The organism is Fulvivirga ulvae, from assembly GCF_021389975.1.
Classification (GTDB): domain Bacteria; phylum Bacteroidota; class Bacteroidia; order Cytophagales; family Cyclobacteriaceae; genus Fulvivirga; species Fulvivirga ulvae.
In genome coordinates this window covers 1,375,243-1,432,913 of the sequence record NZ_CP089981.1, presented here as the reverse complement: position 1 = coordinate 1,432,913, position 57,671 = coordinate 1,375,243, and the positions used below count along the sequence as shown (strand labels likewise).

Genomic DNA, 57,671 nt, shown 5'->3' with positions numbered 1-57,671 from the left:
CAGTTATGTACCTCGGTGTATGGAGATATTCTGGATAAGGGAAAGTTAAAAAAAACAATTGCTGATTTTAAACCTGATTACGTATTTCACATGGCGGCCCAGTCGCTAGTGATAGATTCTTATACAAATCCACTTTATACCTTCGAGGTTAATGCTATAGGAACAGCAAACCTCTTAATGTCGTTAACAGAGTTATCAGACAAGTGCTCTACGGTAATAATAACCACAGATAAAGTTTACGAAAATAATAACTACGAAAAAGCCTTTACCGAGCAAGAGCCTTTAGGAGGATATGATCCGTATAGTGCCAGTAAAGCGTGTGCTGAAATTGTTACCAGTTCGCTTAGAAATAGTTTTTTTAAAGATCAAAATAATAAACAAGCGATAGCTTCGGCCAGAGCAGGTAATGTGATTGGAGGTGGAGATTGGTCGGAAAACAGACTTTTGCCAGACATTATAAGGTCATTGAGGAATCATGAGCCTGTAAAAATCAGAAATCCTTATTCTGTAAGGCCATGGCAGCATGTTTTGGACCCTTTAATTGGCTATATGAAGCTTGCACTGGCTCTGGACTCAGAAGAACAGCGATTTTGTGGAGCTTACAACTTTGGTCCTTCACATGAAAACGTTTACACTGTAAGCGACATTGCAAAAATAGCATTGGATGCTTGGGGAGAGGGAAAGATTGAAATAGATTCATCAGAAGATAAGAAATATGAGGCTGCCTATCTAAACTTAGATAGCTCAAAAGCAACAAATGATCTTGGCTGGAAGCCTGTATTGGATGTGAAAGAGTCAGTGTTATGGACGGTAGAATGGTATAAAAAACATGTAAATGATAAGCAAGGAGCCCTGGAATTCACCAAGGGTCAAATAGAAAACTTTCTGAAAATAGTCTGATCTGTAAAACTTATATATCTTAAAATGAACAAGTGCCGATTTTGTGGTCATCCTTTGAACTTCAAATTTATTGATTTACAACATAGTCCGGTATCCAATGCATTTATTCCAATGGAGAGATGTAAGGCAGCTGAAGTAACTTACCCTTTAAATGTGAATGTTTGTGATAGTTGCTTTCTGGTCCAAACCGAGGATTATCAAACTTCATCGGAGTTATTTACCAGTGATTATCCATATTTTTCGTCGTTTTCGAAATCCTGGCTTCAGCATTCGTCAGATTATGTTGATATGATGATAGAAAGGTTTGAAATTGATTCGAGTTCATATGTTGTTGAAGTAGCTTCTAATGATGGATATCTTTTGCAGTTTTTCAAACAGCAAGGGGTAAAGGTTTGTGGAATAGAGCCCACTCAGAGCACGGCGGATGTTGCAATATCCAAAGGCATTGAAACCGTTGTTGATTTCTTTGGCGAAGATTTGGCAGCACGCCACTTTGCTGATAAGAAAGCTGACCTAATCATTGGTAATAATGTGCTTGCCCATGTACCAGATATTAATGACTTTGTAGGTGGGGTTAAGATTGGTCTAGCACTTGATGGTATTTGTACTTTTGAATTTCCCCACCTCGTTGAACTTATAGCTAATAATCAATTTGACACCATATATCACGAGCATTTCTCATATTTTTCATTCCAAACGGTATATAAGATATTTGATACGCATGGTTTGACTGTATTTGATGTTCAAAAGCTAAAAACTCATGGCGGGTCCCTTAGAGTGTTTCTAAAACATAAAGGAGATGAAAATCGCATGGTGACATCCCAGGTTAATGACTTATTGAATGAGGAAAAGCAACTAGGGGTGTTAAACCGTGACTATTATAAGAACTTTGAGCAAAAGGCATTTACTGTCAAACTTGAACTTCTGGAATTTTTAATATCGGCAAAAAAAGCAAATAAAAAAGTTGCAGCCTATGGAGCGGCAGCTAAGGGGAACACGCTACTTAACTATTGCGGAGTTAAGGGTGACTTGATTGATTACTGTTGCGATGCGAATATCCATAAACAAGGTATGTTTATGCCGGGAAGTCACATTTCAATTATGAGTCCTGATTATATCAAAGAGGATAAACCTGATTACATTCTTATTTTACCATGGAATTTGAAAGATGAAATTACCTCTGACTTGTCGTATATCAGAGATTGGGGAGGGCACTTTATTGTAGCTATTCCGAAGTTGACAATTATATAAGTCTGATGCGAGTCTTAGTAACAGGAGCAAAGGGGTTTATAGGACGTTATGTTGTAGAGGCTTTTTCAAAACATTGGCCTAATTCTAAAATTTTTGCAGGTTGTAGGTCAGAATCATGTGAGGATTTTTTGCATTTAAGTAATGTTAAAACTGTTTATCATAACCTCTGGAATGAAGACCATAGTATTACATTTCAACGCAATTATGACATTATAGTCCATTTATCCTGGCCAAGTATACATCGGTATAATGACCCTTGTCATGTTAATGAGGTACTCCCTGCTCAGAAAAGATTTATTGATCAAGCTTTAAGATTTACTTCCAACCTCACTATTTCAGGTACCTGTTTTGAGTATGGTCTTATTGACGGCGCATTGATTGAAGATATTGAAGCCAATCCTGTAACTCAATATGGAATAGCCAAAAATGAACTAAGAAAGTATGTATTCGATTCTGCGCCAGAGAATACTTGGCTTAAGTGGTTGAGGATATTTTATGTTTATGGGCAAGGTCAAAGTACAAAATCTCTTATTCCTCAACTTGAAAATGCTATAGCAAGCAATGAGGAAAGTTTCAATATGTCAGGAGGGCAACAAGTAAGAGACTATCTTCTGGTTAATGAGTTAGCCGAAATAATAGTGAAGGTTGCAAAAAGAGAAAAAATAAAAGGGATTTTCAATTGTTCTTCTAATAAACCGGTTGTGTTGGAGGCATTCGTGAAAAAATTCATAACTAACAATTACCCGGATTCTAAAATAAATTTGAACTTAGGCTTTTACCCATATAATGATCTTGAGCCTTTTGCTTTTTGGGGTGATAATTCTAAACTTATTTCATTATTGAATGACGACTATAATACTCCGACTTTTTAGAAAGCTTGGTATACTGAAATACTTATCTATTTCGGTACCAAGAAATACTGACAAGATAAAAATAAGAATTCCGGTTTTGGCAGGACAGGGTATTGAGCACTTCGTTGAAAAAAAGGAAACCTGGATGACTGATATTTTGAGTGTGTTTTTGGCTTCACATCAAAAAAAACTTGTTTTTTTTGATGTGGGGGTTAATATAGGACAGACACTGTTAAAGCTAAAAATGCTACAACCAGACTCAATATATGTAGGGTTTGAGCCTAATCCTACCTGTGTCCACTATTTATATCAGTTGACCAGAGTTAATTCGTTTGGTGATGTAGATATTATACCGGTGGCTTTGGGCGAAGCCTCTCAATTGGCAGAACTAAATCTTTATCACGATACAGATATAGATAGTACTGCCTCTATTATTAAAGAGTTTAGAGATCAGAAAAAGATCAAAAAGACAACCTATGTTTCTGTCTTGAAACTGCCTGATAATTTTAATAAGGTGCCTGATATTATTAAAATTGATGTTGAAGGAGCGGAGCTTGAAGTCTTAAAAAGTTTATATTTTACTATTGAGAAAAATAGACCTTTGGTGATTATTGAAATACTTCCTCCCAGAGACATTCAGGATGAGTTCAGAGTGTCAAGAAACAAACAAGTTTTTGATATATTCGAATCATTAAATTATAGTGTTTTTATAATAAATAAGAAGGGTAAGGGATTTGGATCGCTTGACCCTGTGAAAGATGAGTTTCATGGAGACGGGCATTGGGCAGACTTTATGGCCTTTCCGGTAGAAAATAAGAATAACTTACAAAAGATATTTAATCAAAATTAGCGTGTCGGTATCACCCCATATTATTGATATTTTAATACCCACTTTTAATAGAGCTGAATTTCTACGTAGGAATATTAACTACTTAATTAATGAGATTGAATCAAATAAAATCAATAAGCAGGTAAGGATTATTATTTCTGATAACTGTTCGGATGATAATACTCAAAGTACAGTAGAGCAGTTGGTGGTCAGACATCCTGACATAAATTTGATTTATAACAGAAATGTAAAAAACATTGGTCTGGAAGCCAATATGGTCAAACTTCTTGAACTGGCCAGTGCTCCATATGTTTTATGGACGGGGGATGATGACTTTCTTGATAAAGGTTACGTAAAGTTCTGTATTGATGAAATCGAAAATAATGATGAGCTAGGCGTGATCGTTACCGGGATATTGAAGGAGTATGAGGATGGTAAAAAAGTTAAGATAAGGGAACCTGGTTTTGAAAGAAAATTGTTGGACCCTGGGTATGAAACAATACTTAAGTACTCGTATTTAGGGCATCAGTTGTCAGGCTTACTGTTCAAAAGAGAAGGTCTGGTAGAGAATTATTTGCATTTCAATGAATATAGAAATATATACCCATTTATCTTTTTCTTAACAGATAGAATGTGTCAGTTTCAAACTTTGTACATTCCCAGATTTAGAACAACAATACCCGTGTTTAATAGAAAGTATTGGGAATACAATGAACTTGGATTGCTGGATGAGGTTTTTAAAGCTTATTACCCCTTTATTGGTAAATTTGGCGAAGCTAAAGTAGGGAGTTTAATCATTCAGTTCTTAAGGCAACAATCAGCCTATCGTTTGGGTATAAGTTATTTAAAGCCAATTAAGCTGTTAAAACAATACAGAACCCTAATAAAAAAACTTGAATTTACAAGCTGGACAACTTCAATGGGTATTTTTATAGTACTAATGAAGGAATATTTGCTTTCATTAAAAAGGTTTGGCAATAGTTCATGAGAGTTTTAGCCATAGACCCGGAACCATCGTCTTTTAGAGGAGGTCAGGAGAAAAGCTTATTTGATATTCTTGTAGGCTTAAAGGGTAGGGGGCATGACATCATTTTGGCCTATGTTACCCCTGGCGATTACCTTGATCAATATGAGGAACATGGCGTAAGGACTATTCAGATACATACTACCAAAAATGAAGGATTTCAGTTGAAATCTTTTTATAGGCTGTTCTTATCTACATTAAAACTCCGGAGCTTAGCAAAAGCAGATGTTATTTATATAAATGAAATTGTTGATTTGCCAATTGCCGCTTTATTAACCTTGATGAGGCCCTCATTAAGGTTAGTTTGTCATTTTAGATTGCCACCCCCTGAGATACCACTATTTAAAAACAGAAAAAACGTAATTGGTATTGCAATCGGGCAAGTAAATCAGTTCATAGTTGCCAATAATAATATGCTAAATGCATATATAGGGGCAGGTATTCCAAAAGAAAAGTTATCCGTTATCCCAAATTGTTTTTTGATGGATAAACTGAAGTTTAGGAAATCAGAAAAAAACGATGGGTTAAAAGTGATCGGTTTTTTAGGGAGACTGGCAGAGCCCAAAGGGTTACATCATTTGATAGATGCATTAGCTATTCTCAATGAGGGACCAAAATACCATTTGTTAGTCGGAGGCATGCCAAAAAGGAAGGAACACTTTGAATATGAACGGCATATAAAAGAAAAAATAGATAAACTAGGGTTGAATGGAAAAGTGGAGTTTGTTGGTCATGTAAGCAATACTGCTAGCTTTTTTTCAAGAATAAACTTACTGGTGTTTCCTTCCATTGTCAACGAATCATTTGGGAGGGTTATGGTTGAATCGATTATGGCAGATACACCCGTGATCGCCAGAAAAGTTGGAGCAACATCTGAGATTTTAGATGATCCGGAAGAGAAATGGATTTTTTCAACTACTCAGGAACTTGTGGATAAAATTAAATATTATTTTGAAGTTCCAGGTTCATATAATTTGAATAACAAACAGATATTTATGGAAGAAAATTTTTCAATATCAAAGGTTCTTCCAAAAATAGAGACGGTCCTAAAGAAATAAATATTTATGGAATTGGTGTCAGTCATAATGCCGGCATATAATGCCGCTCCTTATATTGGAGTTGCTATTGAAAGTATAATAAGTCAGACTCACAGTAATTGGGAGCTGTTAATTGCAGATGATGGGTCAACAGACAATACCAGGGAAATTATTGAAAAATATGATGACGACAGGATCAGGCTTTATCATAATAATAACAATCAAGGAAATCTGAAGACAGTAAATAGGCTCTTTGCAATGACCTCGGGTGACTATATTGCTATACAGGATGCCGATGATTGGTGCGATGCTTCGAAGTTGGAAGTACAACTTCAAGCCTTTAGGGATCATAGGGGAATAGATGTTTGTGGCACTCAGTCAGTAAAATTGGATAATGAGGGTAAAGTACTAAAAAGGTCTGATTTTCCATTGACACATGAAGGAATCACTAAATTTATCCCTGAGGATTATACATTTACCAGCGCATCTGTAATGATAAGAAGAAACGTATACCTTGAGATTGGTGGTTTCAATGAATATTTTGATCGACGGGGAGGTGCGGACTGGTATTGGATGTTGTTAATATTGGAGAGGTTCAAAATGTTAAACGTTTCTCAGCACCTTTATTTTTATAGGTATAATCCAGCTTCTATAACTAACTCAAAACCGTCTAACTCTCTTAATTATACGGTAGGTAGAGTAATTGCTTTTTTGTACCACCAAAGAAAAAAGTATGGTAATGATGGTATAAGTGGAGGTGACAATTCTCTGAAAAGGCAACTTGAGGAATTTGAGAATAAGCTTACCAGATTGTACATCATGGACCCTTTGCTTTTGGAAAGAGAATACTTGGTTAGGTTATGTACGCAAGGGCACTACTATAAAGGAGGTATTTCCTTAATCAGTAATTTTTTGAGAGGTCCACTTTTATTTTTTAAATGGTTATTAAACAAACTAAAATGAAGATCACCCATCTTGTGTATGCAGGTTTGGGAGGGCATACCAATGTGTTCTTCACTCTGTTAGGGGCAGACAGAAATTCTTACTTTGAGTATAGCGTAATATTCTACGGAATAGAGGAACCCAACGCAGATGTTACAAATAAGTTGATCGTTAAGAATATATCCTTTACTTATGTTAGAAAGAACCCTGGAATGGATTGGCTTTTCTGGCCAAAAGTTTTTAAAGTCTTACAGCGAGAAAAACCCAATGTGGTGTTTCTACATTCGAGCTATAATGTAATTCCGACGTTGCTTTATAGACTGTTTTATAAAGCCAAGGTTGTTGTTAGAGAAACTCAGGCCAATCATTTGAAAACCAGACTGGAAAAATACTTACTGGGCATTTCGTTAATGTTTGCTGATAATGTCGTGTTTTTAACAGATTTGTATCAAAGTCAAATAAAGGATAAATACAATTGGCTATTTGATGGCAAGAAAGTTACCGTTATCCCAAATGGTCTTGACCTTGATTTTTTCAAGCCTTCCCCAAAAGTTGAAAATCCAACATTTAGTATTGGCATGTTAAGCAGGATTGTGCCAATTAAAGACCATGAAACACTTATAAGAGCATTGGCCCACCTGGATAGTGAAGATTTAGTGTTAAAGATTGCAGGGGAGGGAGAATCCATAGAAAAGTTACAGGCTTTGGTTAAGAACCTTGGCGTTGAAAAACAGGTAATCTTTCTGGGGCGCTTGTCCGAAGATAAAATACCAACATTCTTAAATGAATTGGATATTTATGTGCATGCTACTTTTGGAGAAACTATGAGTACGGCTATTATGCAGGCTCAGGCTTGTGGGCTGCCGATCATAGCATCTGATGTAATTGGGGTCAATAATTTGATCACTTCTGGAAAAAATGGAATTTTAGTGGACTGCCGTAATGTTGAACAAATGGCTCAATCCATTATGTTACTGAAAGAAGATTCAAAACTTAGAAAATCTTTGGGATATGAGTCTGAGCAATACGCAAAAGAATTATTATCCTGTGATATAATGTTTGAAAGCTATCGTAAGTTATTTGCAGAATGAATGTCCTCCATGTACAGAAAGTGGCCGGCTTTTCCGGGTCAGAAAAGCATATCGTAAGCCTCATAAAGCTTCTTAGATTAAGAGGGAGTAATAGTCGATTTTTAGCAATAATTCACAAAAATGATCTAGTGAAAAGCAAGTTGTTTCTTGACATCCTCAAAAAGGAAGGCATAGAAGTAATTATTATAAAATATAATATTTTAACCTTATTCAATATTGGCCATCATCTGTTAAAGTATAAGTACGATATTGTTCATACACATTTGCTACATGCAGATTTTATAATGGTATGGCAAAAAATATTTTTACCTCGATCATTTAAATGGATATCAACCAAGCATGGTTATGAAGAGCGCTTCATAGAGAAGCACGGCTTTAATTACAAAAAACTAACCCCTAATATTTATTACTTAGTTTGCTGGTTTTGTGAGAGGTTTATAAACCGTTCCATAGCTGTGTCAGATGGAATAAGAGATCTTTTTGTTAAAGGAGGAATAAGCAGGAGTAGTAAAATAAAAACTATCCATCATGGATTTGATGAACATACATCTGTTAAGTCCGAAGTAATCTCAGCACGCAATAAGTACTTTAAAAAACAAATTATAATTGTAGGGAGACTAGTCCCTTACAAGGGACATAAATATGCTATTAAGGCTTTTAAAAAGGTTTTGGATAGTGTGCCTGATGTGGGACTTTTAATAGTAGGCGACGGTTTGATGAGATCGGAATTAGAGAAAATCACCGAAAATTTAGAGTTGGCAGATAAGGTGATGTTTCTAGGTTTTAGGAAAGATGTTAAACAGTTACTGCGTATGTCTGATCTGTTTATGGTTCCATCAATTTCAGAAGGGTTTGGACTCGTTATTTTAGAGGCGTTTAACGAAGATGTACCCGTTATAGCCTTTAATGTGCCAGCTTGTAATGAGATTATTGAAAGTGGTGTAAATGGAGTCTTGATAGAACCTTTTGATATTGAAAAGTTTGCAAAAGAAACGGTTAGAATGCTTCAATACAGTGATTATACAAAGCAAATAGTTGAAAATGCCAGGAAAAGTATTGGTGTTAAGTTTAGTCTTGATAATATGGCAGACAGAGTGGTGGAGGTCTACAATAGTTAGAGTTGTACATCTGATACCTAAATTCTTTGTGCCGAGTTAACTAAAATTAATCTTTTATGGTTAATTTGTTGATAACACGCAATACCTTAGAAGTTACATTATGATCTAATATGGAATATACTTATCCTATGAATATCAAATTTCTACTAACAAGTGTATTTTTTTTTATTGAATGTGTTGCTTTATTCAGTCAACCTTCGGCAAATTACACCCTTCCCTCTCTTGTTTGCCTTGAGGAGAATGTTGCTATTCAAAACCTATCCTCAGATGCTACAAGCTACCAGTGGGATTTTTGTGAGGGGGATTTGACCAACTCATTAGTATTCGAGTCCGTGGGGTCAATCAGTGCTATGGCTACTCCTACTGATATGGATATTGAGTACCACGATGGAAACTGGATAGGTATTGCAACGAGTCGGTCAAACAATAGTGTTTTCAGAATAAATTTTGGTAGTGAGATAAATGATAAAATATTTACAATTCAGGATTTAGGAAATATAAATGGATTGCTTTCTGGTCCTGATCCAATAAAACTCATCTATGACGGGGCAGAATGGTTTGCTTTCATAATTAATGCTAATAATTCTTCATTAATAAGAGTGAGATTTGGTAATTCATTGCTTAATGAACCAATAGCTGAGGTGCTTTTAACGGGTATCGGAGGCAATGTAGTAGGTGGTTTGGACATTGCCAAAGACGGAGGGAGTTATATCGCAGTGGTTACGAACTCCAGTCTAAATAAACTTACACTTGTCAGTTTGGGAAGTGATCTGACAATTAATCCATCTCCTTCTGACGTTATTACCACGACAGGCAGTTCCATTGGTACAGGGTTAGATGATATACTTTTGAAGAAATATAATGGAAATTGGTTTGCATTTACAGGATCTATAAGTGATAGCAGGGTCAGGAGATATGATTTTGGAGGTAGTTTATTTAGTGATGCGCTTCCAACCAGAATTACCACTACACTTAGCTCTACTCAGTTCAGAGGAATTGAAATTGGAATCGATGCGGGTGAATATTATGGTATTGTTATTACTAATTTTGGAGAGTTATATAGGTTAAACTTTGGTAGTGATTTAGAAAACCTTAGTCCAACTGTAACACCACTAGCCTCAACCCCTCTTTATAACCGTCAGTTTCATCTTGAGTTAATAAAAAGTAATTCCTTTTGGAATATCATTAGCATGAATGCTGTGGATGAAACTTTAGTTTATGCCACTTTCCAGAATGACTGTGAATTAAACCAGTATAGTTCTGAAGATGAAAGCCCCTACAGCATTAAGTATCAGAATGCAGGTACATTTTATGTGTCACTTACCGCTTACAATGATAGTGGAGAAAATGATATGAGTTTGCAAACAATCACTGTTTCTTCTCAGGCGGCGCCGGATATAGACTTCACTTCCCAAAATCTCTGTCTAACTTCCTCAATCAACTTCTCATCTATCAACACATCAGGCAACATCAATTCCTACAATTGGAATTTTGGAGATGGCAACTCCTCTACCTCTGCCAACCCAAATCATACCTACGCATCAGTGGGAGACTACACCGTTACCTTAGAAGTAATAAGCTCCGACGGCTGCGAGAATTTTACCCAAAAAGATATTACAATATTCCCCGAACCGGCACCCGCATTTAACCTTCCCTCGGGTGCCATTTGCACCAATGATACTTACCTCTTCGAAAACACCACTCCAGGCAACTACGATGGCAATATCAGTTATGAATGGTTTGTAAACGGAGTATCCGTGGCCACCACTGAGGATCTCAGTTATGAATTTCCCACAGGAGGAGCGAAAGAAATCAAGTTGGTGGCAACTATTCCCGGCTGCTCTGTTGAATCCGTTCAAAATATCAGCAATGTAAGTGTCGGCCCCGTAGCTCAGTTTACCGTCAATGACGATTGTGTAGGCAAAGCTCTCCAATTCAATAATACTTCAACCGGCGATATCACATCTACACATTGGGATTTTGGTAACGGGTTTACCTCAAATCTTGAAAACCCGCTATTCCAGTACGCGGCGCCTGGTACCTATGATGTTACCTTGACCCTCACTAACAGCGCCGGCTGTCAGACATCAAAGGTTTTGGAGGTAAACGTCTATGAGTTGCCGGACGTGCAGTTTACCAATGATCTTTCATGTGAAGGTACTCCAACCGCTTTTACAGATGAAACGACAGTTGGTGATGCTAATATAACTTCATGGAGTTGGAGTTTTGATGATCCCTCTTCTGAGAGTAATACATCTACTGACAGGAACCCAATACATACATTCACCACAGATGGGGCCTTTGATGTAAAACTGGTAGCACAAACCACAAACGGTTGTAAAGATTCAGTTCAGCAAGTGGTGAATGTGAAGCCTGCCCCTGTAGCCGACTTCGAGTATGATAAACTGTGTATCAATGAATCGGTGCAGTTTATGGATGCCTCTGAGCCGGTACCTGGTGAAGATATTACCACATGGTCCTGGGATTTGGGTGGAGTATTCAGCGCGGAGCAAAACCCGGTTACAACATTTCAGTTTGCCATAGATTATAGCATCGGGCTTACGGTGACCTCAGAAAACCTTTGTACTGCTACAACATATAGAACTATTAGTATTAGACCGGCACCATCAGTTACATTCGGAGTGGAGCAGGCTTGTGATAATGCAGAAGCTCATTTTTTTGATACTACCGATCCACTTGGCGATCCAGTTACCTCAAGGAGCTGGAACTTGGCGAATCAGGCAACCAGTGAAGATTCTTCAGCATATCATGCGTTTAATCAAGCGGGGAGCTATGATGTTGGCCTTACTATAATTACAGAAAATGGTTGCGATTATTCTGTTACACAGTCTATACAGATCAATGAGGCACCCACAGCAGCGTTTGAACCATCTGTTACCTTTGGGGCACCACCACTTGATGTGGAGTTTACAAATAAGTCAGTTGGGGCAAACAATTTTCAATGGATATTTGAAGAAGGCAGTACATCTGATAATGTTAATCCGACTTATACATTTACTGAAGAAAGCCCCTATGATGTCAGATTGGTAGCAAGTGATGAAAACGGATGTAATGATACAATAACTCATCGGATCAATGTCTTGGATCCTAATCTGGATATTGTGCTTACTGCTATAAACAGAAATCCTGCTGATGAAACAGAAGTAATACTAACTGTTGGTAATAATGGAACAGTTACCATCGATAGCTTTAAGGCATCTGTTGACTTGGGAAATCAGGCGACTGTAGAGAAAGTAATTAGCCAGACGCTTAACCCGAGAGTGTCTTCCGGAGCACCTGTGCAATCTGTAAATATTAACCTGGATTTCAGTATAGACCCTCAGAGCCTGGATTATTTATGTGTCACGTTAATTCCCTTATTTGACGGGTTGGAAGAAAGTGATATTACCAATAACACAAAGTGTATAAATCTTGATGATAACCAAACGGTTATTCTTGCTCCGTACCCCAATCCTGCATCTGATCAATTGCGTATTCAAATCATTTCAAATGATCAAAATCCGGCCACGATTCAACTGTATAATGCCAAGGCAGATTTAGTGAAGGAGATAGAAATAAATAGGCTGTTGGTTGGCATGAATAACATTCTTATCAATGCCGCGGACATTGATAAAGGGCTGTATGTTTTAAAGGTATCAGTGGCGGGAAAAACAGCCATGTATAAGGTAATTGTAGAAAATTAGCAAAGTCAGTTTTAACAATATCTTTTTTTATATATCCTTCCTATTTGTATTTTATATCTATCTTCGCACCAAATAATATTTTGTAGTACAAGTTATATGTAAATGCAATAGCATTTTATTACTCAATAATTTCTGCTTAAGGGAGTTATAGTAGTTAATAGATTTGAATGGTCAAACAACTCAAAAATAAAAAGAATGAAACCGAAAATTAAGCTGGACAAAATTGATCGCAGGATATTGGAAATTCTTCAGGCTAATGCCAAAATTACCAATGCTCAACTTGCTAATGAAATTGGCTTGTCTCCTGCGCCAACATTGGAAAGAGTGAAGAAACTGGAAGTTTCGGGAATAATAAAAAGCTACCATGCCATGCTCAACAATGAGAAAGTTGGACTTGGTGTTAGTACTTTTGTTATGGTATCTTTAAAAGGGCACAATAAAGTCAATATAGAGGCCTTTACCCAAGCTATTAACGAAATTGATGAAGTAATAGAATGTCATCATATTACCGGCTCGGGAGACTTTATTTTAAAAATCATTGCTCAGGATATTGCAGCTTATCAAAAGCTAATGTTGGAGAAAGTAACTAATATTGAGGTTGTTGATAATATGCAATCTCTCGTGATATTATCTACCTTTAAGGATAGTAAAGTAATGCCAATACCTTAAACTATGGGAACAAAAGGTTTGATCTTAACTGATGCGCAGGTAAAGCAGAAAATCAAGCGTATTGCCTATGAGATATATGAGAACAACTCTCAGGAGAAAGAAATAATACTTGCAGGTATTTATGAGCAAGGTTATGAACTGGCTAAACTTTTACTTCTGGAGCTGGAATCAATAGCACCCGTAAAAATCACGCTCATAGGAGTGAAGCTGGATAAATTCGCGCCCACGCAAAGTGAAATAACATTGACCTGTGATGTTTCTCAGTTAAAGAATAAGAGCATTGTGCTAATAGATGATGTAATGAATACCGGCCGTACAATGGCTTATAGCCTCAAGCCCTTCCTTAACGTAAAAATTAAAAAAATAGAAACTGCGGTCTTGGTCAATAGGAGCCATACGCAGTTTCCCATACTAACCCAGTATACAGGGTACCAATTATCTACCACTATAAACGAACATGTTGAGGTACAATTAGAAAAGGATAAAAAAGAAGTATATCTTCAATGACCTGATAAACTTGTATTAGAGATATCATCCATTTATCTTAGACAAGTTTATTCAGGAAACCGTCATAGCCTGAATCTTTTAAATCTTATTAAATGTGAAAGGCGATAACGAAAACCCCATAAGTAGTTTGGCGCAAAAATGTCCTGAAATATCTTCATTGAAGGATCAACTGCATAAATATGAAGCAGCGGCTAACGGAGCTAATGATGGCCTGTGGGACTGGGATTTTGAGAATAATGTAGCTTTTGTATCCATACCCTGGAAAACAATGCTCGGGTTTGATGAAGATGAAGCTATTAGTTATAAGGGACTGCTCTCATGGGAGAACCTTCTGCACCCTGATGATAAGGAAAGAGCCATAAACACTTTTCGAGCTTATATAGATGGACTCACCGAGAATTATAGGGAAATTTTTAGACTGAAGCACAAAGATGGTACCTACAGGTGGATTCTCTCAAAAGCAAAAATAATTCATGATCACAATGGGAAGGCTGTAAGAATTTCTGGCTCACATACAGATATAACCGAACAAAAGAAAGCTGCCGATGCGCTGAAAAAAAGTGAGGAAAAGTATCGAAACCTTTTTCAAAATTCTCTGGTGGCTATGCTACGTAGTGACTCAGAGAATGGGAAAATAATAGAGGCCAATGAAAAATTTTGGCAAATGCTTGGGGTGAATAAGGATAAGGATTATCAGCTTAATTTTGATTTCTTTTATGATGATAAGGAGAAGAGAAGAGTTCTCGGACTTTTAAAGGAGCACGGTGCTGTAGACAACCTGGAGCTACAGATAAAAACCGTTACAGGTCAGTTGATATGGGTATCGTTTAGTGCAGTGCTTTATGCAGACGAGCAGGTGTTTGAATGTGTTCTGAAAGATATCACCCAAACCAAGGAAAACCTTCTGGAGCTGCAAAAAGTCAATTTCGAACTGGATAGCTTTGTCTATCATGCCTCGCATGATTTGAGGTCGCCGTTAAGATCAGTTTTGGGGCTCATCGACCTGTATAGAATGGAACAGAGCCAGCCCATAAAAAAAGAATGTATAGACAAAATTGAAAGTAGCGTAAAACGCCTTGATGACCTGGTAGTTGAACTACTAAGTATTTCCAGAAATGATCGTGTAAATGATCAGCATGTTCCCATTAACCTTATGGTAGAAATTAACAGCAGCATTTCCAGCTACTATAATGCAACCGATACCAAAGGACTTGAAGTTATTACAAGAGTGGCCCAACCCATACTTTTTCATTCGGATCTGACCAGAGTAAGGATAATTTTGAATAATCTGATTTCCAATGCTATTAAGTATAGAAGCTTTCATAAGGAGCGTTCCTATGTGCTTGTGGAAGCAAAGGTTACTAACGGAAAAGCTGTAATTAAAGTTGAGGATAATGGAGATGGGATTGAAGAGTCCAAATTGCCGCACATCTTCGATATGTTTTATAGGGCAACAGAGAAGAGTGAAGGCTCAGGCTTGGGACTTTATATTGTGAAAAAAGTTGCGGATAAGCTAAATGCTGAAATTGAAGTGAATAGTGAAGAACTGGAAGGGACTACATTCATTGTCACTATACCCAATGTAAAACAAATATAAAACGAACTATACTATGTCTGTTCATAAACCCAATATCAAAAAAATCACTACGCACCAACTTCAGGAAATGAAGAATAGAGGGGAGAAGATTTCAATGCTTACAGCCTATGACTTTTCTATGGCTAAAATATTAGACGGGGCGGGTATTGACGTACTGTTAGTGGGAGACTCTGCTTCTAATGTGATGGCCGGTCATGAGACTACACTTCCCATTACGTTGGACCAGATGATCTATCATGCTACATCTGTTGTCAGAGCAGTGGAGAGGGCTTTTGTAATTGTGGACATACCTTTTGGCTCTTATCAGGGCAATTCCTCAGAGGCGCTAAGGTCTGCTATCAGGATCATGAAGGAGTCCGGTGCACATGCTGTAAAAATGGAAGGTGGTAGCGAAATAAAAGAATCGGTTATAAGAATACTTAGTGCGGGCGTGCCGGTAATGGGCCACCTTGGGTTAACCCCTCAATCCATATTTAAATTTGGAACCTACACAGTAAGAGCAAAAGAGGAAGAAGAAGCAAAAAAATTGATCGCTGACGCCAAACTGCTTGAAGAGTGTGGTTGTTTTTCAATAGTACTTGAGAAAATCCCTGCGGATCTGGCAAAAAAAGTCGCAGAGGAAGTGTCTATACCTATTATAGGTATTGGGGCTGGTCCTCATGTTGACGGGCAGGTATTGGTGATGCAGGATATGTTAGGTATTACAAAAGAATTTAAACCCAGGTTTTTACGCAGGTACGCGGATCTGTACACAATAATCACCGATGCAGTAAGTCACTATATAGAGGACGTAAAGGCAAAGGATTTTCCCAACGAGGAAGAACAATATTGATTTTTCTGCCTTTATTTGTTGCCTCAAGTTAAAATTTAAACTGAGGTGGTATTTTGAGCAGAGGAAACCATTTAAACTCATCTAAAATCATTAATTCCCTGAACCAGGCTATTCAATGGATGCTTAGGTCAGGGCTTTTTATTATAAGCCTCCTGGCATTTGTCAGCATTATAGTTGAAGCCGGATTTAAGCTACCCTTTCATTTTATAATTATCATTCATATTTGGTACTTCTTATGTGTAACAGTATTTCTGTTCGTTATCATTTTGCGGATGATAATGAAGCTGCTCGGTCGTGCTGAAAAAAGGAGAATACTTTACTCGGAGTACTTTTTGTTTATAGTAGTAGCTGTTCTGCTTTTGATGAATATTCTTATACCGTCAGGGCAAGTGAGCGAAGTTACATTTGTAAATATTGTAACCGATGTGGTGTTTTTGAGATTCAGTGTCAGCCTCCTGTTCATTATTGAATTATCAAAAAAATCTTTAAAATTTCAACGACTTGACCTAAACCCTGCACTGTTATTTATTGGTAGCTTTTTGCTTTTGATTTTGGCCGGAACGGCCCTGTTAATGCTTCCAAGAGCCACCACCGAGCACCTGTCTATCTTAGAAGCTTTATTTACGTCAACCAGTGCCGTTTGCGTAACAGGATTAATTGTAGTAGATACAGCGACCCGGTTTACCCATTTTGGTCAGCTTATAATCCTTATTCTTATTCAGCTCGGTGGTTTGGGCATAATGACTTTCACCACTTTTTTTGGTTTTTTCTTTAAAGGAGCGTCAAGCTATCAAAACACGTTGTTTATTAAAGAATTTATCAATGAAAGTAAATTGAGTGAAATACTGCATACCATTGTTAAAGTAGTTGTAGTTACCCTAATCATTGAGGCTGTTGGGGCAGGTTTTATTTATTATTCTGTGGCCGAGACTTTTGATACACCCGAGGCGGTCTGGTATGCTGTGTTCCATTCAATTTCTGCATTTTGCAATGCGGGTTTTTCTACGCTTAGCAATGGACTCTATGAACCTGTAGTGAGATTTCAGTACGGGATGCAAATGATCATTGCAGCATTGATTTTTTTTGGGAGTATTGGCTTCCCCGTAATTTTCGATATCTACAAATCTTTGAAGTACTATGTTGTAAATAAATACATGTACATCTTTAAAAAAAAGCCATATGCTCACCGGGGTCGACACCTTACCGTGCATACTAAAATGGTACTTGTGACCACAGCAGTGCTTCTCACCGTAGGGTTCATTGTTTACTACATAGCCGAGTATAACAATACGTTAGCTCAAATGCCTTGGTATGGCAAAATTGTTGCAGCAGTTTTTGGAGCGGTTACGCCCCGTACTGCCGGATTTAACACTGTAGACATGGCCTCACTTTCTGCGGTGGTTGTTTTAATTTATCTTTTTCTAATGTGGATAGGGGCTTCTCCCGGCTCAACCGGAGGGGGTTTAAAAACAACAACGTTTGCTGTGGCAATTTTAAATGTATTAAGCATTTCAAAACAGAAAGATCGTATCGAAGTTTTTAGAAGAGAAATCACAAATGAATCAGTTAGAAAAGCATTCTCCGTGGTTTTGCTGTCATTACTGGTAATAGGTACTTCAATAGTGCTCGTGGCTTTGTTCGATCCTGATATACCTTTACTGTCAGTAATTTTTGAATGTTTTTCAGCATTTAGCACCGTTGGTCTTAGCTTAGGTATTACAGGTGATTTAAGTGAGGCAGGTAAAGTTGTAATCATAATCACCATGTTTTTAGGGCGGGTAGGTACACTTACATTATTAGCGGCACTTATTGCCAGTGCAAAAACACAGAGCTACAGGTATCCGTCCGAAAGTGTCTTTATAAGTTAATTAACAGCCAGACTTACTTATTGAAAGTTTGGCTTAAACAATCAGCAAAAATGAAATATATAGTTATCGGTTTGGGAAACTTTGGTTCAACACTTTCTATAGCCCTTACGGAAATGGGATTTGAAGTCATAGCTGTGGATAACGACATGAAGAAAGTCAATGAGTTCAAAGAGAGAATAACCCATACCATATGTTTGGATTCAGGTGATAAAACCGCTATGGACACCTTACCTTTAAAAGATAGTGATGCTGTTATTGTTGCTATTGGGGAAGATTTTGGAGCATCAGTGCTAACGACTGCTATTTTGAAACAATTGGGAGCAAAGAAAATTATCGGCAGGGCTATATCAGACTTACATCAGACCGTAATAGAAGCGATTGGAGTTGAAGAAATTATCAGACCGGAGGAAGAGTCGGCACATCGTCTGGCCAAAAGATTCCAGATAAAGGGTGTGGTAGATTCTTATGAGATATCTGAAGACTACAACATAGTAGAGACGGAATTGCCAGAAGAATACATAGGAAAAACTGTTCAGGAAACAAATTTCCGGGCGGAGTTTAATTTAAATATACTGACCATTATCAGAATGATTAAAACAGAAAATATTATAGGGCAACCATCTTTAAAAAGAAAAGTGCTTGGAGTTGTTACTCCAAACACCGTTTTCCAGGAAGGAGATATTTTGGTTATTTTTGGTAATAACAAAGATATCAAGAGATGTCTGAGCTCTGACTAGTATTATCGGTTATCGCACGTGGTAATTAGTGATTGATCATCTTTTAGCTGCCCAAACCACACCACGGCATATTCCTTGTATATCCCAATACCTATAGCATTCCACTTTATTTGTTTCCACATTCCTGAGTTAATCAGCAGCGGGTTATGACTTGGGCTTTTTTGCCAGCCCTGAAGCCCTTCTTCGGCATTGGCTCCGGCAGAGCTGTAGTAAGCAATTTCATATCCCGGACTATCATACCCTGAAATTTCCTTAGGTTTATCCCACATGCATTTTGCCATTTTATGATCATTGGTGTAGCAGCATGAAGTCCACATACCATTTTGAGACCAGCTATGAGGGTTGCATTCATTTGCAGGATCGAAATTGTAATAGTCAGCCAAATCTTTCGCGTGAACTTGGGCCACCTTTGTTAGTTTGGCTGAGAAAGGTATTGGGTCAAGCTTCTTTTTTTTGCGGTAATCATTAATGATGTTGTAAAGTTTTTGTTCTTCTGAACTTAAACACACTTCATTTGCAAAGTTTTCATCCGGAGCTCCAGAGAAGAGGCTGATAATTGAAAATAACAGTATTTGGATCATGATCTAAAATATTTACTAACAATCAACGATAAAAACCAGAAGCTGGTTTATTTAATTCCATTTATATATTCGTGCGCTTCAATTGCATAACGAATTTTATTAAATTCGCAACCTCCATAGAGTAGAAACCACAAAAATCATGACAAAAAAAACACCTAAAATTCTTTATACAAAGACTGATGAGGCCCCAGCATTGGCAACACATTCTTTACTACCTATTGTTCAGGCTTTTACCAACTCTGCCGGCGTGGTGGTTGAAACAAGGGATATCTCTCTCGCAGGCAGAATACTGGCAAGTTTCCCTGATAAGCTTACTGACTCACAAAGGATTTCTGATCATTTGGCCGAGCTGGGCGAAATAGCCAAAACGCCTGAGGCCAATATTGTTAAGCTTCCAAATATCAGTGCGTCTATCCCGCAGCTAAAGGCTGCTATAAAAGAGCTTCAAAGCCAGGGGTACGACATTCCCAATTACCCTGATGAGCCCCAATCCCCTGAGGAAAAAGAAGCTAAATCCAGATACGACAAAATAAAAGGAAGTGCAGTTAATCCGGTTTTAAGAGAGGGTAACTCTGATAGGAGAGCACCTAAAGCGGTTAAAGATTATGCTAAAAAGCATCCTCATTCAATGGGGAAGTGGAGCAATGATTCCAAGTCGCACGTTGCCAGTATGACAAGTGGAGATTTTTACGGAAGTGAAAAATCCGTAGTAATTAAGAAAGAAGGAAATGTTAAAATAGAATTCGTTGGTGACGATGGAAGTCATGTGGTTCTAAAGGAGAAGACCGCATTGCTGGAGGGAGAAATAATTGATGCTGCGGTGATGAGCAGATCGGCATTAAGATCATTTTTAGAAGAGCAAAAAGAAGATGCAAAAAAACAGAATGTTTTGTTCTCACTTCACCTGAAAGCTACTATGATGAAGGTTTCAGACCCAATTATCTTCGGACATGCCGTGACGGTTTTCTTCGCTCCGGTTTTTGAAAAGTATAATGAAACTTTGGATAAAATCGGTGTGGATCCAAACAACGGCTTGGGTGATTTGCTCGGTGAAATTCAGAAGCTTCCGGAAAACAAAAGAAAAGAGATAGAGGATGATATCGAAGCCTGCTACAAGAATGGTCCTGCCTTGGCAATGGTTAACTCTGATAAAGGCATTACTAACCTCCATGTTCCCAGTGATGTAATTGTTGATGCTTCAATGCCTGCAATGATCAGAACATCAGGGCAAATGTGGAATGCAGATGGTAATCAACAGGATACCAAGGCAATTATACCGGATAGATCTTATGCCGGTATTTATCAGGAGACAATTGATTTTTGCAAGAAAAATGGAGCATTTGACCCTGCCACCATGGGGAGTGTTTCAAATGTTGGTCTAATGGCCCAAAAAGCAGAAGAGTATGGCTCTCATGATAAAACTTTTGAGGTTCCTGGTAACGGAGCAGTTAAAGTTATAGATGCTTCGGGCAGTATACTAATGGAGCATAAGGTTGAACAAGGAGATATATGGAGGATGTGCCAAACCAAAGATGCGCCGATCTGCGATTGGGTAAAATTAGCTGTAAACAGAGCGAAAGCTACTGGTACTCCAGCTGTTTTTTGGTTAGATAACAGCAGGGCTCATGACGTACAATTAATTGAAAAAGTAGAAAGGTACCTGAAAGATCATGACACCTCCGGCTTGGAGATTCATATAAAGTCACCTGTTGAGGCTACCCGATTCTCACTTGAAAGAATTAAGGAGGGTAAAGACACTATTTCTGTAACAGGAAATGTATTACGTGATTATTTGACAGACCTTTTCCCCATCCTAGAGTTAGGGACCAGTGCTAAGATGCTATCTATCGTGCCATTAATGCAGGGTGGAGGCCTATTTGAAACAGGCGCAGGTGGCTCGGCGCCCAAGCACGTTCAACAGTTTGTAGAGGAAGGCCATCTTAGGTGGGACTCCCTTGGAGAATTTCTTGCCTTGGCTGTTTCCCTTGAGCATTTAGCAGAAACTTTTAACAATGAAAGAGCTAAGGTGCTTGCTGAAGCACTGGATAAAGCTACTGGCCAGTTCCTGGAAAATGATAAGTCTCCTTCACGTAAAGTTAATGAGCTTGATAACAGAGGCAGCCACTATTATTTGGCGCTTTATTGGGCACAGGCTTTGTCGAAACAGGATAAGGATTCAGAGTTGCGGGCAATTTTTGAAAATGTAGCTCAGAAATTAGCAGATAATGAGCAAAAAATAATTGATGAATTGAATGCTGCTCAGGGAAGTCCGGTAGACATAGGAGGATATTATAATCCTGAGCACGAAAAAGTGTCAAATGCTATGCGACCTAGTAACACTTTAAATAAGATCATAGAGTCTATTTAACTTTTATTGCAGGACAATTAAAAAAGAAATGGCTGCCTACACATTTGTAAGCAGCCATTTTTTATTTGTGAACTAGTCTAGAGGCTAGAACCCTAGCATTTTAATTGCTGTTATAGCAGCTTCATCACCCTTATTGCCATGTTTCCCTCCGGCTCTATCTAATGCCTGTTGCTGAGTATTTGGAGTGAGTACACCAAAAATAACCGGTTTGTCGTATTTTAGACTCACATTTGTAATGCCATGCGCTACGGCGCTACAAATGAAGTCAAAGTGTTTGGTTTCTCCTTGTATTACGCATCCAATGCAAATTACCGCATCTACATCTTCCCGTTTTGCCATCCATTGAGCAGCAAGGCTTAGTTCAAAGCTGCCAGGCACATCCTTCCTCAGGATATTTTCTTTTCTCACGCCATTCTCTCTAAGGGTATTATATGCACCCTCAAACATTGCCTCTGTCACTGCTTCATTCCATTCTGATACTATAATGGCGAAAATTTTGGTATTAATATTAGGTAGGTGCTTTTTTGAGAATGCACTTAAATTTTTATCTACTGATGACATTACGTTAGTGTTTATTCAAAAATAAAAAAAGGGATAAAGATTTAGACCTTATCCCTTTAACAAAAATTCATTAATTCCCTTTTATGAAGCTGACGCTGCTCCTGTTAATCGAGCCTTATACTTCTTGGCATTCTGGTATTCATTAGAATCCCAGTATTTATTTATAATTGTATCGTAGGCCTTAATAGCAGCTTCATTGTTATTGTTTTTCTCATAAGCCAGGGCAGCTTTTAATAAATATCTGGGTGAAAAATATTTATTAGGCTTATAATCCGCTGCTTTCTGATAGAAAGTGGCAGCTCTTTCAAAGTCACCTTTTTCCATATGAGCATCACCGATTAAGCTGTAGGCTCTTGCCTGGACTAAAAGATCATCAGCGCTGAAATCTTCGAGGTATAGTATCGCTGATTCATAGTTGCCCTTTTTGAGATAAGTTGCGCCTGCATAAAAGTTAGCCAGATTGGCTGCATCAGACACTCCATACTCTTCTATAATACTGAGAAAACCCAGATTGTTACCATCTCCATTCAAAGCAAGGTCCAGACTATCAGACTCAAAATAATGTACCGCTTGAAACATTTCATTTTGAGCTTTGGTATTTTGAGTGTTTTTGTAGTACTGGTATCCAAAAAAGCCAGCTACTATCAGCGCTAAAACTGCACCAACACCAAATACAAGACCTTTGTTTTGAGTAACAAATTCTTCTGTTTTCGAAATCTGACCAGCCAATGCTTCAGGATTTTCAAGGATATCCGTGCTGTGCTGTTCAGTAGATTTTTTATTTTTAACTGCCATCTGCAATAATTTTAAGGCTGCAAAGCTACTAATTACTTTATAAAGAAGAAACAGGATTTGTTAAAAATCCTGTTTCGCATTAAGTCATTTGGTTGTTAAGCCGGATTTCAATCTTTAATATAAGGATAGTCATCCTGAGCATAGACATCTCTGAAAGCTTCTTCAGGATTTGGATAGTCTGATTCTTCTGCGAATTTCACACATTCAGCAACCTCATCTTTTACCTTTTTTTCAATTTCTTCGATATCAGCTTCGGTGACATACTTTTTGTCTAGAAGGGTCTTTTTTACCTGCTCTATAGGGTCTTTTTGTTTGTAAGTCTCCACCTCATCCTTGGTTCTGTACTTCGCAGGGTCAGACATCGAATGTCCTTTATACCTATATGTTCTGAATTCCAGCAATGAAGGGCCATCACCTTTTCTGGCACGGGCTGCAGCTTTTTCTACAGATTCATGCACAGCTTCAACTGACATGGCATCAACAGGCTCTGCAGGCATATCATATGACTCTCCCAATGTATAAAGGTCAGTTACGTTAGATGTACGTTTTACTGATGTACCCATTGCGTACCCATTGTTTTCAATCACAAATATTACCGGCAACTTCCAGGTCATCGCAAGGTTTAAAGCCTCATGAAAAGCACCTTGCCTTACAGCACCATCACCCATGTAACAAATGCATAGATTATCAGTTTTATTGTATTTTTCCGCAAAGGCAATTCCGGCACCTAGCGGTACCTGTCCCCCTACTATACCGTGCCCTCCATAGAAATGATGCTCCTTATCAAACATATGCATAGATCCTCCCTTACCCTTAGAGATTCCAGTCTCTTTAGCGAAAAGTTCCGCCATAATTTTTTTAGGGTCAGAACCCAAAGCAATTGGATGTGCATGGTCCCTGTATGCAGTTATATACTTGTCCCCTTCCTTTAAAGCAGACACTGCACCGGCAACGCAAGCCTCTTGTCCTATATATAAGTGGCAAAAACCTTTAATTTTTTGCTGGCCATAAAGCTGGCCTGCTTTTTCTTCAAACCTTCTCATGAGAAGCATACTCTCAAACCACGTTATATAAGTTTCCTTAGAAAACCTACTTTTGGCAGAAGATTTAGATTTGGTCTTTTCTTTTATTGTACTTGCCATAATGTTAATTTTGAACTCTTAACTGGACTGCGAAAATAAGTAAAAAAAGTTAATGCACATTGAAAAATTAAGTTTGTTTAATTTTAAGAACTATGAGGGGATAACACTTAATTTCTCAGAGAAAGTGAATTGTCTTGTTGGAGTTAACGGTAGTGGCAAAACCAATCTTCTTGATGCAATACACTACCTCTCCTTGACCAAAAGTGCTTTTAATAGTATTGACAGCCAAAATGTGAGGTTTGGAGAGAAGGCTTTTAACATCAGAGGTATCTTCACTAAGCAGGAAAAACATACCGAAGTTAGTTGTGGATTCCAGGAAGGTATAAAGAAGGTTTTTCGTATCGATAAAAAAGAATATGATAAATTAAGCGAGCACGTTGGAAAATTTCCCGTAGTCTTAATTGCTCCTAATGATGTTGATGTAATACGCGAGGGGAGTGAAACGAGGCGTAAATTCTTTGACACAATCCTTTGTCAAATGGATAACCAGTACATGGATACCTTAGTCAGATATAACCAATACCTTAAACAAAGAAACAGTGCATTGAAACAGTTTGCCTTTACCGGAAGTGTGGATTATGACCTCATTCATACCTATGACACTTCTATATTGACTTTGGGACAAGAGATTTTCAAAAAACGGAAGATATTTATTAAAGACTTTTTTCAGATATTTCAGAAGCACTACACATTGCTTTCTCAGAACAAGGAGAAAGTAACCATTGTATACAGATCCGAGGTGGAGGATGAAGGTTTTGGCTCAAAGTTTAAGTTAAATATTAAAAGGGATCTGGCCCTTGAAAGAACTTCAATGGGAATACACCGGGATGACTATAGGTTAGTAATTGAAGGTAAGCCACTTAAGAAATTTGGATCCCAGGGACAACAAAAGACATTTTTAGTTGCAATGAAAATGGCTCACTTCGAAATAATAAAAACACTTAAAGGTTACAAGCCCATTCTGCTGCTTGACGATATTTTCGACAAGCTCGATTCCTCACGTATTAAACAACTGGTGAGTATGATAGCTGACCAAACCTTCGGGCAGATTTTTATTACAGATGCACGCGAAGAACGAACAAAAGAAATGTTAATAGAGTTAAATATAGATGCCCTTTTCTACCATATAGACAAGGGCACGGTTAAAGAAGCCTCGCATGGACAAGAAGAAATATAACTCTCGTAAATCCGACATTTCCACGGTCGGGGAAGCTATAAATGATCTTTTAAATAATTATCGCTTAAAAGGAAAATTTGATGAGGCAAGATTGGTTTCTTCCTGGGAGAGTCTGATGGGTAAGACCATAGCGAACAGAACCGGGAAAATATTTATTAAAAACCAAGTACTTTTTGTGGAAATAAATTCAGCCCCGTTAAAGCATGAGCTTAACTTGTCCAAGAGTAAGATCATTGATATTTTTGAGCAGGAAATAGGCCGGGGTATAATAGGCGAGATTATTTTTCTATAACAAAAACTGCCCTGAAATAAGCCGGAGGTGTTTTTTTGAAAAAAAATGATCTTTTTTTTTCAAAAGTTTGATTAAAAGAAAAAACCGTATAATTTTGCACTTCCTTTGGAAAAAACGGTAACGAAAAACCTAAAATCAAAGGGTAAGTTCATTTGAATTTTGAAGCTTTGGGGGGATACCAAAGCGGCCAACTGGGACGGACTGTAAATCCGTTGTCTTATGACTTCGCAGGTTCGAATCCTGCTCCCCCCACATTTTAATGGTCGGATTTATTTTACGATACCGTAACAAAATCGTAATTTTGTCTTTCTGTTAGATCATAAGCGGGAGTAGCTCAGTTGGTAGAGCGACAGCCTTCCAAGCTGTAGGTCGCGGGTTCGAACCTCGTCTCCCGCTCATAATTTTGAGTTTAAGGTTGATAAATTGCTCCTCTCAGATTTTGAAGAGGTTTGGAAGGTTTACAACTTTAGGTTATGAACTTTGAACTTTTCTGACCGAGATAGCTCAGGGGTAGGGCATCCTGAAAATAACTCAGGAGGTCGGGTGAATCCGACAAAGTGTGCTCTGAGGCATAGCGGAACTAGCCGAGATAGCTCAGGGGTAGAGCGCTTCCTTGGTAAGGAAGAGGTCGGGGGTTCAAATCCCCTTCTTGGCTCTAAGATATGATTTAATCAATTCATATCACATTAAAGGAGCTACGGAGTTTAGCAACGAAAGAAAAGGATCATTGCCGTAAAGAGTACGGTATAATGAGCCTTATACTCATTTAAAGGGTAAATAATTTTAATAACGAATATAATTTTAACTAAACTAGGGATTTTCAAATATGGCTAAAGAAAATTTTGACCGTTCAAAACCCCACGTGAATATTGGAACAATCGGTCACGTAGACCACGGTAAAACAACTTTGACTGCTGCAATATCTAAAGTATTATCAGACAAAGGTCTGGCTCAGAACAGAGACTTTTCATCAATTGATAACGCACCAGAGGAAAAAGAAAGAGGTATTACTATCAATACTTCACATATTGAGTATGCGACAGAAAAGCGTCACTACGCTCACGTTGACTGTCCGGGTCACGCGGATTATGTAAAGAACATGGTAACTGGAGCTGCTCAGATGGACGGAGCAATCATAGTTGTTGCTGCTACTGACGGTCCAATGCCTCAAACAAGAGAGCACATCCTTCTTTCTCGTCAGGTAGGTGTACCAGCTTTGGTTGTATTTATGAACAAAGTTGACTTAGTAGATGATCCTGAATTGTTAGAGCTTGTGGAAATGGAAATCAGAGAATTGCTTTCTGACTATGACTTCCCTGGTGATGATATTCCTGTTATACAAGGTTCTGCTTTAGGTGCGTTGAACGGTGAGCCTGAGTGGGTTGCTAAAGTTGAAGAGCTTATGGATGCAGTTGATAACTACATACCACTTCCTGAGCGTTTGATAGATAAAGATTTCTTGATGCCTGTTGAGGACGTATTCTCTATTACTGGTAGAGGTACAGTAGCCACTGGTAGAATTGAAAGAGGAGTAATCAATAGTGGTGATCCTGTTGATATCTTGGGTATGGGCGCAGAAGGTTTGAAATCTACTGTAACTGGAGTTGAGATGTTTAGAAAAATATTGGACAGAGGTGAAGCTGGTGATAACGTAGGACTTCTTCTAAGGGGTATCGAAAAGAGCCAGATTAAGAGAGGTATGGTAATCTGTAAACCAGGTTCTGTTACTCCTCACCAAAAGTTCAAAGCTGAGGTTTATGTGCTTTCTAAAGAAGAAGGTGGTCGTCACACTCCTTTCTTTAACAAATATAGACCTCAATTTTACTTGAGAACTACTGACGTTACTGGAGAAATCATGCTTCCTGAAGGAGTTGAAATGGTTATGCCTGGTGACAACGTATCTATTGAAGTTAACCTTATCAACAAGGTAGCAATGGAAAAAGGACTTAGATTCGCTATCCGTGAGGGTGGTAGAACAGTAGGTTCAGGTCAGGTAACTGAAATTTTAGATTAAGAATAAAATATTCTAATAAAGCGTTCCGAAAATATCGGAACGCTTTTATTTTCTAAAAAGTTGTTGTATCTTTGCAGACCATTTTGGGCTGTGGCGCATGTCATGCTTCAAATTGAGAGAGGTGAGGAAGTTGAAAAGACGTACTCATATTCAATAGATACAACTAAATAAACATACGGGTGTAGCTCAATTGGTAGAGTAGTGGTCTCCAAAACCATTGGCTGGGAGTTCGAGTCTCTCCACCCGTGCTAATTTAAATTGAAAGTCTGATGCATAAGTTAAAGACATTTATTCTGGAGTCATATGATGAGATGAAAAATAAAGTCTCATGGCCTAAATATAGTGAGCTTCAGAGTAGCTCGATTTTGGTCCTTGTAGCTTCACTGATTTTTGCTTTGGTGATAGGTCTTATGGACTATGTTTTTCAGAATGGCATGGACTGGTTTTATAACGAATTTTAATTACTAATACTTGGCTAGCGATGAGTGAATTAAAATGGTACGTGGTAAGGGTTGTAAGCGGTCAGGAAAAGAAAGTTAAATCATACTTGGAGACTGAAGTTGAAAGAGAGAAACTTCAGGATTTTATTCCTCAGGTATTGATTCCTTCTGAGAAAGTGTATGAGATGAGGGGAGGAAAGAAGAGAGTCAGAGAAAGAAACTTCTTTCCGGGTTATGTACTGGTGTCGGCGGACCTAAGTAATGGTGAAGCCAATCACCTGGTTACAAGTATCCCTGGTGTTATAGGTTTTCTTGGAAATAATGGAACAGGTTCCTCAAAGGAGCCGGTAGCTCTACGTCAATCAGAGGTCAACAGAATTTTAGGCAAGGTTGATGAGATTGATGAATTCGAGGAAAAGCTCGAGACTCCATACATTGTGGGAGAATCTGTAAAAGTAATGGATGGTCCATTCAGTGGATTCACGGGTACAGTAGAAGAGGTATTTGAAGAGCGGAAGAAGCTCAATGTAATGGTAAAGATATTCGGCAGGAATACTCCTGTAGAATTAAACTATATGCAAGTAGAAAAATTAGATTAAGATAATGGCTAAGGAAATTAGTGGATACTTGAAGTTGCAGATTAGGGGAGGTCAGGCAAACCCTTCACCACCAGTTGGTCCTGCGTTAGGTTCTAAAGGACTTAACATCATGGATTTCTGCAAGCAGTTTAACGCGAGAACACAAGAGAAACAGGGTCAGGTGTTACCTGTATTGATTACAATTTATTCTGACAAGTCTTTCGACTTTGTAATCAAGACCCCTCCTGCTGCGGTTATGCTGCTGGAAGCTTCTAAGAAGAAAAGTGGTTCTGCGGAACCTAACAGAACAAAAATTGGAAGTGTTACCTGGGATCAGGTTAAGGCGATTGCCGAGACAAAAATGCCAGACCTAAATGCTTTCAAAATCGATTCTGCCATGAAGATGGTTGCTGGTACAGCCAGAAGTATGGGAATAAAAGTAACTGGAACTGCTCCTTGGGAGTAAAATTTGAAGCAAATGGGAAAACTGACAAAAAATCAGAAAGCAGCGCAAGCTAAAGTGGATAAGCTAAAGGAATACTCCCTTGATGAAGCTGCTAATCTTTTGAAAGACATCACCTTCACTAAATTTGATGCTTCTGTAGATTTAGACATTCGACTTGGTGTAGATCCTAAGAAGGCAGATCAAATGGTTAGAGGTGTGGTTACACTTCCACATGGCACAGGCAAGGATCTCAAAGTGTTGGTACTTTGTACCCCGGATAAAGAGCAAGAGGCTAAAGATGCTGGTGCAGACTATGTAGGCTTGGATGACTATATTAAGAAAATCGAAGGTGGTTGGACAGATATAGATGTTATCATCACTATGCCTACAGTAATGGCTAAGGTTGGTAGATTAGGTAGGGTCCTCGGGCCACGTGGTTTGATGCCTAACCCTAAATCAGGTACGGTGACTTTGGAAGTAGGAAAGGCTGTGCAGGATATTAAAGCAGGTAAAATAGACTTTAAAGTTGACAAATTTGGTATCGTTCACGCCAGCGTTGGAAAAGCATCTTTCACACCTGATAAGATCAAGGACAACGTTCAGGAGATGATCAGTACAATAGCTAAATTGAAGCCAGCTTCAGCGAAGGGAACATACTTTAAAAGTATCAATATTTCTACAACAATGAGCCCTTCAATCACTATTGACAAACATTCATTATCAGGAATAAAATCATGACAAGGCAAGAAAAAGCAAATATAATAGAGTCACTGACCGAGAAGTTTAACAAGAATCCTCATTTCTATATCACGGATGCTTCAGGTCTTTCAGTAGCACAGATAAATGCTTTCAGAAAAATTTGTTTTGATAGAGGTGTTGAATATGGTGTTTATAAGAACACTTTTATCAAGAAAGCACTCGGCAATGTTGAAGGTGATTTCACTAATCTTGACGAGTCTTTAAAAGGTTTTTCAGGAGTTATCTTCTCTTCAGAAGTGGCAAATCTTCCTGGGAAAGTAATAACAGAGTACAGAAAAAAACAAGGTTCAAATAAACCTTTGTTAAAGGCTGCTTCCATAGATAGAGATTTCTTCATAGGAGAAGAGAATCTGAAAACTTTAAGCGAGCTTAAATCTAAGCAAGAGCTTATAGGTGAGGTTGTTGCACTTCTTCAATCACCTGCTAAAAATGTACTTTCTGCACTTCAGAGTGGTAAGAATACATTGGGAGGTTTGGTGAAGGCACTATCCGAACGAGAAAATTAAAAAATCAAAAATCATTAAAAAGAATAATTGACTAAATAAGAATAAAAATGGCAGACGTTAAAGCACTTGGAGATCAACTAGTTGAACTTACAGTTAAAGAAGTAAATGAGCTAGCAGAATATTTGAAAGAAGCGCACGGTATAGAGCCTGCTGCTGCTGCAGCTGTTGCTGTTGCCGCACCTGCAGGTGGAGATGGAGGAGAAGCTGCAGCGGAAAAATCAGAATTCGATGTGATCCTTAAGTCACCAGGTGGAGCTAAATTAGCTATCGTTAAATTAGTAAAAGAATTAACTGGATTAGGACTTAAAGAAGCTAAAGAAATCGTAGACAGCGCTCCTAAAGCTATTAAGGAAGGTGTAGGTAAGGACGAAGCAGAAGGTCTTAAGAAGCAGCTTGAAGAAGCTGGGGCCGAAGTGGAGTTAAAGTAAACCTTGGCGACATATTTTTTGCTCGTCTAACAAAAAGTTAGACCCCGATAAACTAATCGGGGTCTTTTGCTGTTTGTAGCAACTTACGAACATCATACATTCTGGCCGTAAACGACACGGCCGTTTACAACATCTTGTAATTTAAATTTTTAAAGCCTTGGCTACTAAAAAAGATAACTCAAGAATCAGTTTTTCATCTATTAAGAAAGTAATAGATTATCCCGATTTCCTTGATATACAACTTCAGTCCTTTAAGGACTTTTTCCAGTTGGAAACTCCGGCCGAAAAAAGGGAACAAGAAGGATTATTCAAAGTTTTTTCTGAAAATTTTCCGATCACGGACTCCAGAGAGAACTTCGTACTGGAGTTCATCGACTATATAGTTGATCCTCCAAAGTATTCTGTCGACGAAAGTATCGATAGAGGTCTGACGTATTCAGTACCTTTAAAGGCTAAATTAAAACTTACCTGTAATGATGAAGATCATGAGGACTTCGAAACGATTGAGCAAGAAGTTTTCTTAGGTAATATACCATACATGACGAAGAAGGGTTCTTTTGTGATCAATGGAGCAGAGAGAGTTATTGTTTCTCAGCTTCACAGATCGCCGGGCGTATTCTTCGCTCAGAGTAAGCATACAAACGGCACCAAACTATATTCTGCTAGAATTATACCCTTTAAAGGTTCATGGATAGAGTTTGCTACAGACGTTAATAACGTGATGTATGCATACATTGATCGAAAAAAGAAGTTTCCTGTAACTACACTTTTGAGAGCAATTGGTTACGGAACTGATAAGGATATTCTTGACTTGTTTGGCTTGTCTGAAGAGGTTAAGGCTACGAAAAAGGATCTTAAGAATGCAGCTGGAAGAAAACTGGCGGCTAGAGTTTTAAAAACCTGGACAGAGGATTTCGTTGATGAGGATACTGGTGAAGTGGTTTCAATCGATAGAAACGAAGTTTTATTGGAGAGGGATCACATCCTTACAGAGGAAGATATAGAAACGATTGTTGATTCCGGGTCGAAGTCTATTATACTTCACAGGGAAGATGTGAACGTTACAGACTATACTATTATATTCAATACGCTTGCGAAGGATAACTCAAACTCTGAGAAGGAAGCAGTTGAGCAGATTTACCGACAACTGAGAAATACGGAAGCTCCTGATGAGCAGACTGCGCGAGATATTATTCAAAGTTTGTTCTTCAGTGAGAAAAGATATGACCTTGGAGAAGTAGGTAGATATAGAATAAACAAAAAGCTGGGCCTTGACATAGATTCAGACCAAAGAGTATTAACTACTGAGGATATTATCCTTATAGTTAAGTACCTGATTGGTCTTATCAACTCTAAAGCCGTGGTTGATGATATTGACCACTTGAGTAATAGAAGAGTTAGGACGGTAGGTGAGCAATTATATACTCAATTTGGTGTAGGTCTGGCCAGAATGGCGAGAACCATCAAAGAGAGGATGAATGTTAGAGACAATGAAGATTTTAAACCCGTTGACCTGATCAATGCGCGGACATTGTCTTCAGTGATAAACTCATTCTTCGGGACAAACCAGCTATCTCAATTCATGGATCAGACAAACCCTCTTGCTGAAATTACCCACAAGAGAAGAATGTCTGCATTGGGACCCGGTGGTCTTTCCAGAGAAAGAGCTGGTTTTGAGGTTCGTGACGTTCACTACACGCACTACGGAAGGTTATGTACAATTGAAACACCTGAAGGTCCTAACATTGGTTTGATATCTTCACTTTGTGTACACGCCAAGGTGAATAATATGGGCTTCATTGAAACTCCATACAGAGAAGTAAATGAAGGGAAAGTAGTGATGTCAGGAGATGTAAAATATCTTACTGCTGAAGAGGAAGATACTCATAACATTGCTCAGGCCAATGCACCATTGAAGGACGACGGCCAGTTTGTTAACGAAAGGGTAAAAGCAAGGTTTGAAGGAGACTTTCCAGTTGTGGAGCCTGCAGAGGTTCGTTACATGGACGTGGCTCCAAACCAGATTGTATCAGTTGCAGCCTCTCTTATCCCTTTCCTTGAGCACGATGATGCGAACCGTGCATTGATGGGATCAAACATGCAGCGTCAGGCAGTTCCTTTGATGAAACCAGAGGCCCCTATTGTCGGTACCGGCCTTGAAGGAAGGGTTGCCCTTGATTCACGAGCACTGATTCTTGCCGAGGCGGACGGAGAAGTTGAGTTTGTTGATGCAAAGAAGATCGTGGTTAAGTACGATATGGATGATGATGATCGACTTATCAACTTTGACGATGATTTCAAAACATATAACCTGATCAAATTCAGAAGAACGAATCAGGATACCTGCATAAATCTTACTCCTATAGTTAAAAAAGGAGAAAGGATACTTAAAGGCCAGCCCCTGGTGGAAGGGTATGCCACTCAAGGTGGTGAATTGGCACTGGGTAGAAATCTTAGAGTTGCGTATATGCCTTGGCAAGGATATAATTTTGAGGATGCCATCGTAATTTCTGAGAAAGTAGTGCGTGATGATATTTATACTTCAATACATATTGATGAATATGAACTTGAGGTTAGAGATACTAAACGTGGTGAAGAGGAACTTACTTCTGAAATTCCAAATGTAAGTGAGGAAGCTGTAAAACACCTTGACGAAAACGGTATAATCCGGGTTGGTGCCGAAGTGAAGGAAGGTGATATCCTGATTGGAAAGATCACCCCCAAAGGTGAAACGGATCCAACTCCTGAGGAGAAGCTTCTAAGAGCGATATTTGGTGATAAGGCTGGTGATGTTAAGGATGCATCTATGAAGGCACCTCCATCATTGAGAGGAGTTGTAATAGACACTAAACTTTTCTCCAGACCTAAGAAAGATAAGGATCTAAGAGCAAAATCCAAAAAAGAGGTTGAAATACTCAAAAGTAAATATTCTAAGCAATTGCTTGCTTTGAGATCTCAAATGATCGAGAAGCTTACCAAGCTGCTGGATGGTAAAACCAGTCAGGGAGTTAAACACAAGTTTGGTGATGAGCTCATTAGCAAAGGAATGAAATTCAATGGAAGAAATATTGAGCAAAATTTATTCCCTGAAAAGAATATTTACAAGGACGAAAGTACATATAATGTACCTGAGGAAGTAAATTTGATTTCTGATGTTATCCTTGACAACTGGACGACAGAGGAGGATGTAAACGATTTAGTATTCAGACTTGTTAAGAGTTACAATATTAAACGTAATGAGATAGCCGGTGATTTTAAGAGAGAAAGATTTACGCTTGAAGTTGGAGATGAATTGCCTGCCGGTATTGTGCAATTGGCTAAAGTATATATAGCTAAAAAGAGAAAGCTTAAGGTAGGTGACAAAATGGCTGGGCGGCACGGTAATAAGGGTGTTGTGGCCAGAATCGTCAGGACAGAGGACATGCCATTTTTGGAAGACGGAACCCCTGTTGATATTTGCTTGAATCCTCTTGGTGTACCCTCAAGGATGAACCTCGGGCAGATTTATGAAACGGTATTGGCATGGGCAGGTCTTGAGCTGGGAAGAAAGTATGCTACCCCAATTTTCGATGGTGCTTCTATGGACGAAGTGGCTACGGAATTGAAAGAGGCAGGTTTGCCAGAATATGGCAGAGCATACCTCTACGATGGTCTGACCGGTCAGCGATTTGATCAGCCAGTTACTGTGGGTATAGCCTACATGCTTAAACTAGGTCACCTGGTAGATGATAAAATGCACGCAAGGTCAATAGGACCTTACTCATTAATTACTCAGCAACCGCTTGGTGGTAAAGCACAATTTGGTGGTCAGAGATTTGGTGAGATGGAGGTTTGGGCTCTTGAGGCATTCGGCGCATCACATGTACTGCAGGAAATCCTTACCATTAAGTCGGATGACGTAATCGGAAGGGCTAAAGCTTACGAAGCGATAGTAAAAGGCGAAAATATGAAAAAGCCGAACATTCCTGAGTCATTCAATGTATTGGTTCATGAACTTCGTGGACTTGCATTGGAAATTACTTTAGACTAATATTTAAAATATTCATGATCAGGAGTTCATCTCCTGATCATAGACATTAAATAATCAAACTATGTCGTTCAGAAAGAATAAAAAACTAAACCTTGATTTTTCTAAGGTTACCATTAGTTTGGCGTCACCAGAGTCAATTCTTGAGAGTTCTCATGGTGAGGTCACTCAACCGGAGACTATAAATTACAGGACTTATAAGCCTGAAATGGGCGGATTATTCTGCGAAAGGATTTTTGGCCCGGTTAAAGATTGGGAATGTCACTGTGGTAAATATAAAAGAATTAGATACAAAGGTATTATTTGCGACAGATGTGGTGTTGAAGTTACCGAGAAAAAGGTAAGAAGAGAAAGAATGGGGCACATAGAATTGGTGGTCCCCGTTGCACACATTTGGTACTTCAAATCATTGCCGAATAAAATAGGTTATTTACTGGGGCTACCTACTAAAAAGCTTGATCAAATTATTTATTACGAGCGATACGTAGTTATTCAGCCCGGTACTAAAGAGGAAGATGGTCTGGCTAAGATGGATTTCCTTACTGAGGATGAATATTTGGATATCCTTGATAAATTACCAAGAGAAAACCAACTCCTTGATAATGATGATCCTAACAAGTTCATTGCTAAAATGGGAGCTGAGGCTCTTGAAATGTTATTAGCAAGAATCCAACTGGATGAACTTTCTTATGAATTGAGACATCAGGCTGCGACTGATACATCACAACAAAGAAAAGCAGAGGCTTTAAAAAGATTGAAAGTTGTTGAAGCTTTTAGAGAAGCGAGGACCAGGATTGAGAACCGTCCTGAGTGGATGATTATCAAAATGGTGCCGGTGATTCCTCCCGAATTAAGGCCGTTGGTACCACTTGATGGTGGTAGGTTTGCTACATCTGATCTCAATGATCTCTATAGAAGAGTAATTATACGAAATAACCGTCTTAAGAGGCTTATTGATATAAAAGCACCGGAAGTTATCCTTCGAAACGAAAAGAGGATGCTTCAGGAAGCTGTGGATTCGCTGTTCGATAACTCTAGAAAGGTTAATGCTGTAAGATCTGATGGAAACAGAGCGCTAAAATCTTTAAGTGATATGCTTAAAGGTAAGCAGGGACGATTCCGTCAGAACTTGTTGGGTAAAAGGGTTGACTACTCCGGCCGTTCAGTAATTGTAGTTGGGCCTGAGCTTAAACTACATGAGTGCGGACTTCCAAAGGATATGGCAGCTGAGCTTTTCAAGCCATTTATTATAAGGAAGCTGATTGAAAGAGGTATTGTTAAGACTGTAAAATCAGCAAAGAAAATTGTTGACAGAAAAGATCCTGTAGTATGGGATATTCTTGAAAATGTACTGAAGGGACATCCTGTTCTGCTTAACCGGGCTCCAACGCTTCACAGGTTAGGTATTCAGGCATTCCAGCCTAAGCTTATTGAGGGTAAAGCTATACAGCTGCATCCATTGGTATGTACAGCATTTAATGCGGACTTTGACGGTGACCAGATGGCGGTTCATGTACCTTTGGGGCAGGAAGCAGTTTTGGAGGCGTCATTGTTAATGCTTTCGTCGCATAATATTCTTAACCCGGCTAATGGTGCACCTATTACTGTGCCTTCCCAAGACATGGTATTGGGCCTTTACTACGTAACTAAGGGTAGAAGAGGTACAGAAGAGCACGCGGTAAGAGGTGAAGGCATGATGTTCTACAGTGCTGAGGAAGTCATTATTGCGATTAATGAAGATAGACTATCAAAACATGCCTATATTAAAGTAAGGACCAAGGTTAGAAATGACGATGGCGAGCTTGAAACCAAGGTAATAGAGACAGTGGCTGGTAGAGTGTTATTTAATCAATACATTCCTGAAGAGGTTGGTTTCGTGGATGAGCTACTAACCAAGAAAAAACTTCAGCAGATCATTTCTGATGTATTCAAGATTTCAGGAATGGCAAGAACAGCTCATTTCCTGGATGATATTAAAGACCTTGGATTCCAAATGGCATACAAAGGAGGTCTTTCAATGGGACTAAATGATGTTGCCATACCCGCAGAGAAAGAGGAGCTTGTAGCTCAGGCGAAGGAAGAGGTAGACGCGGTATGGAATAACTACCTGATGGGTCTTATTACTGATAATGAGCGATATAACCAGGTAATTGATATCTGGACTAGAATAAATACTCAGCTTACTAACACATTGATGACCAAACTTGCTGAGGATGATCAGGGTTTTAATTCAATCTACATGATGATGCACTCGGGCGCCAGAGGTTCAAGAGAGCAAATTCGTCAGTTGGGAGGAATGAGAGGTCTGATGGCAAAACCTCAGAAGAACCTTGCCGGGTCTGTAGGAGCTATTATTGAGAACCCTATTCTTTCTAACTTTAAGGAAGGACTTGATGTAATAGAGTATTTTATTTCGACACACGGTGCCCGTAAAGGTCTTGCAGATACAGCTTTGAAAACAGCTGATGCCGGATACCTGACTAGGCGTCTTGTAGATGTTGCGCAGGATCTTGTTATTACGGAGGATGATTGTGGCACCTTAAGAGGCCTTACTGTTACAGCTCTTAAAGATAATGAGGATATAGTTGAACCTTTATCTGAGAGAATACTGGGGCGTGTATCAGTTCATGATATTTACGATCCGCTTTCAGATGAACTTATTTGTGAATCTGGAGAGGAGATTACAGAGGAGATTGCAAGAATCATTGATGAAAGTAGTATTGAGGAAGTTGAGATCAGATCACTTCTGACCTGCGAAACCAAGCAAGGCGGTTGTGCCAAGTGCTATGGCCGGAATCTGGCCACAGGTAATATGGTACACACGGGAGAAGCAGTAGGTGTTATAGCCGCTCAGTCTATCGGTGAGCCGGGTACGCAGCTTACATTGAGAACATTCCACGTGGGTGGTACAGCATCGAACATTGCAGTTGATGCTAACATAAAGGCCAAATTTGAAGGTACAATTGAATTCGAAGGAATAAGAACGATCAAAACTACCAATAAGGATGGTGAGGCCGTTGAAGTAATCATGGGACGTACCGGTGAGATCAAAGTGGTGGATGAGAAGAGAGGTGTAGTTCTAATGACCAACCATGTTCCTTACGGATCATTCCTTAAAGTGAAAGAAGGTCAAAAGGTTGAGAAGGGCCAGGAGCTTGTTTTCTGGGATCCGTATAACGCTGTAATTCTTTCTGAGTTTGATGGCACAATTGAGTTTGAATCGATTATAGAGGGGATTACTTATAAAGAAGAGTCTGATGAACAAACCGGACACAGAGAAAAAGTAATTACCGATACAAAAGATAAAACTAAGAACCCTGCTATAAGAGTAAATACCAAGGATGATGGTAAATCATACAACATTCCGGTAGGTGCTCACCTGGCCGTAGAGAATGGAGAAAAGATCAAAGCCGGTCAGATTCTTGCCAAGATACCACGAACCATGGGTAAATCTAGGGATATTACAGGGGGTCTTCCAAGAGTAACGGAGCTTTTCGAAGCTAGGAACCCTTCAAATCCTGCGGTGGTTAGTGAAATCGATGGTGTGGTTACTTACGGTGGTATCAAGCGTGGCAACAGAGAGATATTTATTGAATCAAAAGATGGTATTAAAAAGAGGTATTTAGTGTCATTATCGAAGCACATACTTGTACAGGATAATGACTTTGTGAAAGCAGGATACCCTCTTTCCGATGGTGCCATTACTCCTGCAGATATTCTGGCCATCAAGGGACCCACTGCTGTTCAGGAGTATCTGGTGAACGAGATTCAGGAAGTTTATCGTCTTCAAGGTGTGAAAATTAATGATAAGCACATCGAAGCTATCGTAAGCCAGATGATGCAGAAAGTCCAGATCGTTGATCCGGGAGATACCAGTTTCCTTACCAATGAAATAGTAGATAAATTTGTATTTAGCGAGGAAAATGACTCCGTTCTTGATAAGAAAGTGGTAACTGATGCAGGTAATTCTGAAAATCTAAGACCAGGACAGATCATTACAGCGAGAGAACTGAGAGATGAAAACTCCACTCTTAAGCGTAAAGACCTGAAGCCGGTTGAAGTTAGAGATGCAATGCCAGCGGTGTCCAAACCGACATTGCAGGGTATTACTCAGGCATCACTTAAGACGGAAAGCTTCCTTTCTGCTGCGTCTTTCCAGGAAACTACGAAAGTACTTAGTGAAGCTGCTATACGAGGTAAAGCCGATCAGTTACTCGGACTGAAAGAAAACGTAATCGTTGGACACCTGATACCGGCCGGAACAGGTCAGAGATCATTCAAGGATGTTATCGTGGGTTCTCAGGATGAGTACGATGAATTGGTTGCATCAAAAGAGGAATCTAAGGAGAGACAACTTCAGGAAGGTAATTAATAATGGCGGACGATAATAAAGCAAAAAAAGAAAATCCAAATCAGATCAATATTGAATTGTCTGAGGAAGTAGCCGAAGGCGTGTATTCGAATCTGGCCATGATAGCCCATTCGAATAGTGAGTTCGTAATAGACTTTATTCGTCTGATGCCAGGAGTGCCAAAAGCTAAAGTAAAGTCTAGGATAGTTATTACACCTGAGCATGCAAAGAGACTTCTGACTGCTTTAAGTGAGAATATTCACAAGTATGAAGAGACTTTTGGCCCTATTAAAAAGACTGAAGAAGCCCCGAAATTTCCAATTAATTTTGGAGGTACAGTTGGGGAGGCCTGATACACAAGAGAAATCTTTGTATCAAAAGAAAAATTTTCAACCCGAAGTATTGCTTCGGGTTGAATTTATTATATAAAGTATTTGATTAGTAAGACTGTTTTTTTTACCTTTGCAGTCCGAATTTTAAAATGGAATAAAAACTAAAGAAAGAAATATAAATGCCTACTATTCAACAATTGGTTAGAAAGGGTAGAAAGAAGTTGGTAACTAAATCCAAATCGCCTGCTCTTGATTCATGTCCACAAAGGCGAGGTGTTTGTACCAGGGTGTACACTACTACACCTAAGAAGCCTAACTCTGCTATGAGAAAAGTGGCAAGGGTGAGATTGACAAACGGTAAAGAAGTTAACGCGTACATTCCGGGTGAAGGTCATAACTTGCAGGAACACTCGATCGTATTGATCAGAGGAGGAAGAGTAAAAGACTTACCAGGTGTAAGGTATCACATCATTAGAGGTGCATTGGATACTGCCGGTGTTAATGGTAGGTTACAAAGAAGATCAAAATACGGTGCTAAAAGGCCCAAAAAATAAATAAGTAGAAAATAATGAGAAAAGCTAAACCAAAGAAAAGGTATATCCTGCCAGATCCTAAATTTCAGGATACTCTGGTTACCAAATTTGTAAACTATCTAATGATAGATGGTAAAAAGAGTACTGCTTATGCTATTTTCTATGAAGCTATGGAGCAGGTAGAAAGTAAAACCGGCGAGAACGGTTTGGAAACTTGGAAAAAAGCTCTAAACAACATCATGCCTTCAGTGGAGGTGAAAAGTAGAAGAGTAGGTGGTGCAACATTTCAGGTGCCAATGGAAGTTAGGCCCGAAAGAAAGATCACCCTCGGAATCAAATGGATGATTAGATACTCGCGTCTTCGAGGAGAAAAAACTATGAGAGATAGACTCGCGGGTGAGATTATTGCAGCTTCAAAAGGCGAAGGTGCTGCAGTTAAGAAAAAGGATGATACGCATAGAATGGCTGAGGCGAACAAGGCATTTTCACACTTTAGATTTTAATATCTGTTACAATGGCAAGAGATCTTAAATTAACAAGAAATATAGGTATCGCTGCGCACATCGATGCTGGAAAGACTACTACTACAGAGCGAATCCTGTATTATACCGGAGTAAGCCACAAGATAGGAGAGGTACATGATGGTGCTGCGACTATGGACTGGATGGAGCAGGAGCAAGAAAGAGGTATTACCATTACATCTGCTGCTACTACAGTATTCTGGCCTTACAAAGATGATAAATATCACATAAACATTATAGATACCCCAGGACACGTTGACTTCACTGTTGAGGTGAACAGGTCTTTAAGAGTATTAGATGGTTTGGTTTTCTTATTTAGTGCGGTTGATGGTGTGGAGCCTCAGTCTGAAACTAACTGGAGACTTGCTGATAATTATAAAGTTGCCAGAATTGGCTTCGTAAATAAAATGGATCGCGATGGAGCCGATTTTCTTAATGTGTGTAAACAGGTTAAGGAAATGTTAGGTACCAAAGCTGTTCCTCTTCAATTGCCAATTGGTGCCGAAGCTTCTTTTAAGGGGGTTGTTGACCTTGTTGAAATGAAAGCTATGGTATGGAACGAAGAGGATATGGGAATGACTTATAGCGAGATAGACATTCCTGAGGATATGAAAGATGAGGTTGAGGAATACAGAGAACATTTATTAGAGTCTGTTGCGGAATACGATGACACTCTAATGGAGAAGTATTTCGAAGATCCTAACTCTATTTCCAGAGATGAGGTTGTGGCTGCTTTAAGAAAAGCAACTATTGACCTGGCTTTCGTGCCTATGCTATGTGGTTCGGCCTTTAAAAACAAAGGTGTGCAAACCATGCTTAACTATGTGATGGAGCTTTTACCATCACCATTAGATAGAGATAATATCGTAGGTACTAATCCTGATACTGATGAAAAAGTTTCCAGAAAACCTTCTCCGGAGGCTCCTTTCGCAGCATTGGCATTTAAAATTGCTACCGACCCATTTGTAGGTCGTTTGTGCTTTGTAAGGTCATATTCAGGTCTTCTTGACTCTGGTTCATACGTATTTAATACAAGAACAAACAAGAAAGAAAGGATATCTCGTATCTTCCAGATGCATGCTAATAAGCAAAATCAAATTGATCAACTTCATGCTGGTGATATAGCTGCAGTCGTTGGTTTTAAAGATATAAAAACAGGAGATACACTTTGTAACGAGAACCATAAGATCGTTCTTGAGTCGATGGTATTCCCTGAGCCTGTAATTGGATATGCAATTGAGCCTAAAACTCAGGCAGATGTTGACAAAATGGGTATGGCTATTGCCAAACTTGTTGAGGAAGATCCTACACTTCAGGTTAATACAGATGAAGAAACTGGTCAAACTATTCTGAGAGGTATGGGTGAGCTTCACCTTGATATTATCATGGATCGTTTGAAAAGAGAATTCAAAGTAGAAGTTAATCAAGGTGCACCTCAAGTTGCTTATAAAGAAACAATCACCGCTCTGGTAGATCATAAGGAGGTTTATAAAAAGCAAACAGGTGGTAAAGGTAAATTTGCCGATATTGTATTCAAACTTAGCCCTGCTGATCCTGATGAGAATGGTGTTATTAAACCAGGTTTACAATTTGTAAACAGCATTACAGGTGGTGTTATTCCTAAGGAATTTATCCCGGCTATTCAAAAAGGTTTTGAGCAGTCTATGAACAATGGACCTTTGGCTGGATACCCTATTGAGGCTATGAAAGTTGAATTGTATCACGGTAGTTTCCACGATGTGGATTCGGATGCTCTTTCTTTTGAAATGGCTGCAAGACTTGGTTTTAAAACTGCTGCTAAGCAGGCTAGTCCTCAATTACTTGAGCCTATCATGAAGGTTGAAGTGGTTACGCCAGATGAGTATACTGGTTCTGTTACCGGTGACTTGAACAAACGTAGAGGATTGATGAAAGGTATGGATACTAAGGGTGCGGCTCAGGTTATCAAGGCAGATGTTCCTTTGTCTGAGTTGTTCGGATATGTTACTGACCTTAGAACTATCACATCTGGTAGAGCTACAGCGTCATTGACGTTCTCACATTACGATCCAGTTCCTAAGAACCTGGCTGACAAAGTTATAGAAGAAGTAAAAGGAGCGGCCGTTTAATTAATTAAAGCTATGAATCAGAAAATAAGAATAAAACTTAAGTCATACGATCACAATTTGGTTGATAAATCATCCGAAAAGATTGTGAGAGCTGTGAAGACTACGGGTGCAGTAGTAAGCGGACCTATTCCTCTTCCGACTATAAAAGAGAAGTTTACTGTGTTGAGATCGCCACACGTAAATAAAAAGTCGAGAGAGCAGTTTCAGCTTTGTACTTACAAAAGACTGGTTGATATCTACTCAAACAGCACGAAAACTGTTGATGCTTTGATGAAGCTTGAGCTTCCAAGTGGAGTTGATGTAGAAATCAAAGTCTAACTGAACTTACTGAAATTAGATTTATTAAGTAAAGGTCGATACATTAGTATCGACCTTTTGTTTTATATATGAAATTATTAGCAAGCGTAGCAACTTTCAGTAGCCATAATCCTGACTATGGTTACAGCTTTATGAGAGGTCTGTACCTAAATTGTTTAGATGTTTAGTTACTTCTTCCTGGGATTTTCTGACCACCTGAGCTACATACTCTACCTTACTCTTAATCAAATTGTAGTCCTTTTTTGATTCTCTCGCAAGGGTTTGAATTTCCTTTAACGGTACTGCAATTTGTGATATGCCCACTATTTGAGTGGTCGCGAATAACGAGTGAGCACTGTCATGGATAGTATCCCACTGTTTATTTTCCGTACTTTCTATCAATTTGTTCAATTGAGTAGGGGATGATGAAAGGTATCTCTTTAGTGATTCGGCAATTAGAACCTCATCATCATCAGTAAGATCTTGTAAGTACGATAGGTTAGTATATAAAGCCATATGTTCTAGTTGATAACTTTTTGGATACAGTCGATCAGATCATTGATCTTAATAGGTTTGGTAATGTAATCATTCATACCTGCACTTAGGCACTTTTCTTTTTCACCTACTAAGGCATGTGCAGTCATCGCGATAATAGGAATGCTCTGAGTTTTACTTCTTATTCGTCTAGTAGCTTCATAACCGTCCATATTGGGCATCTGGATATCCATTAGAATAATATCAAACTCCGTTTGTTCCAGTATAGAAATGGCTTCAACACCATCGCATGCCACGTTAACAGAAGCGTTATATTTTAGTAAAAGCGATTGAATGAGAAATTGATTCAGCTCATTGTCTTCAACTACTAGGATTTTCAACTGACTTAGATCCTTATTTGTATCTTTTTTTAGATCGGTATTATCTTCAGATTTACTTAAGGTGCTTTCAAATGGAAGTGTGAAAATAAATTCGGAACCTGACCCTACTCTACTTTTTACAGACAGTTTGCCATGCTGTAGCTCTACCAGAGACTTAACAATGGTAAGACCCAAGCCAGTACCACCATATTTGCGCGTTGTATCACTTGATGCCTGAGTGAAACCATCAAAAATGGTTTTTATTTTTTCGGCCGGAATGCCAATGCCAGTATCTTTTATGCTGAACTCTAAGTTGCAGTTTTGCTTACTCGATTTTCTCAGCTTTACACTTAATTTGATCATTCCTTCCGGAGTGAATTTCACTGCATTGCTTAATAGATTCAATAGAATTTGATTTAATCTGTATTTATCTCCTGATACTGTATCAGGCACTTTAGGGTCAATGTTTTGCTCAAGTTTAACAGGGCTGTTTTCACATTTGAAGGACGTAATATCAAGAACCTCTTTTATTGATGTATAAATGGAGAAAGGCTTCTTTTCAAAGTCAATCATTCCGGCTTCGATTTTACTAAAATCAAGTATATCATTAATCAATGATAACAATGTGTCGGAGGCCGAATTAATCGAATCTACATATTTTTTTTGCTCGTTGGTTAAGGGTGTGTCATTGAGTAACTGTGCCATCCCGATAATGGCGTTCATAGGAGTGCGTATTTCATGACTCATATTCGCCAGAAACTTGTCTTTTTCCTTTGATGCATTTTCTGCATCGAGCTTAGCTTTTGACAATTCCGATGTCCTTTCGTGCACACGCCTCTCGAGATGGTCATGAGCTTGCTTTAGTTTCTTTTCAGCTAATTGCCGCTCAATTATTTCATTTTGAAGTAGCTGGTTTGTGGTACTTAGTTTTTGATTTTGGTTTCTTAGCTTTTCCAGCATATGCTTAACTTCAGTGATATCATGTAAGGTGATTATACCACCTATTACCTCACTTGCGGAATTATGTATTGGAGTAATGAATATTTCTAAAAAACCATTTCTATACTTATATCGTCGATCCTTGAGGTAAATGTTACCTCCGCTAAGTACCTCATTTAGAAAATGTTCATCCTCCTCCTGGCTTAGCTCGGGGAATACTTCGAAAATGTTTTTGGAGAAAACTTCGGATCGTTTAATTCCATAATGCAATTCCATGATCTTATTCCATTCAATCACTTGAAGAGATTGATTGAAACCTATAATCCCATCTACACAATTGTCCAATAGAGCACTATTGAGGCTTTGTTTAAGCTCTTTTGATGTGGCGATCTCCAAATTCAATGTTTGTTAACAGTGTACTTAATTCTTACCAACCCTATTTGTAGCCTATTTTTCCACTTCTCATGAAATTGATAAGCTAACTCACTATTATAACTATACTAAACTATAAACTGTTGAACATTTTAGGTGAAAAAAAGTTATAAGTTTTATCAATCACAAATCATTCTAAACTAACAAAATGAAACCGTCCAATAAATCCGATAATGAGAAGAATGTAGATAAAAGGCACGTAGATTCAAAAAAGGGGAGTTATGCTAATGCTCAATCACAAGAAGAGCCTCCACGAGAAACCCCCAACGATGACCATCGCCCCAGCCGCAAAGAATATGAATTGTATTCCATTCCCATAAAAGAAACGCTTAAGCACGAAGAATATGCGACAAAGCAGCTCAATAAAATATTATTTGCACTTGACGCCTTTAAAAAGGGGGATATCTCTGTTCGACTGAACAAGGAAGAAGATGATATCTTTTCTGAGATTGCTGAGGCATATAATAGTATGGTGGAGATGATTTCCGGAGTTGGAGGTGAGGTTTCAAGAATATCAAAAGTTGCAGGTATTGAGGGAAATCTTACGGCACGCGCTTCTGCTGAAAATGCTTCAGGTTTTTGGAAGGACATCATTAATAATATTAACGGATTAGTTGATTCCATAGCCGTGCCGGTTTTGGAAGTGGGAAAAGTTCTTAAGAATATTTCTGGAGGGAACCTCTATGAGAAATTTGAAATTCCTGTTACCGGTGATTTTAAGGTCATGGCTGAAACCATAAACCGCACTATTGATAACCTGAATCTTTTTGCAGGAGAGGTGACCCGCGTTGCATTGGAAGTAGGGACGGAAGGTAAACTTGGTGGGCAGGCTACAGTGCCAAATGTAGCAGGTGTTTGGAAAGACCTTACTGATAATGTAAATCTAATGGCCAGTAATCTTACGAATCAGGTTAGAGATATAGCCAATGTAGCCACTGCGGTTGCAAAAGGTAACCTGACAAAGAAGGTATCTGTAGATGTAAAGGGAGAGTTCCTGGTATTGAAGGAGAATATAAATCAAATGACGGACTCGCTCAATACGTTTGCAGATGAGGTGATTCGTGTAGCCCGCGAAGTAGGAACGGAAGGTAATCTTGGAGGACAGGCGAAAGTTCCAGGTGTTGAGGGTGTATGGAAGGAGTTAACAGAGAATGTGAATATGATGGCTAGTAATCTTACTTCTCAGGTAAGAGATATCGCCAAGGTATCAACGGCTGTGGCTCAGGGCGACTTAACCCAAAAGATCTCAGTGGATGTAAAGGGGGAAATCGCAGGTTTGAAAGAGAATATAAATAAAATGGTTGATTCTCTGAATATATTCAGTAATGAGGTTACAAGAGTTGCCCGTGAGGTAGGTACAGAAGGTAAACTCGGTGGTCAGGCAAATGTTCCTAACGTAGCGGGGGTTTGGAAGGACCTTACTGATAACGTAAACACAATGGCCAGTAATCTTACAGACCAGGTTCGTGATATTGCAAAGGTTTCCTCTGCTGTTGCACAGGGGGACTTATCTCAAAAAGTAGCGGTGGATGTAAAAGGTGAAATTGCAGATCTTAAAGAGAATATTAATGGAATGGTGGATTCCTTAAATATTTTCTCAGATGAGGTAACGAGGGTTGCCCGTGAAGTAGGAACAGAGGGTAAACTGGGAGGTCAGGCCAATGTACCCAATGTAGCGGGTGTATGGAAAGAGCTTACGGACAATGTGAATACCATGGCTCATAACCTTACTCTTCAGGTACGGGATATTGCCGATGTGGCCATAGCAGTGGCTAAAGGAGATATGACGCAGAAAATTAAAGTAGATGCCAAGGGAGAAATAGAAGACCTTAAAGAAAATATAAATAAAATGGTTGACTCTCTTAATATTTTCAGCAATGAGGTTACAAGGGTGGCCCGTGAGGTGGGAACAGAGGGTAAACTAGGTGGTCAAGCCAATGTACCTAATGTAGCAGGTGTTTGGAAGGAGCTCACTGATAATGTGAATACCATGGCAAGTAACCTTACTCTACAGGTGCGGGATATTGCCGATGTGGCTATTGCGGTTGCCAAGGGAGATATGACACAAAAAATTACGGTTGACGTAAAAGGTGAGTTCCTGGAGTTAAAGGAATATCTCAACCAAATGGTGGATTCCCTGAATATTTTTGCCAGTGAGGTAACGAGGGTTGCCCGCGAAGTAGGAACAGAGGGTAATCTTGGAGGTCAGGCTATAGTACCTGGGGTGGAAGGACTGTGGAAGGAGCTCACGGATAATGTGAATACGATGGCCAGTAACCTTACAGAGCAAGTGAGAGATATTGCCAAGGTATCCACTGCTGTAGCAAAGGGAGATTTGACGAAAAAAATCTCGGTGGATGTGAAAGGTGAGATCGCCGATCTGAAGGAGAACATTAATAAGATGGTGGACTCTCTCAACATATTTAGTAATGAGGTGACACGGGTTGCTCGTGAGGTTGGAACAGAGGGAAAACTAGGTGGACTCGCCAATGTGCCAAACGTGGCTGGAGTCTGGAAAGACCTAACGGATAATGTAAATACTATGGGTAGTAATTTGACGGCTCAGGTGAGAGATATCTCTCATGTGGCTACTGCGGTTGCCGAAGGGGATTTGAGTCAAAAGATTACTGTAGATGTAAAGGGAGAGATTGCCGATTTGAAAGATAATATTAACAAGATGGTGGACTCTCTTAATGTTTTTGCAGAAGAGGTGACCAGAGTGGCCCGTGAAGTGGGTACCGAAGGCAAACTGGGAGGGCAGGCAAATGTACCTGCTGTTGAAGGGGTTTGGAAGCACCTGACTGAAAATGTAAATATTATGGCAAACAACCTGACCACACAGGTAAGAGGAATTGCAGGGGTGGCCACAGCAGTAGCCAAAGGTGATCTGACTCAGAAAATAACAGTGGAAGTCCAGGGAGAAGTACTGGAGCTTAAAAATATAATTAACCAAATGGTGGACTCCCTGAATATATTCGCAGGGGAGGTGACCAGAGTGTCTCGCGAAGTAGGAACGGAAGGGAGATTAGGAGGTCAGGCCAATGTGCCGGGGGTGGAAGGCATATGGAAAGAACTCACTGTGAATGTTAACACTATGGCGTCTAACCTTACGCTGCAAGTGAGAGATATTGCTCAGGTAGCCACGGCTGTTGCCAGAGGTGATCTAACTAAGAAAATAACGGTTGATGTTAATGGTGAGCTTGCTGTACTGAAGGAGAATCTTAATAAAATGGTGGACTCTCTGAACGTATTCTCGAGTGAGGTAACGCGTGTTGCCCGTGAAGTGGGTACCGAAGGTAAGCTGGGCGGTCAGGCGAATGTTCCCGGGGTGGAAGGTGTTTGGAAGCAATTAACAGAGAATGTAAATATAATGGCCAATAACCTGACCACCCAGGTGCGGGGTATTGTGAGTCTGGTTACAGCCGTTTCCAAAGGAGATCTTACACAGAAGTTTACACTGGATGCGAGAGGAGAGGTAGCCGGTTTGGCTGAAACGATCAACTCCATGGTGACTATGTTAAACTCATTGGCCAGAGAGGTGAGCAGGGTAGCGAGAGTTGCAGGTACGGAAGGCAAACTCACTGAGCGTGTAGCCATGACTGATATCAGCGGAAGCTGGAAGGAACTGGTTGATACTTTAAATAACTTGCTTGAATCCATTGTTTCGCCTGTTCTTGAAGTAAGTAGAATCGTGAGGGCCATTTCTGAGGGAGACCTTACACAGAGAGTTGAAATTACGACGGCCGGAGATATTCAATCCATGTCAAATGCCCTCAATACTGCCGTTAGCAATTTGAATACGCTTCTCTTAAATATTAATGAAAGCTCTATGGTAGTAGGGCAATCGTCAGAAGAAATGGCGGCCAAAGGACTTGATATGAACGAAATAACGGTTAATGTAGCATTTTCTATGCAGGCCATGGCCGAAGGTTCAAAAAATCAGGCAGGGAAAACAGATCAGGCCTTTAAGCTGATAGAGGAAATCATGACGGGTACCGAAGAGACAGCGCACAAGGCGGAGATTGTGAATAACGCAGCGGCATTGGGTGAGAATACCTCTCAAATGGGTATGAAAACTGTATCTCAGGTAGTTCGCAATATGGAGCAAATTGCCTCTTCCGCGGCTCTCACGGCGAAAACAATTGAGGTGTTAAGTGAGCGATCCCAGGAAATCTCCAAATACCTGGGAGTGATAACAGATATTTCCTCCCAGACGAACCTTCTAGCTTTAAATGCCGCTATTGAGGCAGCCAGAGCCGGTGAAGCAGGCAAAGGTTTTGCAGTTGTGGCGGAAGAAATCAGAAAACTTGCAGAGGGATCAAGAAAATCTGCGAACGAAATAGAAACATTAGTGGCTGATGTGAAGAAGGACTCTTCCTCAGCATCAGCGGCTATTGTCAATATGACCGAAATAGTGGATAAAGGAAAGCAGGCAACTTTTGATGCCACTGAGGCTTTTGAGAATATAGCAGCCTCAAGTAGTAAAACACTTAAAACAGCCGAAGATATCCGTATCGCAACAGAGTTACAAAAAATGAAGATATCGGACGTTGTTAAATATGTGGAGGAAGTAGTGGATATAGCAGAGCAAACGGCTAATACAACGGAAGGAGTGGCAAGCACGGCTCAGCAATTATCAGCGGCAATGGAAGAGTTTACGGAATCCAGTCAGAATATGAAATTTATTGCAGAGGACCTTCAAATGGGTATAGCTGCATTTAAGCTTTATCCTACAAACGAACGTGAACTGCACATTAGTCCTCAGCGTATTCAAAGCCATAACAGGCTGTTGACCTTTAAAGCGCAAAATGAAACCATATCAAAACGGAAAAATATCCCAACAGTTTTGAAAGGAACGTCCAAGGGATTAAAGACGATAAGAAATAAACCCGATAATAAACCTCAAACACCAAAAACAACGGCAAAGAGCAAAACTGCAACTGCAAAAACTGCGGATAATGCAAAGAAAACAACACCGAAGAGTGTTTCAACAAAGAAGGCTGATGATACTAAAAAGACGGTGCGTAGACCAAATACTAAATCGGGATCCGGTAAAAAACAATGATTTATAGATGTCCAGTCAAGAATATGTTATGAAACATTCAGATAAAAGCGCTTCCGGTAATAATCTTGGACAACCTGTGCGCAACGATAAACTGTATCAATTTGTCACTTTTAAATTGGCCGGAGGCGATTATGCAGTAAATATCGAATATGTAAAAGAGGTAACAATAACTCCAAAAGTATCTAAAATGCCCCGAACCCCCTTTTTTATAAAAGGAGTTGCTAATGTACGAGGTGACCTTATCGCTATAGTAGACCTTGAAGAGAGGTTTGGTCTGAAATCGTCATCATTAAAAGTTAAGGATGTTAGTGAGCCGGAAACCTACACCATGGTTATTGATGCTGATACTTATACAATTGGGTTTATTGTAAAGGAAATGCCTAATACGCTGGTTTTGAATGAATCGCAAATAGATAGATCGGCAGATGTAATAGAAAAAGCAAAATTTAAAAATAAATATATAACCGGTCTGGGAAAACTCGGCGATGGCAATCTGGTTGTGCTGCTTGATATATTAAAAGTGCTTTCCAAAAAGGAAATACAGGAAGTTTCGTCGGTGAGATAAAAAAGGATTGTAACTAAATTTAATAAGTAATGAGCAAGAATATTTTAGTGGTTGATGACTCATATTATATGAGAACCATTCTTAGGAATATCCTGGAGGATGCAGGGTATAAAGTAATTGATGAAGCGGCCAGTGGTCAGGATGCCATAAAGAGTGTAGATAAAAGTCGCTATGAACTTGATCTTGTAACCCTGGACTTGATCTTACCGGATAATTCAGGTTTGGATGTTTTAAAGTCCATTAAAAAAGGGGTATCCGGAAAAGGCTGTGGTAGTGGTAAGCGCTGTGGGCCAAACCAGTATCATTGATCAGGCTATAGAAATTGGCGCTGATGCCTACATAACAAAACCTTTCGAGGAGGCTAAGGTCATTGAAGTTATCGAAGAGGTGCTAAGCAAAAGTGATGTAAATGAATGATCGGGATAAGGAATATCGGGTTATATTTTTGGCAGAGGCACAGCAGAGCTATGATCAGATATCCACCGATATTGTAAAATTGGAAAAGGATCCTGGCAATGAAAATATAGTGGATGAGATATTCAGGCTTTTACATAATATGAAGGCCAATGCGTCTACTATGGATCTTGATGCAATTGCTGAACTGTCGCATTGTCTGGAAAATGTTTTTAGTTCAATAAGGACAGGTGAGTTGGTTTTTGAGGGTAACAAGGTAAATCTCATTTTTAAGGCAATTGATTATCTCGGCTATCTGATAAATAATATTGGTAAATCTCAACGCCAAATTCATAATGATGAGTTATTGGCTGACCTAAATGATCTGGTTGTAAAAGGAGAAGTACCTGCAGAAGCATCTCAGGAGCATACTTCCTCCTTTATTTCTAAAAAGCTTCATTTGTCAGACTCAGTGTCCATACCAGTTAGAAAACTTGATGATTTGCTTAATCTTGTTGGTGAACTTATCATAAGCCGTGATCACCTGATTAATTTTGCGGAACTGAGTGAAAATCAGCAAATGAAGCATATTACGCAAAGCCTCTCTCGCATCGCCGACAGTATTCAGGAGACGGTAATGACAGCGCGGCTTGTTACGGTGTCTTCTTTGTTTAACAAGTTTCCTAAGGTCATACGGGATATTGCATCTGATGAAAACAAGAAAGTTAACCTGAGTATAACCGGTACAGACACCACTATAGATAGAAATGTACTGAAAGTAATTTCAGACATCATGATCCATTTAATAAGAAATGCTATTATTCATGGTATTGAGGACCCGGATGAACGGATAAAAAGGAAGAAGTCTGAAGAGGGTAAAGTGGAAATTTCCGCCATCAGCGAAAAAGGACTTGTTTTTATTTCTATTTCTGATGATGGCAGGGGAATAGATACCAAAGCTATTAAAGCAAAGGCCATTAAAAAGGATATTATTTCCCAGTCCAGGGCTCGTGGTCTGGGTGAAAGGGAGACTCTTGGGCTTTTGTTTGTTCCTGGTTTTTCAATGGCTGATAAGGTAACAGAATATGCAGGAAGAGGTGTGGGGCTTGATATTGTAAAGAGGGTAATAGATTCAATTGGTGGTGATTTAAGAATAGAATCAAAAGTGGGTGAAGGTACACGATTCATTATGTCTCTCCCTATTTCCATGGCAGTGAAAGCCGCTCTGCTTTTTAAGGTAAGTGATAATAATTTTGCTTTGCCACTGCTCAATATTCATGTTGTAGTTACAGTTTCGCGAGATATGATCCATAATGTTGGAGAAGTACTGGTTTTAGAGCATAAAAATGAAATGATTGAACTCATTTATCTGCACGATTTTCTTTTCAAAGAACTTGACTATTCAAGTCATATTAATTTGAAAAGAGAGGTAATGGATGTGATAGTGGTTTGGTATAATAATAAAAAATATGGTCTTGTTGTAGATCAACTGCTTCGTCAGCAGGAGATTATGATTAAGCCATTACAAAATCCACTTGATGATAATACGTTATTTAGCGGTATAACACTTTTGGGCTCAGGAGAAGTCTGTTATGTTCTGGATGTTGCAGGTACCTCCAAAGCCTATGAACAAAAAGATAATAAAGTACAATTACACTAGCGCCACTCATGCCCACAGATACTATGACAGATTTGGAAAAGGATATACTCCGCGAGCTAATGAATATTATATTGGCAAAGGCGGGAGATTCGTTTGCCAAGCTATCAAAAGAGGAAGTTATTATTAATGTGCCCAGTCTATATGCAGTTGACAAAGAGACAGCACTAAAAGAGCTGTTTGATGATCGTGAGGTAGAGATAATTATTCAGTCTGAAATAAAAGGAGATATATATGCCCACAGCCTCATTATATTTTCAAAACGGCAGATACAGATGTTTGAAAGGGCCTGCCTCAATACTGAGAATGTAACCAAAAGCATGCGGGAGTCTCTGCTATTAGAAATAAGTAATATAGTAACCGGAACATTGGTCAGCTACCTGGCTGATATTTTAAATATTAATATTTACGGATGCGTGCCCAGTGCTCCGGTATACAGAGATACAATTCGGGAAGAAGAGCTATTGCTTGACCTGGATCTTACAAGACCTGTTTTGTTCACGGTGAACACTGTTTTTAAAGCAAGCCGTAATCATGCTGATATTCCAATGATACTCATTTTTGATGTTCCTAACCTGGAAAAAATTGTAGAAATGGTCAGAAGGATAAACAGGCATGAATTTATCCTGCTAAAGAAGTAGTGTATAACCACTCAGTGTAGCTTTATTTAAATTAATTCATTTAATTTAGCATTAGTAATTAAAAAGCTAATTTATGAGTGATATATTATATGATGAAGTACCATCACTTGACCTTGCAGATTTTAATAGTGATGATGAGGCCCGCAGGAGTAAATTCGTAAATGACTTAGGAGAGGCTTATAATAATATTGGTTTTGTTGCGATTAAGAACCATTACCTGACCGAAGAACTTTCAAAGAAGTTATATGCAGCAATCCAAAAGTTTTTCTCCTTGCCTGATGATGTTAAGCAAAAGTATGAAATAGAAGGCCTCGCAGGCCAGCGAGGTTATATTGGCAAAGGAAAAGAGCATGCTAAAGGAAGAAAGACTGGTGACTTAAAAGAATTTTACCACATAGGACAAGAAGTGACTGACAATGATCCTATCAAGGAAGAATACCCTGACAACGTGTGGGTAGATGAAGTACCGGAGTTGAAGACTGTAGGGCTTGAAGTGTACAGACGACTTGAAAAAACAGGTATTGAAATGTTAAAGGCAATTGCTTTATACCTTGGCCTTGATGAGAACTATTTTGATGGTAGGGTGAAAAATGGAAATAGCATCTTACGACCTATTCATTATTTTCCTATTGAGAATCCTGAAGCTGTTCCCGACGATGCTGTGAGAGCAGCTGAACACGGTGATATTAATTTAATTACTCTGCTTATGGGGGCAAGTGCTGATGGACTTCAGGTATTGCGAAGAGATGGCAAGTGGATTCCTATTACAGCGCTTCCCGAACAATTAGTAGTGAATGTTGGAGACATGTTGGAGCGTCTTACCAACAAAAAGCTTAAATCAACAATACACAGAGTTGTTAATCCTCCTAAGGATCAAATGAGAACATCGAGATATTCGATTCCGTTCTTTATGCACCCAAGGTCTGAAATGGATTTGACGTGCCTGGAGAATTGTATTGATTCAGAGCACCCCAAACAGTTTGAAGATATTACTGCAGGACAGTTCCTAGATCAAAGATTAGCGGAGATCGGTCTTAAGAAATAGCCTGACTTTGATTAAAAGGGTACGATATTACATCTTCCTGAAAGACGTATTGATACTGGCATTAAGCGCTTTTGGCGGCCCTCAAGCCCATATTGCCCTTATGTTTGACCTTATGGTTACCAAGAGGCGATATTTGTCCGAAGAGGATCTTATAGAGCTTAATGCCCTGTGTCAGATACTTCCTGGGCCCACTTCAACGCAAACCGTCACGGCTATAGGTTTTAGGATAGGTGGACCCAATCTGGCTTACCTTACTTTGTTGGTTTGGATGATACCTGCAGTCACGTTGATGACTATTGCAGGAATTACTATGAGCCATTTGCAATCCCGCAATATGTCCATTGAGTTTACTAAATTCATTCAGCCTATGGCTGTTGGCTTTGTGAGTTATGCAGGTTTAAGAATAAGTCAGAAAGTCATTAAAACAAAAACAGCGGTTGTGATTCTGATCCTTTCTGCTATCGGTTCATTTCTTTTTAAGTCACCTTTTGTTTTTCCAGTTTTGATATTGGCCGGTGGCGCTTTTACTGCATTTAAATATAAAGCACAACCGATAGAAGAGAAAGATCGGATAAAAATACAATGGGCAAATTTTATCTTGTGGGCTGGATTTTTTGTATTCATAGCTACATTGGGTGGACTCACAAGGTATCTTCCCGTAAGGCTATTGGAGAATTTTTATCGAAGTGGAAGTCTTATCTTCGGAGGAGGTCAGGTACTAATACCACTTCTGTATACAGAATTTGTTGAGTTTAAGCGCTATTTGACTTCTGAAGAGTTTTTAACAGGCTATGCGCTGGTACAATCAGTCCCAGGCCCGGTGTTCTCATTCTGTGCTTATATCGGGGCACTATCTATGCGGGGATTTGGCATAGGAGGCCAGGTACTTGGGGCTTTAGTAGCTTCAATAGGTATTTTTCTTCCAGGCACCTTTTTAATATTTTTTGTGATCAGATTTTGGGAAGGTTTAAAGAAGTACCGAATAGTTAAGGCTTCGTTGGAAGGTATTAATGCCGCCAGCTCGGGAATGGTTATAGCAGCTGCTGTACTGATGTTTCTGCCTTTAGAGCCTAATGTTCAGAATATACTAATAACCGCAGGGACGCTTGCGGTGCTTGTGTTCACCAGGATCCCTGCTCCGATTATTATATTATTGGGGCTGGGTGCAGGGTTTGTTTTATAATGTAGATTTAGTTAAGTCCGAATACTATTTGAATCATAATTCTCTGGCTAACAGGTACGCCGCGTTGTCTTGGAGGATTCCAGAGAGGAGCATTTTCGATAATACGCTTAGCTTCTTCATCACAACCGACTCCGATTCCCCTTGCTATCTGTACATCTGATATGCTGCCGTCGGGTGTCACTACAAACTGGACAAATACGCGCCCTTCTATTCCCATTCTTCTTGCCTGGGCCGGGTATCTCATTGACTGACTTACATATTTATAAAATGCTTCAAAACCACCTTTAGGGGTAGCAGGCTCTTCAACAATTTGAAAAATTTGATCAGGGAACTCTTCTTCAGGAGCCTCTTCGAACAAGAACTCCTCTATAATCTCCTCTTCTGTAATTTCTATGTCAAGATCTACCTCTATCTCTTGTATTATTTCCTCTTCGTTTGGGATTTCGATAATTTCCGGTAGCTTGATTCGTGGAGGTGGTGGAGGGGGTTGCTCTGTAGGAGGAATGTCCAGAAGGTCTTCGAAGTCGTCTTGCATATGTCCGAGATCTACCAGTGGAGTGGCATTGTAACTTTTCCATTCAAAGGCTATCAAAACTGTCCCTATAGCCATAAACAGGCCAATGCTAAAGCTTAAGCCTGACAACTTATGAACATCAGCATGTTTATACTTTTTAGGTTCAATCGTAGTAACTAATTAATTAGTTATAAAACTAAGAAATTAGTTATATATAACAAAAAGAAACCCGACTTTTTAGAGCCGGGCTTTTTATTATCCTAGTTTAAAAGTAATCGGTAATATAATTCTTTGTTTTACCGGTTTACCTCTTTGCTTCGGAGGACTCCACTTCGGAGCGCCTTTAATTACTCTTACAGCTTCTTCATCACAACCGGCCCCAATGCCCTTTACAGCTTGTACTTCGGTAAGGGAACCATCTTTATCCACAACGAACTGAACATATACCTTACCTTCAATACCCATACGTCTGGCTTGTGCAGGATATTTTAATTTATCGGCTACATATTTATAAAATGCTTCATAGCCTCCAGGAGGTGTTGCAGGGTCTTCCACAATCATGAAAACTTCTTCGGCAACCTCTTCTTCCGGAGCTTCTTCAATTACTATGTCCTCGATTACTTCTTCTTCTGTAATTTCCACATCAAGGTCTACCTCAATCTCTTCTTCAATTTCTTCTTCATCAGGAACCTCTATAATTTCAGGCTGCTGAATCTTTGGTGGAGGTGGAGGTGGCTGTTCTGTTGGTGGTATTTCCAGCAAGTCCTCAAAATCATCTTGAACCTGTCCAAGGTCAACTAGGTCACCATCATCATAGTTCTTCCATTCGAAGGCCAGCACCACCAGACACATGGTGACTAGCAAACCAATATTGAAGAAAAGACCAGTTTTCCTGCTTAGGTTAGCTTTTTCTGTCTTTTTAGCTTCCATTATTAATGTACTCTTTATTTAAAATCAAAATGAGTCGTGTTTTCAAATATACAAAACTTAATTAATTTTCAATCAAGCTTTTAACTTATTACGTATATTAAACAGCAATAATCCTAAAAAAGATCCGGCGATATTGGCCACCGCATCATATGCCTCCATGGACCTGTCAGGTATAATACTCTGTGCCGCTTCGATCAAAAAACCATAAGTTGCCGCTACAAGCATTCCGATATAGATCGCA

At 39.2% G+C, this 57,671-nt stretch carries 49 protein-coding genes and 4 tRNA genes (2 of these 53 only partly in view); 44 read left to right on the top strand and 9 right to left on the bottom strand.

Going from position 1 to position 57,671, the window contains the following annotated elements; translation table 11 throughout:
* From rfbG to LVD17_RS05950, 16 genes are all read left to right on the top strand, one after another.
* On the top strand, positions 1 to 900 hold the 3' portion of the coding sequence (gene rfbG / locus LVD17_RS06025; RefSeq protein WP_233765420.1) for a CDP-glucose 4,6-dehydratase. 165 nt of this gene lie to the left of the window's left edge; 900 of the gene's 1,065 nt are visible here — the last part of the coding sequence; the start codon falls outside the window, past its left edge; it ends in the stop codon at positions 898 to 900.
* 24 nt (positions 901 to 924) lie between these two features.
* On the top strand, positions 925 to 2,151 hold the full coding sequence (locus LVD17_RS06020) for a class I SAM-dependent methyltransferase (protein WP_233765418.1): 1,227 nt from the start codon (positions 925 to 927) through the stop codon (positions 2,149 to 2,151).
* Positions 2,152 to 2,156: 5 nt separating this feature from the next.
* Positions 2,157 to 3,023: an NAD-dependent epimerase/dehydratase family protein gene (locus tag LVD17_RS06015; protein ID WP_233765417.1), complete on the top strand. Its 867-nt coding sequence runs from the start codon at positions 2,157 to 2,159 to the stop codon at positions 3,021 to 3,023.
* 124 nt (positions 3,024 to 3,147) lie between these two features.
* Positions 3,148 to 3,852 carry an FkbM family methyltransferase gene (locus tag LVD17_RS06010; RefSeq protein WP_233765416.1) on the top strand — a complete coding sequence of 235 codons (705 nt, stop codon included), beginning with the start codon at positions 3,148 to 3,150 and terminating at the stop codon, positions 3,850 to 3,852.
* A gap of 1 nt (position 3,853) precedes the next feature.
* Entirely contained in the window at positions 3,854 to 4,819 is a 966-nt protein-coding gene (locus LVD17_RS06005) for a glycosyltransferase family 2 protein (protein ID WP_233765415.1), read from the top strand.
* Positions 4,816 to 5,913 (top strand): glycosyltransferase family 4 protein, encoded by a 1,098-nt coding sequence (locus LVD17_RS06000; RefSeq protein ID WP_233765414.1) that lies wholly within the window; start codon positions 4,816 to 4,818, stop codon positions 5,911 to 5,913. Before LVD17_RS06005 ends, LVD17_RS06000 begins: the two co-directional genes overlap by 4 nt.
* Positions 5,914 to 5,919: 6 nt before the next feature.
* Entirely contained in the window at positions 5,920 to 6,855 is a 936-nt protein-coding gene (locus LVD17_RS05995) for a glycosyltransferase family 2 protein (protein WP_233765413.1), read from the top strand.
* On the top strand, positions 6,831 to 7,925 hold the full coding sequence (locus tag LVD17_RS05990; RefSeq protein ID WP_306415984.1) for a glycosyltransferase family 4 protein: 1,095 nt from the start codon (positions 6,831 to 6,833) through the stop codon (positions 7,923 to 7,925). The genes LVD17_RS05995 and LVD17_RS05990 overlap by 25 nt, the downstream gene beginning before the upstream one ends.
* Positions 7,922 to 9,043 carry a glycosyltransferase family 4 protein gene (locus LVD17_RS05985; protein WP_233765411.1) on the top strand — a complete coding sequence of 374 codons (1,122 nt, stop codon included), beginning with the start codon at positions 7,922 to 7,924 and terminating at the stop codon, positions 9,041 to 9,043. Before LVD17_RS05990 ends, LVD17_RS05985 begins: the two co-directional genes overlap by 4 nt.
* A 128-nt stretch (positions 9,044 to 9,171) precedes the next feature.
* A complete protein-coding gene (locus tag LVD17_RS05980) occupies positions 9,172 to 12,747 on the top strand; it encodes a PKD domain-containing protein (protein ID WP_233765410.1) in 3,576 nt (1,191 codons plus the stop codon).
* Positions 12,748 to 12,942: 195 nt separating this feature from the next.
* Complete coding sequence (locus tag LVD17_RS05975) at positions 12,943 to 13,416, top strand: Lrp/AsnC family transcriptional regulator (RefSeq protein ID WP_233765409.1); 474 nt, start codon at positions 12,943 to 12,945, stop codon at positions 13,414 to 13,416.
* A gap of 3 nt (positions 13,417 to 13,419) precedes the next feature.
* Positions 13,420 to 13,923, top strand: coding sequence for a phosphoribosyltransferase family protein (locus LVD17_RS05970; RefSeq protein ID WP_233765408.1), 504 nt, complete (start codon positions 13,420 to 13,422; stop codon positions 13,921 to 13,923).
* Positions 13,924 to 14,017: 94 nt separating this feature from the next.
* Positions 14,018 to 15,520: a PAS domain-containing sensor histidine kinase gene (locus LVD17_RS05965; RefSeq protein WP_233765407.1), complete on the top strand. Its 1,503-nt coding sequence runs from the start codon at positions 14,018 to 14,020 to the stop codon at positions 15,518 to 15,520.
* A 13-nt stretch (positions 15,521 to 15,533) separates the two neighbouring features.
* Entirely contained in the window at positions 15,534 to 16,352 is an 819-nt protein-coding gene (panB, locus tag LVD17_RS05960) for a 3-methyl-2-oxobutanoate hydroxymethyltransferase (RefSeq protein WP_233765406.1), read from the top strand.
* Positions 16,353 to 16,405: 53 nt separating this feature from the next.
* Positions 16,406 to 18,220 carry a TrkH family potassium uptake protein gene (locus LVD17_RS05955; protein WP_233765404.1) on the top strand — a complete coding sequence of 605 codons (1,815 nt, stop codon included), beginning with the start codon at positions 16,406 to 16,408 and terminating at the stop codon, positions 18,218 to 18,220.
* Between the two features lie 50 nt (positions 18,221 to 18,270).
* Positions 18,271 to 18,957, top strand: coding sequence for a potassium channel family protein (locus LVD17_RS05950; protein WP_233765402.1), 687 nt, complete (start codon positions 18,271 to 18,273; stop codon positions 18,955 to 18,957).
* Positions 18,958 to 18,959: 2 nt separating this feature from the next.
* Here the strand turns inward: LVD17_RS05950 and LVD17_RS05945 are convergent, their stop codons facing one another.
* Positions 18,960 to 19,538, bottom strand: a complete 579-nt coding sequence (locus tag LVD17_RS05945) for a CAP domain-containing protein (protein ID WP_233765400.1) — start codon at positions 19,536 to 19,538, stop codon at positions 18,960 to 18,962.
* Between the two features lie 139 nt (positions 19,539 to 19,677).
* Here LVD17_RS05945 and LVD17_RS05940 point away from each other — a divergent pair, with 139 nt between their 5' ends.
* Positions 19,678 to 21,906 (top strand): NADP-dependent isocitrate dehydrogenase, encoded by a 2,229-nt coding sequence (locus LVD17_RS05940; RefSeq protein WP_233765398.1) that lies wholly within the window; start codon positions 19,678 to 19,680, stop codon positions 21,904 to 21,906.
* 84 nt (positions 21,907 to 21,990) lie between these two features.
* On the opposite strand, the gene ribH is transcribed toward LVD17_RS05940, so the two are convergent.
* From ribH to pdhA, 3 genes are all read right to left on the bottom strand, one after another.
* Positions 21,991 to 22,467, bottom strand: a complete 477-nt coding sequence (gene ribH / locus LVD17_RS05935) for a 6,7-dimethyl-8-ribityllumazine synthase (protein WP_233765396.1) — start codon at positions 22,465 to 22,467, stop codon at positions 21,991 to 21,993.
* An 81-nt stretch (positions 22,468 to 22,548) separates the two neighbouring features.
* Complete coding sequence (locus LVD17_RS05930; protein WP_233765395.1) at positions 22,549 to 23,262, bottom strand: tetratricopeptide repeat protein; 714 nt, start codon at positions 23,260 to 23,262, stop codon at positions 22,549 to 22,551.
* Positions 23,263 to 23,369: 107 nt separating this feature from the next.
* Positions 23,370 to 24,404 (bottom strand): pyruvate dehydrogenase (acetyl-transferring) E1 component subunit alpha, encoded by a 1,035-nt coding sequence (gene pdhA / locus LVD17_RS05925; protein WP_233765394.1) that lies wholly within the window; start codon positions 24,402 to 24,404, stop codon positions 23,370 to 23,372.
* 52 nt (positions 24,405 to 24,456) lie between these two features.
* On the opposite strand from pdhA, the gene recF reads away from it, so the two are divergent.
* From recF to rpsJ, 20 genes are all read left to right on the top strand, one after another.
* Entirely contained in the window at positions 24,457 to 25,581 is a 1,125-nt protein-coding gene (gene recF / locus LVD17_RS05920; RefSeq protein ID WP_233765393.1) for a DNA replication/repair protein RecF, read from the top strand.
* Entirely contained in the window at positions 25,562 to 25,873 is a 312-nt protein-coding gene (locus LVD17_RS05915; protein ID WP_233765392.1) for a DciA family protein, read from the top strand. Before recF ends, LVD17_RS05915 begins: the two co-directional genes overlap by 20 nt.
* A gap of 169 nt (positions 25,874 to 26,042) precedes the next feature.
* Positions 26,043 to 26,125 (top strand) — tRNA-Tyr (locus tag LVD17_RS05910).
* A gap of 71 nt (positions 26,126 to 26,196) precedes the next feature.
* Positions 26,197 to 26,269 (top strand) — tRNA-Gly (locus tag LVD17_RS05905).
* A 187-nt stretch (positions 26,270 to 26,456) separates the two neighbouring features.
* A tRNA-Thr gene (locus tag LVD17_RS05900) sits at positions 26,457 to 26,528 on the top strand.
* 171 nt (positions 26,529 to 26,699) lie between these two features.
* Positions 26,700 to 27,887, top strand: a complete 1,188-nt coding sequence (tuf, locus tag LVD17_RS05895; RefSeq protein ID WP_155170770.1) for an elongation factor Tu — start codon at positions 26,700 to 26,702, stop codon at positions 27,885 to 27,887.
* A gap of 175 nt (positions 27,888 to 28,062) precedes the next feature.
* Positions 28,063 to 28,135 (top strand) — tRNA-Trp (locus LVD17_RS05890).
* A 21-nt stretch (positions 28,136 to 28,156) separates the two neighbouring features.
* Positions 28,157 to 28,348 (top strand): preprotein translocase subunit SecE, encoded by a 192-nt coding sequence (gene secE, locus LVD17_RS05885; RefSeq protein WP_155170769.1) that lies wholly within the window; start codon positions 28,157 to 28,159, stop codon positions 28,346 to 28,348.
* A gap of 20 nt (positions 28,349 to 28,368) precedes the next feature.
* The gene (gene nusG / locus LVD17_RS05880; protein ID WP_233765391.1) at positions 28,369 to 28,926 is read left to right on the top strand and encodes a transcription termination/antitermination protein NusG; all 558 of its coding nucleotides are present in this window, start codon (positions 28,369 to 28,371) and stop codon (positions 28,924 to 28,926) included.
* Positions 28,927 to 28,930: 4 nt separating this feature from the next.
* On the top strand, positions 28,931 to 29,371 hold the full coding sequence (rplK, locus tag LVD17_RS05875; RefSeq protein WP_155170767.1) for a 50S ribosomal protein L11: 441 nt from the start codon (positions 28,931 to 28,933) through the stop codon (positions 29,369 to 29,371).
* A gap of 12 nt (positions 29,372 to 29,383) precedes the next feature.
* Positions 29,384 to 30,088 carry a 50S ribosomal protein L1 gene (gene rplA / locus LVD17_RS05870; RefSeq protein WP_155170766.1) on the top strand — a complete coding sequence of 235 codons (705 nt, stop codon included), beginning with the start codon at positions 29,384 to 29,386 and terminating at the stop codon, positions 30,086 to 30,088.
* Positions 30,085 to 30,615 carry a 50S ribosomal protein L10 gene (gene rplJ, locus LVD17_RS05865; protein WP_233765390.1) on the top strand — a complete coding sequence of 177 codons (531 nt, stop codon included), beginning with the start codon at positions 30,085 to 30,087 and terminating at the stop codon, positions 30,613 to 30,615. The genes rplA and rplJ overlap by 4 nt, the downstream gene beginning before the upstream one ends.
* Positions 30,616 to 30,662: 47 nt before the next feature.
* The gene (rplL, locus tag LVD17_RS05860) at positions 30,663 to 31,043 is read left to right on the top strand and encodes a 50S ribosomal protein L7/L12 (protein ID WP_233765389.1); all 381 of its coding nucleotides are present in this window, start codon (positions 30,663 to 30,665) and stop codon (positions 31,041 to 31,043) included.
* Positions 31,044 to 31,200: 157 nt separating this feature from the next.
* Positions 31,201 to 35,073 carry a DNA-directed RNA polymerase subunit beta gene (gene rpoB / locus LVD17_RS05855; RefSeq protein ID WP_233765388.1) on the top strand — a complete coding sequence of 1,291 codons (3,873 nt, stop codon included), beginning with the start codon at positions 31,201 to 31,203 and terminating at the stop codon, positions 35,071 to 35,073.
* Positions 35,074 to 35,134: 61 nt separating this feature from the next.
* A complete protein-coding gene (gene rpoC, locus LVD17_RS05850) occupies positions 35,135 to 39,442 on the top strand; it encodes a DNA-directed RNA polymerase subunit beta' (RefSeq protein ID WP_233765387.1) in 4,308 nt (1,435 codons plus the stop codon).
* Between the two features lie 2 nt (positions 39,443 to 39,444).
* A complete protein-coding gene (locus tag LVD17_RS05845; protein WP_233765386.1) occupies positions 39,445 to 39,774 on the top strand; it encodes a DUF3467 domain-containing protein in 330 nt (109 codons plus the stop codon).
* Positions 39,775 to 39,932: 158 nt separating this feature from the next.
* The gene (rpsL, locus tag LVD17_RS05840; protein ID WP_009581870.1) at positions 39,933 to 40,307 is read left to right on the top strand and encodes a 30S ribosomal protein S12; all 375 of its coding nucleotides are present in this window, start codon (positions 39,933 to 39,935) and stop codon (positions 40,305 to 40,307) included.
* A 14-nt stretch (positions 40,308 to 40,321) separates the two neighbouring features.
* On the top strand, positions 40,322 to 40,789 hold the full coding sequence (gene rpsG / locus LVD17_RS05835) for a 30S ribosomal protein S7 (RefSeq protein WP_233765384.1): 468 nt from the start codon (positions 40,322 to 40,324) through the stop codon (positions 40,787 to 40,789).
* An 11-nt stretch (positions 40,790 to 40,800) separates the two neighbouring features.
* Positions 40,801 to 42,915, top strand: coding sequence for an elongation factor G (gene fusA / locus LVD17_RS05830; protein ID WP_233765382.1), 2,115 nt, complete (start codon positions 40,801 to 40,803; stop codon positions 42,913 to 42,915).
* 12 nt (positions 42,916 to 42,927) lie between these two features.
* Entirely contained in the window at positions 42,928 to 43,233 is a 306-nt protein-coding gene (rpsJ, locus tag LVD17_RS05825) for a 30S ribosomal protein S10 (RefSeq protein WP_009581876.1), read from the top strand.
* Between the two features lie 129 nt (positions 43,234 to 43,362).
* On the opposite strand, the gene LVD17_RS05820 is transcribed toward rpsJ, so the two are convergent.
* Positions 43,363 to 43,728, bottom strand: coding sequence for a hypothetical protein (locus LVD17_RS05820; RefSeq protein WP_233765380.1), 366 nt, complete (start codon positions 43,726 to 43,728; stop codon positions 43,363 to 43,365).
* Between the two features lie 5 nt (positions 43,729 to 43,733).
* Entirely contained in the window at positions 43,734 to 45,401 is a 1,668-nt protein-coding gene (locus LVD17_RS05815) for a PAS domain-containing hybrid sensor histidine kinase/response regulator (RefSeq protein ID WP_233765378.1), read from the bottom strand.
* A 184-nt stretch (positions 45,402 to 45,585) separates the two neighbouring features.
* On the opposite strand from LVD17_RS05815, the gene LVD17_RS05810 reads away from it, so the two are divergent.
* From LVD17_RS05810 to chrA, 7 genes are all read left to right on the top strand, one after another.
* Positions 45,586 to 50,502, top strand: coding sequence for a HAMP domain-containing protein (locus LVD17_RS05810; protein WP_233765376.1), 4,917 nt, complete (start codon positions 45,586 to 45,588; stop codon positions 50,500 to 50,502).
* 28 nt (positions 50,503 to 50,530) lie between these two features.
* Entirely contained in the window at positions 50,531 to 51,067 is a 537-nt protein-coding gene (locus LVD17_RS05805; protein WP_233765374.1) for a chemotaxis protein CheW, read from the top strand.
* 29 nt (positions 51,068 to 51,096) lie between these two features.
* The gene (locus LVD17_RS05800) at positions 51,097 to 51,375 is read left to right on the top strand and encodes a response regulator (protein WP_233765373.1); all 279 of its coding nucleotides are present in this window, start codon (positions 51,097 to 51,099) and stop codon (positions 51,373 to 51,375) included.
* Positions 51,376 to 51,476: 101 nt separating this feature from the next.
* Positions 51,477 to 53,120 (top strand): chemotaxis protein CheA, encoded by a 1,644-nt coding sequence (locus LVD17_RS05795; RefSeq protein ID WP_233765371.1) that lies wholly within the window; start codon positions 51,477 to 51,479, stop codon positions 53,118 to 53,120.
* Between the two features lie 23 nt (positions 53,121 to 53,143).
* Positions 53,144 to 53,758 (top strand): chemotaxis protein CheC, encoded by a 615-nt coding sequence (locus tag LVD17_RS05790; RefSeq protein ID WP_233765369.1) that lies wholly within the window; start codon positions 53,144 to 53,146, stop codon positions 53,756 to 53,758.
* 73 nt (positions 53,759 to 53,831) lie between these two features.
* Positions 53,832 to 54,803 (top strand): isopenicillin N synthase family dioxygenase, encoded by a 972-nt coding sequence (locus tag LVD17_RS05785; protein WP_233765368.1) that lies wholly within the window; start codon positions 53,832 to 53,834, stop codon positions 54,801 to 54,803.
* 7 nt (positions 54,804 to 54,810) lie between these two features.
* Positions 54,811 to 55,986, top strand: a complete 1,176-nt coding sequence (gene chrA / locus LVD17_RS05780) for a chromate efflux transporter (RefSeq protein ID WP_233765367.1) — start codon at positions 54,811 to 54,813, stop codon at positions 55,984 to 55,986.
* A gap of 7 nt (positions 55,987 to 55,993) precedes the next feature.
* Here the strand turns inward: chrA and LVD17_RS05775 are convergent, their stop codons facing one another.
* The 3 genes from LVD17_RS05775 to LVD17_RS05765 all read right to left on the bottom strand — a co-directional run.
* Positions 55,994 to 56,668 carry an energy transducer TonB gene (locus LVD17_RS05775; protein WP_233767934.1) on the bottom strand — a complete coding sequence of 225 codons (675 nt, stop codon included), beginning with the start codon at positions 56,666 to 56,668 and terminating at the stop codon, positions 55,994 to 55,996.
* Between the two features lie 87 nt (positions 56,669 to 56,755).
* Positions 56,756 to 57,430, bottom strand: coding sequence for an energy transducer TonB (locus tag LVD17_RS05770; RefSeq protein WP_233765366.1), 675 nt, complete (start codon positions 57,428 to 57,430; stop codon positions 56,756 to 56,758).
* Positions 57,431 to 57,502: 72 nt separating this feature from the next.
* Positions 57,503 to 57,671, bottom strand: partial view of a VanZ family protein gene (locus tag LVD17_RS05765; RefSeq protein ID WP_233765365.1) — the 3' end only. Its footprint extends 197 nt past the window's final position; only the last 169 of its 366 coding nucleotides appear in the window; its start codon lies off the right edge, out of view; its stop codon occupies positions 57,503 to 57,505.

Bases quoted from the DNA above. Each gene is read 5' to 3' on its own strand.
- LVD17_RS05945 (WP_233765400.1), bottom strand. From the start codon at position 19,538: ATGATCCAAATACTGTTATTTTCAATTATCAGCCTCTTCTCTGGAGCT.
- rpsL (WP_009581870.1), top strand. From the start codon at position 39,933: ATGCCTACTATTCAACAATTGGTTAGAAAGGGTAGAAAGAAGTTGGTA.
- LVD17_RS05805 (WP_233765374.1), top strand. From the start codon at position 50,531: ATGAAACATTCAGATAAAAGCGCTTCCGGTAATAATCTTGGACAACCT.
- LVD17_RS05980 (WP_233765410.1), top strand. From the start codon at position 9,172: ATGAATATCAAATTTCTACTAACAAGTGTATTTTTTTTTATTGAATGT.
- recF (WP_233765393.1), top strand. From the start codon at position 24,457: ATGCACATTGAAAAATTAAGTTTGTTTAATTTTAAGAACTATGAGGGG.
- LVD17_RS06010 (WP_233765416.1), top strand. From the start codon at position 3,148: ATGACTGATATTTTGAGTGTGTTTTTGGCTTCACATCAAAAAAAACTT.
- rplA (WP_155170766.1), top strand. From the start codon at position 29,384: ATGGGAAAACTGACAAAAAATCAGAAAGCAGCGCAAGCTAAAGTGGAT.
- ribH (WP_233765396.1), bottom strand. From the start codon at position 22,467: ATGTCATCAGTAGATAAAAATTTAAGTGCATTCTCAAAAAAGCACCTA.
- LVD17_RS05790 (WP_233765369.1), top strand. From the start codon at position 53,144: ATGACAGATTTGGAAAAGGATATACTCCGCGAGCTAATGAATATTATA.
- LVD17_RS05785 (WP_233765368.1), top strand. From the start codon at position 53,832: ATGAGTGATATATTATATGATGAAGTACCATCACTTGACCTTGCAGAT.
- LVD17_RS05930 (WP_233765395.1), bottom strand. From the start codon at position 23,262: ATGGCAGTTAAAAATAAAAAATCTACTGAACAGCACAGCACGGATATC.
- rpsJ (WP_009581876.1), top strand. From the start codon at position 42,928: ATGAATCAGAAAATAAGAATAAAACTTAAGTCATACGATCACAATTTG.
- rplJ (WP_233765390.1), top strand. From the start codon at position 30,085: ATGACAAGGCAAGAAAAAGCAAATATAATAGAGTCACTGACCGAGAAG.
- rplL (WP_233765389.1), top strand. From the start codon at position 30,663: ATGGCAGACGTTAAAGCACTTGGAGATCAACTAGTTGAACTTACAGTT.
- nusG (WP_233765391.1), top strand. From the start codon at position 28,369: ATGAGTGAATTAAAATGGTACGTGGTAAGGGTTGTAAGCGGTCAGGAA.
- LVD17_RS05845 (WP_233765386.1), top strand. From the start codon at position 39,445: ATGGCGGACGATAATAAAGCAAAAAAAGAAAATCCAAATCAGATCAAT.
- rplK (WP_155170767.1), top strand. From the start codon at position 28,931: ATGGCTAAGGAAATTAGTGGATACTTGAAGTTGCAGATTAGGGGAGGT.
- LVD17_RS06020 (WP_233765418.1), top strand. From the start codon at position 925: ATGAACAAGTGCCGATTTTGTGGTCATCCTTTGAACTTCAAATTTATT.
- tuf (WP_155170770.1), top strand. From the start codon at position 26,700: ATGGCTAAAGAAAATTTTGACCGTTCAAAACCCCACGTGAATATTGGA.
- pdhA (WP_233765394.1), bottom strand. From the start codon at position 24,404: ATGGCAAGTACAATAAAAGAAAAGACCAAATCTAAATCTTCTGCCAAA.
- LVD17_RS05800 (WP_233765373.1), top strand. From the start codon at position 51,097: ATGAGCAAGAATATTTTAGTGGTTGATGACTCATATTATATGAGAACC.
- LVD17_RS05770 (WP_233765366.1), bottom strand. From the start codon at position 57,430: ATGGAAGCTAAAAAGACAGAAAAAGCTAACCTAAGCAGGAAAACTGGT.
- LVD17_RS06015 (WP_233765417.1), top strand. From the start codon at position 2,157: ATGCGAGTCTTAGTAACAGGAGCAAAGGGGTTTATAGGACGTTATGTT.
- LVD17_RS05950 (WP_233765402.1), top strand. From the start codon at position 18,271: ATGAAATATATAGTTATCGGTTTGGGAAACTTTGGTTCAACACTTTCT.
- secE (WP_155170769.1), top strand. From the start codon at position 28,157: ATGCATAAGTTAAAGACATTTATTCTGGAGTCATATGATGAGATGAAA.
- LVD17_RS05995 (WP_233765413.1), top strand. From the start codon at position 5,920: ATGGAATTGGTGTCAGTCATAATGCCGGCATATAATGCCGCTCCTTAT.
- LVD17_RS05990 (WP_306415984.1), top strand. From the start codon at position 6,831: ATGGTTATTAAACAAACTAAAATGAAGATCACCCATCTTGTGTATGCA.
- LVD17_RS05795 (WP_233765371.1), top strand. From the start codon at position 51,477: ATGAATGATCGGGATAAGGAATATCGGGTTATATTTTTGGCAGAGGCA.
- LVD17_RS05820 (WP_233765380.1), bottom strand. From the start codon at position 43,728: ATGGCTTTATATACTAACCTATCGTACTTACAAGATCTTACTGATGAT.
- panB (WP_233765406.1), top strand. From the start codon at position 15,534: ATGTCTGTTCATAAACCCAATATCAAAAAAATCACTACGCACCAACTT.
- LVD17_RS05915 (WP_233765392.1), top strand. From the start codon at position 25,562: ATGGACAAGAAGAAATATAACTCTCGTAAATCCGACATTTCCACGGTC.
- LVD17_RS06000 (WP_233765414.1), top strand. From the start codon at position 4,816: ATGAGAGTTTTAGCCATAGACCCGGAACCATCGTCTTTTAGAGGAGGT.
- fusA (WP_233765382.1), top strand. From the start codon at position 40,801: ATGGCAAGAGATCTTAAATTAACAAGAAATATAGGTATCGCTGCGCAC.
- rpsG (WP_233765384.1), top strand. From the start codon at position 40,322: ATGAGAAAAGCTAAACCAAAGAAAAGGTATATCCTGCCAGATCCTAAA.
- LVD17_RS05975 (WP_233765409.1), top strand. From the start codon at position 12,943: ATGAAACCGAAAATTAAGCTGGACAAAATTGATCGCAGGATATTGGAA.
- LVD17_RS05940 (WP_233765398.1), top strand. From the start codon at position 19,678: ATGACAAAAAAAACACCTAAAATTCTTTATACAAAGACTGATGAGGCC.
- rpoC (WP_233765387.1), top strand. From the start codon at position 35,135: ATGTCGTTCAGAAAGAATAAAAAACTAAACCTTGATTTTTCTAAGGTT.
- LVD17_RS05985 (WP_233765411.1), top strand. From the start codon at position 7,922: ATGAATGTCCTCCATGTACAGAAAGTGGCCGGCTTTTCCGGGTCAGAA.
- LVD17_RS05810 (WP_233765376.1), top strand. From the start codon at position 45,586: ATGAAACCGTCCAATAAATCCGATAATGAGAAGAATGTAGATAAAAGG.
- LVD17_RS05970 (WP_233765408.1), top strand. From the start codon at position 13,420: ATGGGAACAAAAGGTTTGATCTTAACTGATGCGCAGGTAAAGCAGAAA.